A 55,174-nucleotide genomic window follows, 5' to 3' on the forward strand; every position below is an offset into this window, starting at 1 on the left:
CGCGGATTCCCTTCCTGGATCCGGAGGCGCAGCAGGTGGTCCGCCACCACCACGAACGCTGGGACGGACGCGGTTACCCGGATGGTCTGGCCGGTACGCAGACGCCGCTGCTGGCCCGTGTGTTCGCGCTGTGCGACGTGTACGACGCCCTGACCAGCGAGCGGCCCTACAAGCGGGCCATGTCGCACGCCGCCGCCCTGGACGTCCTGCGGGAGGGCCGCGGCACGCAGTTCGATCCGGACCTGCTGGACGTGTTCTGCCGCGTGGTCACGCCCCGCGCGCCGGTGGGGAACTGATCAGGGGCCGCCCAGCGCCTGTTCCAGCGCCCGCCACGGCAGCAGCGCGCACTTGCGCCGCGCGTGCAGGCGACTGACGCCCGCGAGGGCCAGCAGGTCGCCCAGCTCGGGTGTGCCGTCGGCGTCGCCCATGACCATCGCGCGGAACTGCCCGGCCAGCGCGTGGGCCTCCTCCAGCGTCTTTCCGGTCAGGGTGACGGTCATCAGGCTGGCGCTGCTCTGACTGATCGCGCAGCCCTTCCCGCTGAAGTTCAGCTGCGCCACGCGGCCGGCCTGCACGTCCGCCCAGACGGTCACCTGATCCCCGCAGCCCGGGTTGTCCAGCGTGACTCCCGCCACGCCGTTCAGGGGCCCGGTGTGGCGGGGGCGGCGCTGGTGGTCCGCGATGATCTGCCGGGCGACTGCCTCGGGCAGCGCCATGGCGTTACTCCGGCTGGGCGAGACGCAGCGCGGCGGCGCGCAGCATCCGCACCCCGGTGTCCAGGCTGGCCTCGTCGATCGTGAAGCGCGGGTGGTGGTGCGGCCAGCGGCTGTCGGCGTCGTCACTGCCGGACCCGACGTTGAAGTACGCGCCCGGGGCTTTTTCCAGGTAGGCGCTGAAGTCCTCGCCGCCCATGGTGGGTTTGGCGTCGCGGTACCAGCCCTCGCCGACCACGTCCAGCGCGATCTCCCGCAGCTGCGCCGCCACGTGGTCGGTGTTGATGACGGGCCGGTACCCGAACTCGTAGCGCAGGTCGTACGTGGCGCCGTGCGCGTCGCAGATGCCCCGCACGACCCGTTCGATCAGCTGCGGCGCCCGCTCGCGCAGCGCCGGGTCGAACGTGCGGACGGTGCCCATCAGTTCGGCCGTGTCGGGAATGACGTTGTGCGTGGTGCCGCTCGTGAACTTCGTGACGCTGACCACCAGCGCGTCCTGCGCGGCCACCATGCGGCTCACGACATGCTGGAGGTTCGTGACGACCTGCGCCCCCACCGCGATGGGGTCCACGGTCTCCTCGGGGTGAGCGCCGTGCCCGCCCTTCCCGCGGATGGTGAGTTCGATGGTGTCGGGCGCCGCCATGAACGCGCCGGCTTTCACGGCAACCACCCCGGCGGGCAGCTGGCTGTTCAGGTGCAGGCCCGTGACGACGTCCACGCCGTCCATCAGCGGGGTGTTCATGACGAGTTCCTCGGCGCCGCCGGGGCCGATCTCCTCGGCGTGCTGGAAGATCATGCGGATCTCGCCCGGCACGTTCGCCGCTTCCCCCGAGAGCAGCTGCGCCACGCCCAGCAGGATGGCCGTGTGGCCGTCGTGCCCGCAGGCGTGCATCACGCCGGGTTTCAAGGAGGCGAAGTCGAAGGTGTTCTCCTCGTGGATGGGCAGCGCGTCGATGTCCGCGCGCAGCAGCACGGTCCGGCCCGGCTGCCCGCCCCGCAGGACGGCCAGGACGCTGGTGGGGGTAGGGCGCGATACGGTCAGGCCCGGCATCTTCCGCAGTTCGGCCTCGATGTACGCGGCAGTTTCATGCTCGGCGAAACCCACTTCGGGGTTCATGTGCAGGTGCCGTCGCCACGCCACGAGCTGCTCGCGAAGGTCCTCCACCCGGTCCTGAGTTGCGGTCATGCCCCAGCCTAGCGCCTCCGGCACCGGAGGGTCAGTCCCCCGGGCGCCTCATCCCGGTCCGGTGGACGTGCCCGGCCGCTCAACATGGGCCGGAGCCCGCGCGCGGACCCCGACCCTGAAGGAACCTGAGCTGCGCCTCAGCAACTTTCCTGCCCGCTGTGTCGTACTGAGGAGCATGAAGAACCGCACCCGCATGAAGAGCAAGTCCGGCAAGCTGGGCCTCATCCTGGCCGCCGCTCCCGTCGTTCTGGAACTGCTGGTCGCCGCCCGCAACGGCCAGAAGAAGCGCGGCAGGTACACCCGCGCCCGCAAGCGCGACCGCGTGATCGACTCGCTGCTGGGCCACGCGCAGCGGGCTGTCGGGAAGCCCGGCAAGCGCCGCTGGTTCTGATCAGCGGCGGGGTGACCGGTCCAGTGGGCCTCAGCTGATCCGGCAGACCACAGGATGCGAGGAGAGGCCACGGGGCTCTTGAGGGGGGAGGTTGGGTGCAGTCGCCCAGACCTTCCCTCTGTGCTGTTGCGCGTTGGGGAAGACAGTGACCGTGCGCCACCTGCGGGTCGTGTGCTGGGCCGTCCGGGCGATCCCCGAGGTGACTGGTCGGCTGGGTGACCCGCAGGCCACTGGCCGCGGTGGTCTGTGGGGCGCCATCACACGGTGAGCTTCCGAGCATCAGCTTGGTGCCGTGGGGACGGCGTGAACCAGAGCAAAGGAGCCACCGGGAGGATGGGTCAGGCTTCTGGGTTCGTCTGGCGGCACACGATATGTATATACAACCATTTTGTTCCACTGAGTGAAACGACCAGAACTATCCTGTCTGCTCAATGTCATATGCCGCCGCCCGCAGGGCAGGCCGTCCGCTGCCGACCAAACGGCGCCGGACGCTCAGGAGGACTCGCATGAATGCACGTCACGCCGCCGCCATCCTCACCTTGACCGGTCTTCTCGCCTCCTGCGGGCAGCAGACCCAGCCCCAGGCCACCCTGCCCCTGCCCACCACCGACGCCACCACCCGCGCCCGCACCCAGGCGCCCATCCTCGGGCAGAGCAGCCCGGAAGCCATCCCCGGCCAGTACATCGTCGTCATGAAGGCCGGAACGACCGCCACCACCCTGGCCAGCCAGAGCGGCGGCCTCGTGCAGGCCCTCGGGCTCGACCCGCAGGGCGTCAGCATCCTGAGCGTCTACAGCCAGGCGCTCAACGGATTCGCCGTGAAACTGAGCGCGCAGAACCTCACCCGGTTGCAGGCCGATCCCCGCGTCAAGTACATCCAGCAGGACTCCATCAGCCACGCCACCGCCACCCAGTCCGGCGCCACCTGGGGCCTCGACCGGCTCGATCAACGTGACCGGCCCCTCAACGGCTCGTACACGTACGACACCACCGCCAGCGGCGTGAAGGTCTACATCATCGATACGGGCATCCGCACCAGCCACAGCGAATTCGGCGGGCGCGCCACCTGGGGCACCAACACCACCGGCGACGGCAACAACAGCGACTGCCAGGGTCACGGCACGCACGTCGCGGGCACCGTCGGCGGCAGCACCTACGGCGTCGCCAAGGGCGCCAGTCTGATCGCCGTGAAAGTGCTCGACTGCCAGGGGTCAGGCAGCAACTCCGGCGTCATCTCCGGCATCGACTGGGCCGTCAGCAACAAGGGCAGCGCCACCGCCATCGCCAACATGAGCTTGGGCGGCAGCTTCGACCAGTCCATCAACGACGCAGTGACCAATGCCAACAGCAAGGGCCTGTTCATGGCTATCGCCGCAGGCAACGACAACAAGGACGCCTGCAACACCAGCCCCGCCAGCGCCTCTGGCGCATTCACGGTCGGCGCCACGGACAAGAGTGACGTCCGCAGCACCTTCAGCAACTACGGCAGCTGCGTGAAGATCTTCGCCCCCGGCACGGACATCACCAGCGCCTGGAACACGGACAACAGCGCGACCAAGACCATCAGCGGCACCAGCATGGCCACCCCGCATGTCGCCGGGGCTGCCGCACTGGTCCTGGCGCAGAACACGAGCTTCACCACCAGTCAAATCTCCAGCGCGCTGCTGAACGCCGCCTCGGCCGACAAGATCAGCAGCGTCGGCTCCGGCAGCCCCAACAAACTGCTGTTCACCAACCCTGGTGGTGGGAGCACGCCCACCCCAACGCCCACCCCGACGCCGACTCCCACCCCGGCCCCCGGAACGTACACCGGCACCGTCAACGCTGGAACCAGCGCCTACGAACCCAAAAGTGCCGGATCCTTCCAGTACGCGGGCGGCACTCTGAAAGGCGCCCTGACCGGCCCCAGTGGCACCGACTTCGACCTGTACCTGCAGAAATGGAACGGAGCGTACTGGGTCGACGTGGCCGCCGGGGAGAGCAGCACCAGCACCGAGAACGTGAGCTACCGAGCGGGCAGCGGCAAGTACCGCTGGGAAATCTACGCGTACAGCGGCAGCGGCGCGTACACCCTGGTCGAGAACAGGTAACGTCAGCGGAGCGCAGACGCGGCCCAGCCCGCGCCGCGCCCGCACGAGATCCAGCCGGGAGGTAGGGCCAGACTGCGTCAGGTGGTCTGGCCCCCTCCCGTTCCGCCCGGGCGACTCAGCAGCGTGGGGTCACGGTAGCCGGGCGGCGCATCAGCGCGGCAGACGATCCAAGACCTGCAGGAAGAACGCCGCGTCGCCCGCCCAGGGACGCACGTACCCCATCTCCTGCGACACGCGCCGCGCCGCGTCGGAGAGTGCCCTCAGGTCGTCCTCCGCCTCCGTCCACACTGGCCTGCCCGGCCACGAGACGCTCAGGGCCGCGACCAGCGTCCCGCCCGCGCGGAACACCGGGGCGGCCACCTGCGTCACGCCGCCCGGCTCGTCGGACGGCAGCGGCGGGGACAGCCACGCGCGGCGCGTCACCTGATCCAGCAGTTCCAGCGGTCCCCGGTCTCCGGACGCTGCGAACATCGCCTCGCGCAGGGACAGCGTCCCGAACGCCAGCAGCAACCGGCCCGACGCGTCCAGCACCACGCGCCGCCGCTCGCCCACCCCGGCCGGGGTGCCGCCGGGTCCGGCCAGCACCTCCGTGTACAGGGTGTCCTGCGCGTCTAGCACCGCCCACGCCACGCTGAGTCCCGTGCGCTCCCGCAGGTGCTCCAGGTGCGCCAGCGCCACGTTCAGGGGCGGCGCGTGCACCTGAACGTGCGCCTTCATGGCAATGAAGCCGCTGCCCAGCCGGTACCGGTCGCCCTCGCGCTGCAGCAGGTCGTACTTCTCCAGCACGCGCAGCGCCCGCAGGCAGCTGGCTTTCGGCAGGCCACTGGCGCGCGTCAGGTGCGCGAGCGTCCACTGCGGTTCGCGCGGCGTGAAGAACGTCAGCAGGTACAGCGGCCGTTCCAGCGTCGGAATGTCCGGCGCCTCCACCGCCCTGCTGCCCACAGTGTTCACCCCTGCATCGTACTCCACCGCTCCGCGCGCTCGCCCCGGCACCCGGGTGCCCGGCCGATCCAGCCCGGACGCCGCTCTACACTGCGAGGTACCGTCATGAGTCACACGCCCGAACAGCTGGAACGCGATCTGCGCCGCGCCCGGGGCCGCGCGCGGCTGCGGCCCCTGCTGGCCCTCGCCGCTGAACTGTGGGATAAGAACCCGGTCGAGGCCGTCGCGTACGCCCAGCAGGCCGCCCAGCTGGCCCGGCGGGTGCAGGATCCCGCCGCGCTGGCGCGCGCCACGCTGGAACTCGGCCGTGGGCAGCTGCGCCTGGGTCAGTACGCCGCTGCCCGCGCCGCGCTGCACGACGCCGTGACCCTGCACGAACAGCTCGGCGACGACCTGGGGCTCGCCCGCAGCTGGATGGGTCTGGGTACCGTCCGCTCTAACCTGGGCGAACTGCCCCAGGCACTCGAGGCGCACTTCAGTGCCCAGATTCTCTTCGAGCGGCAGGGCAGCGACTGGTACCTCAGCGCCTGCCTGAACAACCTGGGCGTCGCCTACCAGCGGCTGGACGACAACGTCACCGCCATGAACTACGCCCTGAGTGCCCTGCGGCTCGCCACCGGCGCCGGGAACACCGTCGTGCGGATCGCCGCGACGAACAACGTCGGGAACGTCGCCATGGAACTCCACCGCTACGAGGACGCCCTGTCCTACCAGACCGAGGCGCTGCACCTGGCGCGCGTGCACGGCAGCCCGTACAACGAGATCGTCGCCCTGACGAACCTGGGGAACCTGCACGGCCGCATGGAGCAGTTCAGCGCCGCCCTGCCGTACCTGGCGCGCGCCGACGACCTGGCGCGGGCGTACAGCGACCTGGACAACCTGGTGGAGGTGCAGGCCGAACGCGGCAACATCCACCGGCGCTCCGGTGAACTGGCCGACGCCCTGGCCGCGTACGCCCACGCGCTGGAACTGGTGGACCGCATGGGGGACTTCTACCTGGAAGCGCAACTGCAACTCAGGCGCGGCCAGACCCTCCTGGCCCTGCAGGACCACGAGGCGGCGCGCGGCGCCCTGAACCGCGCCCTGACCCTCGCCGCGCGCGTCCAGGCCGACGCGATCAGCAGCGAAACGCACGAGCACCTGACGGCCCTGCACGAGCAGACCGGGGACCTGCGCGGCGCGCTGCACCACCTGCGTGAGCACCTGCGCCTGACCGTCGCCGTGAACCGCGCCGCCGCCGAACGCAGCAGCGCCGTGCGCGTCATCGAGCATGAAACCGAACGCAGCCGGCAGGTGGCGGCCGCGCAGCGGCACCTGATCGAACAACTGCACCAGGCCAGCGCCGCCCTGACCCACCCCCCGGGGTCCGCCGCGGCCCTGCAGGGGCACCTGACGCGGCAGGCGAACCTGGACCCCCTGACCGGACTGGTCAACGACCGCTTCGCGCGTCAGCAGCTGCAGGCGGAATTCGAGCAGGCGCGGGCGCAGCACCACCCGCTCGCGGTGGCCACACTGGATCTCGAAGGGCGCGCGACAGCCGACCGCGCCCCCATGACCCGCGACACCATGGACCGGGCCACGGCCGACCGCGTGCGCCGGGACGTGAGCGCCGCCCTGCGCGCCGCGCTGCGCACCCAGGACGTCCTGGCCAGCCTGGATGACGGGACGTTCGCGCTGCTGCTGCCCCGCACGGACCTGCCGGGCGCGCTGCACCTGTGCCGGCGCCTGCAGCGGACCGTGACCGACACGCGCTGGCCAGACCTGCCCGGGACGCACCTGACGCTCAGCGTGGGCCTGTGCACCGACACCGCCTGCGCGCACCCCGACGACATGCTCGACCGCGCCCAGCACCTGCTGTACGCCGCGAAGGCCGCCGGGAGCGGCCAGGTGTGCACTGATCAGGACCCGCCCGGTCCGGCCCGCTGATCCTGGCAGACCACCGGGGAGGCCCCCTGGCGCCCGCTGCTGGACATAGCGTGCTGGGCAGCGCCAGCGTTCGGGCCGGACGTCCATAAGGGCCCCTCAACCTGCGGCCCACCTGCCGGGCGGAGCGCGCGGCTAGCGTGGGGCGCATGCCCCTGAAACCGGACATCACGCCCCCCGAAGCGCAGGACACGCGGGTGGGGTTCGCCCTGGTCGGCATCGGCAAGCTGACCGCCGAGGAACTCATTCCCGCCGCGCGCACCAGCGAGCACGCGTACGTGGCCGCGCTCGTGAGCGGCGAGGCGGACAAGGCGCAGGGCTTCGCGCGCGCCCTGGGCTTGACCGAGCAGGACGCGTACACCTACGAGCAGTTCGACGAACTGGCGGACCGTGAGGACGTCCAGGCGGTGTACATCGTCACCCCGAACAGCCTGCACCGCGAGTACGCCACCCGCGCCGCCCGCCTGGGCAAACACGTCCTGTGCGAGAAACCGCTGGGCGTGAACGCCGAGGACGCCCAGGCCATCGTGGACGCCTGCCGGGAAGCCGGGGTGCTCCTGATGACCGCGTACCGCTGCCAGTACACCCCGGAACACTGGGCGGCCCGGGACGCCGTGCAGGACGGCATGCTGGGCGACCTGCGGCTGCTGCATTCCATTCACGCGCAGGTCGAGGACGACCCCGACGCGTGGCGCCTGAAACGCGAGCTGGCGGGCGGCGGGCCGCTGCCGGACGTGGGCATCTACAGCCTGAACACCCTGCGTTTTCTGACCGGGCAGGAACCCGAGTGGGTGTTCGCCACGCAGCACCAGCCCGGCGGCGACCCGAGATTCCAGGAGGTCGAGGCCTCCATGAGCGCCCTGCTGGGCTTCCCTGGCGGCGTGAGTGCCACCATCCAGACGAGTTACGCCGCGCACCGCACCGGCACCCTGCGCGTCATGGGCGAGCAGGGGAGCCTGCATATGGACCCCGCCTTCCCGTACGACGGCCTGAAGCTCAGCCTGTCCGACAACGACGGCACCCGCCAGCCCAGCTTCCCGGACTACGACCAGTTCACGCTGGAATTCGACCACTTCGCGCGGTGCATCCGCCGCGGCGACACCCCGTGGACGCCCGGCGAGGAGGGCGTGCAGGACCACGTCATCATGGACGCCCTGTACGAGAGCGCCCGCACCGGGCAGGTCGTGCGCCTGCCCACCCACACGAAACGCGACGCCTTCCGCGGCACGAAACCGGAACTGCCGCAGAAGCAGCAGTAGATCCCCAACGAACCCTGAACATCCCGCGCGGTGAAACCGTAGCCGCGCGCCCACCCGCACCCAGATCCACCCCCCCAGAATCGGGCGTATGGATCTGCGCAGCGGACGAGCGTTCTGGCCCCTCACGAACGGCCTCATGCACACCTACCCGCCCCTGAGCGGCGACGAACGCGCCGACGTGCTCGTCATCGGGGCGGGCATCACCGGCGCTCTGCTCGCCGACCGTCTGAGTGCCGCCGGGCTGGACGTCGTCGTGACCGACCTGCGCGACGCCGCGTTCGGCAGCACCAGCGCCAGCACCGCCCTGCTGCAGTACGAGATCGACACGAACCTCGTGGACCTGATCCCCATGATCGGGCAGGCCGACGCGGAACGCGCCTACCACCTGTGCCGCGACGCCATCGACCTGGTCCGCGACCTGACCGCCGAACTGCCCGACGACTGCGGCTTCCGCGAACGGGGCAGCCTGTACTACGCCAGCACCCGCCGCGACGCCCGCATGCTCGCGCAGGAACACGCCGCCCGCACCCGCGCCGGACTGAACGTCGAACACCTCGACGCCCGCAGCCTCAAGGCTCGTTTCGGGATCACCGCGCCCGCCGCGCTGTTCAGCCCCGACGGCGGCGAGGTCGACCCGTACCGCCTCGCGCAGCACCTCCTGCAACGCGCGCAGTCGCGCGGCGCGCGGGTGTACGACCGCACCGAGGTCACCCGCCTGGACGAGCACCGCACCGAATTCACCGCCCACACCGACCGGCACGCGAAGATCCAGGCCCGCTGGGTCATCGTCGCCACCGGGTACGAGGCCGAGAAATTCCTCGGGAAACGCCTCGCGCAGCTGAAGAACTCCTACGCCCTGGCGACCGAACCCATCGAACAGACGGACGGCGAACTGTGGCCCACCGGCTGCCTCATCTGGGAAACCGCCCGCCCGTACCTGTACGCCCGCACCACCGGGGACGGCCGCGTCGTCATCGGCGGCGAGGACGACAACCACCACAACCCCGTCCGCCGCGAACGCGCCCTGAACGCCAAGCAGAAACGCCTCGAACGCAAACTCGGGAAGCTCCTCCCTCACCTCCACCCCGAAACGGCCTTCGCCTGGGCCGGCACCTTCGGCGAAACCAAGGACGGCCTCGCATACATCGGCCCCCGTGACAAGGGCGACCGCCTACTGTTCGCCCTCGGGTACGGCGGAAACGGCATCACGTACAGCGTGCAGGCCGCCCGCCTCCTCACCGGACTGATCCAGGGAGAGGAGAGTGACGACCTGCGGATCTTCCGGCTGGACCGCTGACGACTATTCCAGCTCCACCTCGGGCAGCGTCAGCGTGCCGCTCAGCGTCACCGACTGCCCGGCGTTCCCGCCCAGCACCACGTTCCGCAGGGTGAGTTTCGCACTGCCGCCCGTCCAGCCGTCCAGCGTGACCGTGCCACTCCGGGCGAACAGCGTGTTCACCTTGACCGGACTCGTGCGGATGTCGGTAAACGTCGCCCCGGTGACCTGCGCGCCGGACGCGCCGCCCAGCGTGAACGTCTGCCCCGCCGCGAGCGACCCGTGCAGCGTCAGGAACAGTGTCCGCTGGTGCCCCGCCACCGGCGCGGAGAGCTTCACGCTCAGGTGCGACCCGTCCGCGCGGCGCGTGGCCCGCGCCCCGGCACCAGGCAGGGGATCCGCTGCCAGCTGATCGGCTGGCGTCACCCCACTCAGGGTCAGGGTGCCGCTCGGGCTCAGGTTCGGGGCCGCGTAGCGGTACACGCGGGTGCCCGCCACGGCGTAGGCGATCCCGCCGCCCGCGGCGACGTACTGGAGTTCGCTCGCCGAGACATCGCGGTCGACCCGCGGAAGCTCGTACTCCTCACCGCCGGGCCGCCGCAGCAGCGTCCGGTTGTTCACGGACACCACGGCGTCTCCGTCGGCGGCGACGTGTTCCAGCACGCCCACGCGGTCGCTGCGCACGCCGCCGTGCCACAGGAAGTACCCGCTGTACACGAGCGCGCCGTTGAGTTCGTTCGCGTACGTGACCACGTAGCCGCCAGGCGTCCAGCGCTCCACGCTGAGTTCGCGCTCCTTGATGGACTTCGTGGGCAGGGTCTCGAAGGAGCCGTCGGCGCGCACCAGCAGGCCCCGCAGCGCCACCGTGTTGCCGTGCGGCATGAATGCGATCTCCTCGCCGCTGCCCGGCTGGCCCGGCACCACGTCCACGTAGGGATGGGAAGCGGAGGTGGACTTGTACTCGAAGGCCCGCACCTGCCGCCGCTCCTGGCCGGGCCGCCACGTCCAGCTGTAGCCCCCCCGGTCTTCGGACGGGGCGTCGTCGTTCAGTTTCCGGTAGCGGTGCGAGCCGTGCACGGTGCCGTCCTCGTCCACGCGGTTCAGGGATGCGCGGTTACTCAGGAAGCCGTTGACGATATCCGGTTCGTACAAGTATGGCGTCAAGAACCGTTCGCCCTGGGCTGTGACATAAGGCACCGGCCCGAAGTCGAGCTGGCTACCCATGAAGTACAGCCCCGCGCCGTTCACGCCGTACCCGGTCATGTCGGCTGGGGCCTCGGCTGCCACCTGCACGCCCGCCGCGTTCAGGCGGTACACCGTCCGCAGGTACTCTTGTCCGTCGGCGGCGCGGCAGCGCAGGCCCAGCAGCGCGCCGCCCCGGCCATCCGGCTGGAAGCCGGCCGGGTGCCAGCTGCTGATCTCCGAGTTCGAGTCGAGGACGCACCCGGCCGGTACGCTCAGCGTGTCCAGTACTGTCCCCGTGTACTGGGGCGTGGCGGGCGCCTGCGGGGTGGGCGTGGGGCCACCTCCACCCCCACCGGTGCAGGCGGTCAGGGCGAGGGTCAGCAGGGCGGCGGCACCGTGTCTTCGCATGCTCACAGCCTACGGACGGGCCGGGACACTTACGGGGACAGTTCCGGACCAAGAGAGGAGGGGCGTTCCGGCCGCGTGACCTGGAACGCCCCCCGGCCCTCTGCGGACCTTACCGCTGGTACGCGACCCGGCCGTCCACGATGGTCAGGACCGGCCAGCCTTTCAGGGTCTCGCCCGCCCAGGGGGTGAATTTCGCCTTGCTTTTGAATTCGGCGGGGTTGACGGGGCGTTCGGTGGTCAGGTCGAGGATGACCAGATCGGCCTTCGCGCCCGCGTCCAGGGTGGGTTCGTCCCAGCCCATGACGCGCGCCGGGGCGGCGGTCATCAGGTCCAGGATGCGGTCCAGGCCCAGCGTGTCCGCGAAGCGGGTGTACATCAGCGGGAACGCCAGTTCGATGTACGCGATGCCGCTGGGGGCGTCCAGCAGGTCGCGTTCCTTCTCCGCGCGGGTGTGCGGCGCGTGATCCGTCGCGATGCAGTCCACGCTGCCGTCCCGCAGGCCCTCCAGCAGGTGGTCGGCGTCCGCCTGCGTGCGCAGGGGCGGCGCGACCTTGTAGATCGCGTCGAAGGAGCGCAGCGCCTCGTCCGTCAGGGTCAGGTGGTGCGGGCAGACCTCGCAGGTCACCGGGAGGCCCTGCGCCTTCGCGGCGCGCACCAGATCCAGCGCGCGCGCCGTGCTCAGGTGCTGGATGTGCAGCCGCGCGGGGACGCCCTGCGCGTGCAGGCCCGCCACGATCTCGATATCCCGCGCCACGCGCGCCGCCTCCGCCGAGGCCGGGTTGCCCGGCAGGCCCAGCGCCTCACTGACCGGCCCCTCGTTCATCACGCCGTCCGCGCGCAGGGTGGCGTCCTCGGCGTGCACGCTGATCACCATCCCCAGGCTCCCGGCGGTCTCCAGACCCAGGCGCAGCGTGCGGGCGTTCTCGTTCGTGCGCCCGTCATCCGTGAACATCGCCGCACCTGCCTCCTTCAGGTAGGTCAGTTCGGCCAGTTCTTCGCCCTTCTGCCCCTTCGTCAGCGCCGCCGCCGGACGCAGGCGCGCGAAGCCCAGCCCCGCCGCCTTCTCAATCAGCGTCCGCACGATCGCCGGATCGTCCACCACGGGGCTCGTGTTCGGCATGCTGACCACCGTGCCGTACCCACCGGCCGCCGCCGCCGCCAGACCACTGCTCAGGTCCTCCTTCTCCGTCTGCCCCGGCTCCCGCAGGTGCGCGTGCAGCTCGATCAGCGCGGGCGCGACCGTGCCGCCCTGCCCGTCGATGACCTGCCCTTCTTCCGGAAGGTTCCAGCCCTTGATCAGGCCGCCCTCGATGGTGACGCTCTCGGTCTTCTCCGACCCGACGCGCTTGATATTCGTAATCGTGATCATGTGTCCTCCAGCGAGCCTCAGGACTCGTCGTACAGATGAATGGATCTGGACTGGGCGTCCCACACGCCGAAGCGACCGGTGGACGCCGAGCCGAGATCGAGGTACACCACGCCCTCGCCGCGCAGGTCCACGACCGGTTCGCGCTGCGGTTTGTGGCCGTGCACCGAGTACGTCAGGGCAGGGTGCAGGTGCGTGGGTAGGGGGTGCAGGCCCATGTCGGGCGTGTCCCACAGGTACCCGGTGTCCAGCAGGTCGTCGGCGTGCGCGCCCAGGCTGGGACGGGCCGCGTGCGCGCACAGCATCGGCCCTTCCACGACGTACGGCCGCGCCAGCGCCCGGAAGCGTTCCAGATCGGTGATGAAGGCGTTCAGGTCATCCCCGGCCGCCTCGTACTGGGCGACGACCTCGGTCTCGTGCTCGCGGAACCACGCGGTGCGGGCTCGGCCCGTCAGGTTCAGGCCCTCGGTGCAGACCCAGTGTTCGTGGTTGCCCCACAGCAGCGTCGCGCGGCCCGACTCGGCCCAGTTCAGGGCGCGCCGCAGGGCCGCGCGTGAATCCGGGCCCCGGTGCAGCAGGTCGCCCAGCAGGATCAGCGAACGGTCCGGGAAGCGCGCCTCCACCCACTCCAGGAAGTGGGAGCAGCCGTGGATGTCCGGCACCACGATGGAGGGCGCGCCCGGCAAGGGTCAGTTCCGTCCGACGAGCAGGTGGTAGAGGACGCTCATGCGGATGGCCTGGCCGTTCTCGACCTGTTTCAGGATGCGGCTCTGGGGGCCGTCGGCGGCGTCGCTGCTGATTTCCAGGTCGCGGTTCATGGGGCCGGGGTGCAGGACGATCGCGCCGCTCTCGGCTTCTTTCAGCAGGGCGTCGTTGACCTGGTAGGTGTCGGCGTATTCCTGGAGGCTGCCGAGGAACCCGCCGCTCATGCGTTCGCGCTGGAGGCGCAGGGCCATGACGGCGTGGGCGCCGCGCACGGCTTCCTTGGGGTCGGTGGTGAGGGTCACGCCGGGCATGCTGGCGAGGCCGGCGGGGAGGAGGGTGGCGGGGCCGCACAGGACGACCTGCGCGCCCAGTTTGGGCAGCAGTTCGGCGTTGCTGCGGGCGACGCGGCTGTGGCGGACGTCGCCGAGGATGGCGACTTTCTTGCCTTCCAGGCTGCCGTATTCCTGGCGGATGGTGTACGCGTCGAGCAGCGCCTGGGTGGGGTGGGCGCGGCGGCCGTCCCCGGCGTTGATGACGGGTTTGCCGCTGTAGCGCGCCACCAGGTGCGCGGCACCGGCGGCGTGGTGGCGGACGATGTACGCGTCGACCTTGTAGGAGGTCAGGACTTCCAGCGTGTCGCGTAAGGATTCGCCCTTGCTGACGCTGCTGGCCCCGGCGGCGAACGTGAGGACGTCGGCGCTCATGCGCCGCGCGGCCAGTTCGAAGCTGGTGCGGGTGCGGGTGCTGTTCTCGAAGAACGCGTTGCAGACCGTCAGGCCCTGCAGGGCCGGGACCTTCTTCACGGGCCGGTCGAGCACCTGGAGCATGGTGTCGGCGTTGTCGAGGATGGCGTTCAGGCGTTCGGGCGTCCATTCCTGGAAGTCCAGGAGGTGGGGGGGGCGGGGGCCCATGCTGGTCGGCGCGTTCATCGCAGCGCCTCCATGTCCCACAGTTCGACGCTGTCCACGCCGTCACTTTCCTGCAGTTTGACCTTGACGACCTCGGTGGCGGCGGTGGGGAGGTTCTTGCCGACGTAGTCCGCGCGGATCGGCAGTTCGCGGTGCCCGCGGTCCACGAGGACGGCCAGCTGGATCCCGGCGGGGCGGCCGAGGTCGATCAGGGCGTCGAGTGCGGCGCGGACGGTGCGGCCGGTGTACAGCACGTCATCCACGAGGATCACGCGGCGGTCGCGCAGGTCGAACGGCACCTGCGTTTCGCGGATGATGGGCTGCTGGGCGACCTCGCTGAGGTCGTCGCGGTACAGGGTGATGTCCAGCATGCCGGTGGGGACGTCCACGCCTTCGAGCGCGCTGAGTTTCTCGGCGAGGCGGCGGGCCAGGGGGATGCCGCGGGTGTGCACGCCGATCAGGGCGAGGTTCTCGGCGCCCTTGTTGCGTTCGATGATCTCGTGCGCGATGCGGGTCAGGGCGCGGCGGACCTCGTCGGCGGTGAGGATCGTGGCTTTAGGCGTCACGGTGTCCTCCGGTGCGGGCCATAAAAAAAAGGCCGTGCAGCGCGGGCTGACGGGTCGGGGTTGGGTGGTTCATGGGGCTCCTTCTCCTGCCTCACGGGGCGGGTGCAGCCTCACGGGACTGCCGGGAAAGGGACGTGGTGTGGAGTTGTGGGTCGCGCCAGGCGGCGGGCCTCGTGGAGTGTACACCGCCGGGCGCCGGGGTGTCATGTCGCCTGTCCGGCCCGGCGGGGGAGGGTGCGGCGCACCAAACTTGACATGATGGCACTCAGGTTTTACTATGACTGCAGTTGAGCGCAAGGCACTCAGATGTCATGCAAGAGTGCGGCGCGCTTCCAGTCTCAGGAGGTACAGTGATGATGCGATTCGATCCCTTCCGTGAAATCGAGGAACTCACCCAGCGCATGGACCGCGCCTTCGGCCAGCCCACCGCGCCCGCCCGCTTCGCCCCGCCCGTCGACGTCCACGAGGACGAGCACGGCCTCGAACTCACCCTCGACCTGCCCGGCGTCAGCCCCGACCAGGTGCAGATCGAAGCGGAAAACCAGACCCTGACCGTCCAGGCCACCCGCACCTACGACCGCCGCGAGGGCCGCACCGCCCACCGCGTCGAACGCGCCCACGGCACCCTCGCCCGCACCTTCAGCGTCCCCGCCAAGTACGACCTGACGAAGGTCGAGGCGGACCTGCAACACGGCACCCTGACCCTCCGTGTGCCCCGCAGCGAGGCCGCGCAGAAACGCACCATCACCGTCCGCACCGGCCACGTCCTCGACACCGACACCGCCAGCGCGTAAGCCCGAACTCAGCAGCAGGGCGAGCCATTTGATCGGCTCGCCCTGCCTGTTCTGTCAGTGGGGAGTAGGAAGTGGGAAGTGGATGGGTCGCCGTTCCACTTCCCACTCACCACTTCCCACTCACTCGCCTTCACGGACGGCTTCCAGCAGCTCCTGCACGATGTTCAGCGCCGCCGGGCCCAGCGGGGAGCGCGTGACGCCCATCAGCGTGCCGAGCTTCTCGCGCCGCGCGGGCGTGAGGTTCAGCCAGTTGTGCAGGTCGGCGCGGTGCGTGCGGGCGGTCTCGTCACGCAGGTAGCGCACCGCGCCGTCGTAGTACCCGGCCTGGAACGCGGACCGCGCGCGGCGTTCCTGTTCGACGAGGCCCAGGCCGCGCGTGGCGAGCAGCACCCGCCGCGCCTCGGGTTCGCCGCCGAACGCGTACAGGCTCTCCAGGTGATTCACGGCCTTCGGGAAGCGCAGGCCCGCCGAGGCGCGCCACGCGTGCGGCAGGCGGATCTCGAACTCCGGCCAGAGGTGCACCCAGGTCAGCAGCGCCGGGTACAGGCGCGTCAGGGCGATGTCGCGGGCGTCCGCGAGGGCCAGCAGCTGCTCCTGCACGCCATGCCCCGCGCCCGTATGCGCGGCCCGCGCGGCGCTCAGGGCGTCCTGCGCGCCCAGCAGCAGCTCCGCGCGGTGCGCCGCCCGCTGCGACGCGCTGAGGTTCCACAGCGTCCGCTGGATGCGCCCGTAATGCCCGGTCGGGTCGTACAGCACGCGGCTGGTCGCCAGCAGCGCCAGCGGCGCCTCCGCGCGGGCCGCGTCCCAGTCCCGCCACGCCTCCAGCTGCTCGAACGGGAAGCGCTCGACGATCACGCCCGCCCGCGCGTCCGAATGGGCACTCAGCAGGCCCCGCTCGAACGTCACGAACGTCGGCACGCTCCCCGCCCACTGGAACTCCGTGCCGAAACTGCCCGCCTGCGCCACGGCGCGCACCTTGCGGTCGGCCACCAGCCGCTCCGCGACCCGTTCCGGCGAGTGCCGCTCCGACCTCTCCCTGCCTGCTTCCGTCATCACGTCACCCCCCTCTTCCCGGTTCCGGCCGGGCCGGGCAGCATACCCCACCCCGCCCTGTACGCTCCGTGACCGCTGCGGCGTTCAGCCCCGCCTGTTCAGTCCTGGCCGTTCAGCTCCGGCGGGCCACGACCGTCTCCGCGCCCGTCACGCGGTCCCCCACGCTCACGGCAGGCGTGAACGCCAGCGGCACGTGCAGCAGCACCAACCCACCCTGCTGCAGGAACGCGGCCTTGTACCCGGCGCGCACCTCGTCCCCCTCCCGCGTGAACGACGTGCCGCTCAGGCCCGCGCGGCCCGCCACCAGCGTCACCGTCACGTCCCCGCCCGGCGTGCCCACCACCGCCGCCTGCCGCTCGTTCTCCAGCGCCCCGCGCGACGACAGGGCGTCCACCGCGCGGCCCGCCAGCACGCCCAGCGTGCCCGCCGTGTTCAGCAGCGGCACGTTCACCCGCGCGCCCACGTGCGTCGCGTACGACACCGCGCCCGACACCGGCTGGAACACGTAGTGCACGTCCAGCGGCCCCACGGGCACCCCGATCAGCCAGCCGTCCGCCGCGCCCGGCGTGCCCAGCAGCGCCGGAACGTCCAGCCCGTCCGCGCGGCCATCCTCCACACGCCGCACGAAGCCCACCACGCCGTCGGCGGCACTCAGGACCTCACCCTCGTTCACCTTCGGGAGGCGCACCGGGTCACGGTAGCGGTACACGCCCCGCAGGTACAGGGCCGCGCCAGCAGCCAACGCAACAGGAATCAGACGGCGAACACGCATGCCCACAGTCTAAAGGGCACGCGCGCCGCGCCGGGGAGAGAGAATCTTGGGGATGAGCAGGCCTTACTGCTCCTGGAGGATCTGCACGCCCAGCAGCGTGTCCGCACCTGTCCCGGCAATCGCGCCACTGCCGGTGTAGTTGCGTTGCAGGCGGTTCAGGACGTCCTGCCCGGCGATGACCTGCCCGAACACCGTGTAGCTGCTGCTGAGGAAGTCGGCGGGCGCGACCGTGATGAAGAACTGGCTGCCCTGCGAGTCGAGGCTCTGCGATCGCGCCATGCCCAGCACGCCCGCCCTGTCGAAGCGCACGCCGTTGACGAGTTCCGCGCTGAACTGGTAACCGGGGCCACCCGTCCCCCAGCGGGCCTGCTGCGCTGGGTCGGCGCTCAGGGGGTCGCCGCCCTGCGCCATGAACCCGTCGATCACGCGGTGGAAGCGCGTGCCGTCGTAGAAGTGGTTCAGCGCGAGGAACACGAAGTTGTTCACGGCGACCGGCGCGACCTTCGGGTACAGGTCCAGGGTCACGTCGCCCTGACTGGTCTTCAGGACCGCGCGGTAGCGCTTGTTCGGGTCGATGATCCGCGCGGGCGCACTGCTGAACGAGCGCACCGGGGCCTGCGTCAGTTCCTTCATGGGCTGGAAGCTCAGCACCGGGGCAGGGGAGACCGGCACGGGCGTGACCGGAGCCGGAGCGGCGGTCACCGGCGGCGTGGTGGCCGGGGCGGTGGTGGCGGCGGGCGCGCAGGCGACCAGCGCGGCACCCAGCAGGACGGAAGTGGCGATCAGGGCACGTCGGGACATGCCCCAGTCTTCCACAGCGTCCATGAGAGGCGCGGCACAGGCGGCCCAACGTCGGTTGGGCTTCACTCCAGCGGGAGGCTGGTCGTGTACTTCTCCTGCTTCACGACGATCGTGCTGGCGGTGTTCCGCACGCCGGGAATGGCGGCCAGGGTGTTCACCAGGAAGTGCTGGTACGCGTCCAGATCCGGCACGGACACTTTCAGCAGGTAGTCGATGTCCCCCAGGCACAGGAAGCATTCGAGCACCTCGGGGCGGTCCTGCATCTTCTTCGCGAACTCCTCGAAGCCCGCCTTGGTCTGCTTGTCCAGCGTGACGCGCACGATGACCATCAGTTCGCGCCCGACGGTCTTCGGGTCGAGCAGCGCCACGTACCGTTGAATGACGCCCTCCTCTTCCAGGCGGCGTACGCGGCGGAGGGTGGGGGCGGGGGTCAGGCCGATCTCGTCCGCGAGTTCCGTGTTCGGAATGCGGGCGTCCCGTTGCAGGATCCCCAGAATCTGCCGGTCGATGGCATCCAGATCACTCTGAGACATGATAAGGCGCATTCTAGCAGATCGGCGCAACCCCGTTGCGGGGTATGGCCCGAAAAGGGCATATGCGGGCAATCCTGATTGCGTCACTAACTGTTAATCTTGCGTTCAACACAGCATCAACCCGCCGGCAGGAGACACCTGCACGGCCCGCGAGGTCACACCATGCACATCGGACTCCCGAAAGAAATCAAGGTCAAGGAAAACCGCGTCGCCCTCACCCCCGGCGGCGTCGCCACCCTCGTCCGCCGCGGCCACACCGTCACCGTCCAGCACGGCGCAGGCCTCGGCAGCGGCATCGCCGACCAGGACTACGTGAGCGCCGGCGCTACCCTCGGCAGCGCCGACGACGCCTGGGCCGCCGAGATGGTCGTGAAGGTCAAGGAACCCATCCAGAGCGAATACCACTACCTCCGCCCCGACCTCCTGCTGTTCACGTACCTGCACCTCGCCGCCGACCGCCCCCTCACCGACGCCCTGCTGCAGAGCGGCACCACCGGCGTCGCCTACGAGACCGTCCAGCTCGACGACGGCAGCCTGCCGCTGCTGACCCCCATGAGCGAGGTCGCAGGCCGCCTCAGCGTCCAGGCCGGCGCGTACCACCTCCAGAAACCCGTCGGCGGACGCGGCGTCCTCCTCGGCGGCGTCCCCGGCGTGCAACCCGGCCACGTCACCATCATCGGCGGCGGGGTGGTGGGCACCAACGCCGCCAAGATGGCCATGGGCCTCGGCGCCAAAGTCACCATCCTCGACGTGAGCCAGCGCCGCCTCGCGTACCTCGACGACGTCTTCTTCGGCAAGATCACCACCATGATGAGCAGCGAAGCCAACATCCGCGACCTGCTCCCCACCACCGACCTCCTCATCGGCGGCGTCCTCATCCCCGGTGCCAAAGCGCCCCACCTCGTCACCCGCGACATGCTGAAACTCATGCCCGAAGGCAGCGTCATCGTCGACGTCGCCGTCGACCAGGGCGGCTGCGTCGAGACCATCCACGCCACCACCCACGACGACCCCACCTACACCGTCGACGGCGTCATCCACTACGGCGTGGCCAACATGCCCGGCGCCGTCCCCCGCACCAGCACCTTCGCGCTGACCAACCAGACCCTCCCGTACGCGCTGCTCCTCGCCGACCACGGCGCCAGCGCCCTGCACCGCAACAAGGCCCTGATGCTCGGCCTGAACACCCACCAGGGCAAACTCACGTACCAGGGCGTCGCCGACGCGTTCGAACTGCCCTACGTGGCGCCCGAAACCGCGCTGGCCTGACCTTCCACACCGACCGGCAGGTCGTCCCGATCAGGGGACGGCCTGCCGGTCCTGCTGCGCGCCCCGGACCCGGTTCGCCTGCAAGTGTCCTCACAAGTGTCCCCGGCCTGCACGCATCATGCGGGCCACCGCCCGGAACGGGCGGACAAAGGAGACCCCTGTGGCACACCCCACCGCGATCCGCCCCCTGACCCGCCTGGCCCTGACCGTCACCCTCGGCCTGAGCGGCATGTCGGGCGCACAGAACGCCCAGCCGCACCCGCAGCCCGGCACCACCTGGACCGCCATCATCGCCGGGCAGGTCATGCAGTACGTCGCGCGGGAAACCGACAAGGATGGCGACTCCGTCGGCACGCTGACCGGCGGCGGGCGCGCCATGACCGCGTTCGTGATTCACTCCGCCGACCGGCTGCGCCTGCTGGGCGTGGACGGCAAGGTCCGCTGGACGTGCGACATTCCCGCCGCGCAGCTCCGCTCCGGCGTGCGGGAACTGACCGGCGAGTCGCTCGTGAACCTCTCCACCCCCAAGGAAACCAACGGCGCGGGACCCTGCCGCCTGTACACCGCCGACGCGCTGCCCGCCACCCGCCCCCTGAACTGGACGGCCGTGCCCTCCACGCTGGAATGGGAACTGGACACGCCCGACGGCCCGCTGGCCGTACGCCTGACCGGCAACGACCAGCCCGGCAGCTGGGGCCGGTCGGGCCTGGCGAACCTGACCACCGCCAACGCAGCCGGCCGGGTCCTGACTGTCCGGGACGACAAGAGCTTCACGCTCGCCCTGCTCGAAGGGAAGACCACGAACGTCTGGCGCTACTGCACGGTCAGCCGCGAGGACCAGACCGGAACCGCCTTCCTCGTCGGCCGCTACATGAACGGCCAGGACACGGCCGTGGAGGGTAGCCTGGGGGAGTGCATCCTGCGCTCCGCCCGCAGCGGCGCCCCGCAGGCCGTGAGCACCGTGCCCCGCTGGCCGCTGCCCCTGAACGTGGGCCAGCTGTGGGAGGTGCAGCTGCCCCAGGGCACCTTCCGGGGCCTGCTGGGCGACACCGCCGGTGAACCCGGCTCGTTCGTGGGCGGCTGGTTCGGCCCGTCGAGCGGCGTCATGAACGTCTGGCGGTCCAAGGCCGGAACGAAGGACGAGCAGGTGTACTTCCTGCTGAAAAACGACGCGGGCGACCTGACGGCCTGCGTGGTCGAGCAGGGCCGGGACATGGGCATCGCGAAACTGGACCAGTTCCAGAGCCCGGGCATCTACCTGACCAACCGCGTGATCGGCAGCGTCATCAGTAGAGCGGCCGGGAAGGACGCCGAGGACGGTGGCGAGTGCTGGGTGCGGCCCCTGACGAGCAGCCTGATCGGTCAGGGCCTGAAGTGACGCGTACCCTGTACGCATGTTCTCCCGCCCCGGTCGTGCCGCCCCACCCCTGACTCCGGACGCGCCGCGCGTGAAACGCGATCCGCGCCAGCTGATGCGCCTGCTGGCGTTCGCGCGGCCGTACCGGTGGGTGTTCGCGCTGGGTGTGGTGGCGACGCTGGTATCGAGTGGGTTGAATCTGGTGTTCCCGGCGTTGTTCGGGCGATTGATCGACGCGTCGTTCCTGAAGGTCGGGTCGACGGACACGTCGCAGCTGGACCGGACGGTGGTGGCGCTGCTGGGCATCTTCGCGCTGTCGGCACTGTTCGGGGCGGCGCAGTCGTTCCTGCTGTCGCGGGTGGGGGCGGGTGTGGTGGCGGACCTGCGCCGGGCGGTGTTCGCGCACCTGCTGACGCTCTCGCCGCGCTTCTTCGGGGAGCACAAGACCGGGGACCTGACCAGCCGCCTCACGTCGGACGTGGGCACGGTGTACACGGTGACGAGCACGGCGCTGGGGCAACTGGCGGCGCAGTCCGTGAGTCTGGTGGGTGCGGTGGTGCTGCTCGTGACGACCAGTCCGCGCCTGAGCCTGCTGACCCTGGCCGTTATCCCGCTGGTGATCGGGACAGCGGTGACGATCGGGCAACGCATCCGCCGCGTGAGCCGCGAGGTGCAGGACGCCGTGGCGGGCGCGAACGCCAGCGCCGAGGAGGCCATCAGCGGCGTGCGCGTCGTGCAGAGCTTCACCGCTGAAGGTCTGGAGGAGGGCCGCTACGGGCAGGGCGTCACGCAGAGCTTCCTCGCCGCGCTGAAACGCGCCCGCTTGCAGGCACTCATGGCGGGCGTGATGAGCTTCCTGACCTTCGGCGCGCTGGCCGTGGTGCTGTGGTACGGGGGGCGGCTGGTCATGGCGGGCAGCCTCACGCCGGGGAACCTCGTGACGTTCCTGTTCTACGCCTTGCAGGTGGGTGGCACGGTCGTCGCGCTGACCGGCGTGTTCAACCAGTTCCAGGAGGCGCTGGGCGCGTCGGGCCGCATCTTCGAACTGCTGGACGAACGCAGCGACCTGCCGCAGCCCGCGCAGCCCGCCCCGCTGGCCCGCGCCGAGGGCCGCGTGTCCTTCGGCGGCGTGTCCTTCACGTACGACGGCGACCCCGACAGTGGCGCCGAGGGGACGCGGGTCGCCGTGCTGCGGGACGTGACGCTGGACGTTCCCGCCGGGCAGGTCGTCGCACTCGTCGGGCCGAGCGGGGCGGGGAAGACCACCCTCGTAAACCTCATCCCGCGCTTCTGGGACGTCACCGGCGGCACCCTGCGCGTCGACGGGCGGGACGTGCGCGACTACGCCCTGACCGACCTGCGCGCCCAGGTGGGCCTCGTGCCGCAGGAGACCCTGCTGTTCAGCGGCAGCATCCGCGAGAACATCCTGTACGGCCGCCCCGACGCGAGACCCGACGAGGTCGAGGCCGCCGCCCGCGCCGCCAACGCCCACGAGTTCATCAGCGCCTTCCCGCACGGGTACGACACGGTCGTGGGGGAACGCGGCGTGAAACTCAGCGGCGGGCAACGCCAGCGGGTCGCCATTGCCCGCGCCATCCTGAAAGACCCCCGCATTCTCATCCTCGACGAGGCCACCAGCGCCCTGGACAACGAATCCGAATCCCTCGTGCAGGCCGCGCTGGAACGCCTCATGCAGGGCCGCACCACCTTCGTCATCGCCCACCGCCTCAGCACCATCCGGAACGCCGACCGCATCCTCGTCATGGACGCCGGACGCGTCACCGAGGACGGCACCCACGCGCAACTCCTCGCCGCCGGGGGCCTGTACCGCGACCTGTACGAACTCCAGTTCCGCGCCGAACAGGACGCCCACGCCGACCTGAACCTCACCACCAGCTGAACCGGGACGCAGACGAAGGCTGACCCGAGCGGGCCGCCCGGTGGCCCCCTCACCCTTCCGTCGCTTTGCGACTCCCTCCCTCTCTGCTGCGCAGCTCTGCGAGCCCCACGAGGGGAGAGGGGAATATGGAAATCGATCAAAGGTCACAGGATTCAAGTTCATCCCTGAGGAAGATGGGCGACGCACAATACCCGTCATGGAACAACGGGACTTCGGCAACACCGGCCTGCGCGTCAGCGTCCTCGGCCTCGGCGCCGGGCAGATCGGCGACGGCACCCTCAGTGAAGACCACGCGGGCACCCTCCTGAACCGCGCCATCGACCGGGGCATCACCCTGGTGGACACCGCGCGCGGCTACGGCCTCAGCGAGGAACGCATCGGACGGCACCTCGCCTACCGCCGCCACGACTTCATCCTCAGCAGCAAAGGCGGGTACAGCGTCGACGGCGCCGAGGACTGGACGCCGCAGGCCATCCGCCTCGGCATCGAACAGGCCCTCACGCGACTACGCTGCGACTGGATCGACATCTTCCACCTGCACTCCTGCCCCGCCGACACCCTGCGCCGCGACGACCTCCTCGGCGCACTCGACGACGCCCGCACCGCCGGACTCATCCGCGTCGCCGCGTACAGCGGCGAGAACGAAGCCCTCGCCTGGGCCATCCAGAGCGGCCGCTTCGGCAGCATCGAAACCAGCGTCAACCTCGCCGACCAGTTCAGCCGCCGCCAACTCCTCCCCGCCGCCACCGAGAGCGGCATGGGCGTCATCGCCAAACGCCCCATCGCTAACGCCGCCTGGCGCTTCCATGAACGCCCAGTCGGCGACTACGCCGAAACGTACTGGGACCGCCTCCGCACCCTGAACATCGACACCATCCGACAGAACGCCGGACTCGACTGGTTCGACCTCGCCCTCCGCTTCACCGCCTACGCCCCCGGCGTCCACAGCGCCATCGTCGGCACCGCCAACATCCAGAACCTCGAACGGAACATCGACCTCGTCCAGCAGGGCCCGCTGCCGCTCGACGTCCTCACACACATCGAAGCCGCGTGGACGCAGCACGGGCTGGAATGGGGCGGGGAAGTGTAAGGGCGACACCCCCTCCCGGCCTCCCCCCTCAAGGGGGAGGAGAAAAGATCAGGCCCCCCTCTGCTCCGCAGCTCTGCAGGTCAAGGGGGAGGAGCAAAGGATGGTGGGCGGGGCGGGTGGTCACACGCCCCCTCACCCGCCCCTGCGGGGCACCCTCTCCCATGAGGGGAGAGGGGCATGGCGCTTAGGCTCTCGCAGCCCCGCGCACGCGTTTTTCGGCTTCGATGGCGCGCTGGAGGTCCTGAATCTGCCGCAGGAGGCCCAGCTGCTCGGTCGGTGCAGCGGAAGGCACCTGTTTTTTCAGGAGGTCCACCTCGGCGCGCAGCGCGTCGATGCTGAGGGTCACCTGGATGTCGTCCACGGCGGCCGCCGCGTACCCGTTCACTTTCTGCTCGTACTGGTGGCTGTTCTCCCGGCCGATCGTGCCGGAGTCGCGGCCCTCGAACATCAGGCGGATCAGCATCTGCTCCTCGGGCTGGCCGCGGAACACGTCCAGAATGTCGTCGGGTGTCTGCGCGCCGCGCGCGGCCAGCATCACCTTGCGCACCGATTCGTTGCGCCACGGCATGCTGCCGTCCAGTTTCGCCAGCAGGGACGGGTCCACGAGCAGCTGCTTCAGGAGGGCCATCTCGCGGTCCTCCTCGCCGCGCGCGGTGGTCATGCCCGCCAGGTGCGTGTCCGTCAGGGTGCGGCGCTTGGCCTTGCTGGCGATCCACTCCATGAGCGCCTCGGGCTTGATGCCCAGCGTCTCGCACGCCGCGCCGCGCACACCCTCGGCGATCTCGTCCAGGGGATCGAGGTTCTGCATGCGCGGCAGCAACTCCATCAGGATGCGGCGTTTGCCCTCGCTGGTGCCCACCCCGTGCCGTTCGATGGCGGCCTGCACGCGGTACCGGACCTCGTCCAGACCGCTGCTCAGCGCGCGTTGCAGCAGCTCGGTATCCCCGGCCAGGAGGGTGTCCGCCGGGTCCTTCCCGCTGGGCACGCTCGTGGCGCGCACGCGGAACTTCGCGCCCAGCACCTGATCCAGCCCCGACAGGGTCGCCTTCAACCCCGCCTCGTCACGGTCGAACAGCAGCACCAGACTCTGCGCGCCCAGCCGCTCCAGCAGCGTCGCGTGCTCCGCCGTCAACGCCGTCCCCAGACTCGCCACCGCCCCCGTGAACCCGTGCTGGTGCATGGTGATCACGTCCATGTACCCTTCCACCACCACCAGTTCCCCGCCGTTCTTCAGGCCCAGCCGCGCCTTGTCCAGCCCGTACAGCAGCTCACCCTTCCTGAACACGTCCGTCTCCGGAGTGTTCAGGTACTTCGGCTTGCTGTCATCCAGCACGCGCCCCCCGAAGCCCACCAGCCGCCCCAGGTGATCACGGATGGGGAACATCACCCGCGCGCGGAAGCGGTCGTACACCCGCCCGGACTCCGGGTTCTCGATCAGGAGCCCCGCCTCCAGCAGCTGCCGTTCCGACACGCCCTTCACCCGCGCGTGCTTCAGCAGCCCATCCCAGCCGTCCGGCGCGAAGCCCACCTCGAACGACTCGATCGTCGCGTCCGTCAGACCACGCCGCCGCAGGTACGCCAACGCCGCCTCACCCGCAGGCCCGTGCAGATGCTCACGGAAGTACGCCAGCGCGAACGCGTTCACATCGAACACGTCCCGGCTCGACCGCTCCCCGTACCGCGCCTCCACCTGAATCCCCGCCCGCTCCGCGAGCTTCCGCATCGCATCCCCGAAACTCAGGTTCTCCGTACGCTGCACGAAACTGAACACGTCCCCGCCCGCCTTACACCCGAAACAATAGAAGTACCCCTGCTCCGTATCCACCTGGAACGACGGCGACTTCTCCTTATGGAACGGGCACAACCCCTTCAGGCGACCGCGCCCGGCAGGGGAGAGCTGCACGTACTCCCCCACCACATCCGCAATGTTCAAGCGTGAACGAACCTCTTCTTTCGTTCCCATGCACCCTCACCCCCTTTCAAGCGGCCACCCCACAGGGCACCCGGAGACGCCCAGTGTACCCCACACCCGCCCAACCCGCCAGAGGGAAAAAATGACCGCCAGGACGGTAAAAAAAACACAGTCACCGGGGCATACGTCCAGCACGGGAACGCCGCACGACCCACCCACGACACCCGGCACAGGCAGGCGCACGACAGGACGCCGACACACGCGGAAGGCATGACGCGAGCACAGGCGCACGCGGGGAAAAAGAGACGGGCGGGGCCCGTGGACACCCCCACCCGGCCTCCCCCCTCAAGGGGGAGGAGTAAAACCGACGCGCCGCCCGGCCTCCCGCCTCGCGGGGGAGAAGTAGAACCACGGGCGGAGCGAACCTCTCGCCTCAAGTTCCGGCCAACTCCGCGTGAACCCACCTTCAGGCGTCCATCACGCCCGCACCCACCCACGCGGCGCACGCTGAACCGCATGAGCCAATACAAGGTCAGCCAGAGCGACACCACCCACGGCAAAGACGGCGAGCACCACCTCATCAAAGGCCAGCAGAGCAGCATGCGCCTGTGGCACCGCGAAGAACCCGCAGGCGCCAAACCTGAGAGCAGCAACCCCTACGAAACCCTCGGGTACGTCACCGAAGGGCAGATGGACCTCACCGTGAACGGCGAAACCATCACCCTGCGCCCCGGCGACTCCTACTGCGTACCCGCCAACGCCCCCCACACGTACCGCATCACCGAGACCCTCACCGCCGTCGAAGTGAACACCCCCGGCACGGACAAGTAAGCACCCCGCACCCTGCGAGTCCCTCTCCCCAGCGGAGGGGGACAACGACTGCCCGCCCCAGGCCTCTGTGCCGGGGCGGGCGCGTTCTTCACTCGATGGTCAGGCGGGGGTCGCCACCACGAACGCCGCACTGTCGTAATACGTCCGGAACGCCCCCACCTTCCCACCCTGCACGTCCAGCAGGCTCACGCCCCGGTACGAGAACTCCCGACCACCTGGCAGGCGACCCGACGCCACCCACTCCAGCACACCCAGACCCCCCACCTCCTGCACACGGGTGAACTCACTGCGCACCACCTCGAAACTCCCCAGGTACGCCTCCCAGAACGCCCGCGCACCCGCAATGCCCTCCCACGTCTGCTGCGTCAGGTTCCGCAACGTCACGTCCCCCGCGTGCAGGGCCAGCAACCCCGACACGTCCCCGGACTCCTCCGCCACCCGCAACTCCCTCGCGAACTCCTCAGTCAATGTCATGCCCCCACACCACCACGCCCACCCACCCCGCAAGGCATGAACCCACACCAACTCAAGCCCCCCTCAACCCCCGCTCAACGCCCCTTCAGACCCCCATCACGCCCCACGCCCACCCACACGGCACGCTGAACGCATGACCGACCAACCCCTCAAAGGCAAAACCATCGCCATCCTCGCCGCCGACGGCGTCGAACAGGTCGAACTCGTGAAACCCCGCGAAGCCCTGGAAGCCGCCGGAGCCACCACGCACCTCATCAGCCTCAAACCCGGGCAGATCCAGAGCATGAAAGGCGACCTCGAACCCCAGGACAAATACGACGTCGACCACACCGTCACGCAAGCCAACCCCAGCGACTACGACGGCCTCCTGCTGCCCGGCGGCACCGTCAACCCCGACAAACTCCGCCTGGACGCGTACGCCATGAAGTTCGTCCGCGCGTTCTACGACCACGGCGCACCCATCGCCGCCATCTGCCACGGCCCCTGGAGCCTCAGCGAAACCGGCATCAGCAAAGGCCTCCGCATGACCAGCTGGCCCAGCCTGAAACACGAACTGTGCCTGACCGGAGCCGACTGGGTCGACGAACAGGTCGTCGTGGACCGGGGCATCGTCACCAGCCGCAACCCGGACGACATCCCCGCCTTCACCGCCAAGATGATCGAAGAATTCCAGGAAGGCGACCACAGCAGCAAGCGCTGAGCAGGACCTAGATGGGGCCGCTCTCCACAAGGGGGCGCGGCCCCCACCCTGTTTGCCCAGCCCTGTCCGTACACTGCACCCCATGACCCGACCCTGGCTCGTCACCGGCCTGACCGGCACCCTCGCCCCGCACGTCGCCCACGCTCTGCAAACGCAGGGGCACACCGTCACCGGCTGGGACCGCCACGCCACCCCCGCCGACGACAGCCCCGCCGCCCACGCCTACCTGAACGCTGTGAACCCGCAGGGCATCCTGCACCTCGCCCTGGGCAGCGAAGCCTGGGCACACGCCCTCGCCACGCACGCCCACACGCACGACCTGCCGTTCGTGTTCACCAGCACCGCCATGGTCTTCGACCACCACCCAGACGGCCCACACCACCCCGGCGACCCCACCACCGCGCAGGACGACTACGGACAGCTGAAAGCCCGCACCGAACAGACCATCCGCACCGCCCACCCCCGCGCCGTCATTGCCCGCATCGGCTGGCAGATCCACCCCACCGCCACCGGCAACAACATGACCCAGCAACTCCAGGCGCAACACGACCAGCACGGCGTTATCCGCGCCAGCCGCCACTGGACCCCCGCCACCTCCTCCATGACCGACACCGCCAACGCCCTCGCAGCCCTCGCGCAGGACGGCACCACCGGCACCGTCCACCTGGACAGCAACGCCCACGACGCCCTGACCTTCCCGGAACTCGTGCGCGGCCTCGCCCGATACCTGAACCGCGACTGGGTGGTCGAGGAGACAGACGACTACACGCACGACCAGCGGCTGATGGACGCCACCACCCGCCTGCCCAGCCTGCGAGAACGCCTCGGGCTGAACTGAACAGGGGAGAGGTCGGGTCAGGAGTGAGTGGTTGCTGGCCCGACTATTCAGAACCTGCCGAAGTCTCTCAGCTTGAAATGCTGTTCCAGACGGCAGAATCGAAATCCAGAGTCGCTCATTGACACCGTCTGCATATCGGGGTATCCTACTTTTAACACCGCCAAAGAAGGCGGAATTTTTTTTGCCTGCCGATTTTGTCTGTCTGGGTGCTGCCCCACCCCCCAGCCCCCTACCCCAGAGGGGCAGGGGGAGCAGTCGCTGCGCTCGGCAAGAGTTTCTACTGCCGCGTCGTCGCTGCAATGGGCGGTGACGTGTCTGGCCTCGACGCCATCCTGCCGACCCCATTGGAAGGCCCGCGCGCTTCGCGCACGACGGCTCGGGGCTGGCATTCCTCCAGTAGTGAGGACGTGACGCAGAACAGCAGAAAGCCTCCCGGACAGGGAGGCTCGCTGATTCACTTACGCTTCGGGCTTACGCCTCGATGTAGTCCTCAACGGGTGGGCAGCTGCACACGAAGTTTCTGTCGCCGTAGACGTTGTCCACGCGGTTGACGCTGGGCCAGTATTTCCACTGCTTCTGCGTGGGGGTGGGGTAGGCGGCGGTTTCGCGGCTGTACGCGCGGTTCCAGTCCATGTCGATCAGGTCGGCCTGGGTGTGGGGCGCGTGCTTCAGCGGGCTGTCGGCGGCGGTGATCAGGTCGTCCTGCACGTCCTGAATCTCGCGGCGAATGCCGAGCATCGCCTGGATGAACCGGTCGAGTTCCGCTTTGGGTTCACTCTCGGTCGGTTCGATCATCAGCGTGCCGGGCACGGGGAAGCTCATGGTGGGCGCGTGGAATCCGTAGTCCATGAGGCGCTTGGCGACGTCCTCCTCACTGATGCCACTGGCAGCCTTGAGGGGGCGCAGGTCGATGATGCACTCGTGCGCGACGCGGTCGTTCCGGCCGGTGTAGAGGACGGGGAACGCGCCTTTGAGGTGGTGGGCGATGTAGTTGGCGTTCAGCAGGGCGACCTGCGTGGCGACTTTCAGGCCGCGTGCGCCGAGCAGGCGGATGTACAGGTAGCTGATGGGGAGGATGCTGGCGCTGCCGTACGGGGCGGCGCTGACGGCTCCCGTGCTGCTGTCGCTGGTGGGGCGCACGGCGTGGTTCGGGAGGAACGGGGCGAGGTGCGCCTTCACGCCGATGGGGCCCATGCCGGGGCCGCCGCCCCCGTGGGGAATGGCGAAGGTCTTGTGCAGGTTCAGGTGAGAAACGTCGCTGCCGATCAGTCCTGGTTTGGTCAGGCCGACCTGGGCGTTCATGTTCGCGCCGTCCAGGTACACCTGCCCGCCGTGCTGGTGGATCAGTTCGCACGCTTCCATGACGCGTTCCTCGTACACGCCGTGCGTGCTGGGGTACGTGATCATCAGCGCGCCCAGGTTCTCGCTGTGCTTCTCCGCCTGGGCTTTCAGGTCGTCCATGTCGATGTTGCCGTCCGCGTCGGTCTTCACGACGACGACCTGCATGCCCATCATGGCCGCACTCGCGGGGTTCGTGCCGTGCGCGCTGGCGGGAATCAGGCAGATGTTGCGGTGCGCCTCGCCGCGACTCTCGTGGTACTTGCGGATGACCAGCAGACCCGCGTACTCACCCTGCGCGCCGCTGTTCGGCTGGAGGCTCACGGCGTCGTACCCGGTGATGTCCGCCAGCCATCCCTCCAGTTCCGCCAGCATCTCGGCGTACCCTTCGGTCTGATCCTTGGGCGCGAAGGGGTGCAGCTGGCCGAACTCGGGCCACGTCACGGGAATCATTTCCGTGGTGGCGTTCAGTTTCATGGTGCAGCTGCCCAGCGGGATCATGCCGTGCGTCAGGCTGTAATCCTTGTTCTCCAGGCTCTTCAGGTACCGCAGCATGCCGTGCTCGCTGTGATGCGTGTTGAACACCGGGTGCGAGAGGTACTCGCTGGTGCGCTTCAGGTGGGCGGGAATGCCATCCACAGCCTGAGCGTCCAGGGCCAGCACGTCGGCGGCGCGGCCCGTGATGACCTCGATGATGTCCGCGAGGTCGGCCACGGTGACCGTCTCGTCCAGGCTGACGCTGACGCGGCCCTCCCCGTAGCGGAGGTTGATGCCTTTCCCTTCGGCGCGGGAGCGGATGGCGGCGCTGTCCCCGTCGAAGGTGACGGTGTCGAAGAAGCTGCTGCTGACGTTCAGGCCCGCGTCACCCATCGCGGCGGCCAGGATGCCGGTCATCCGGTGCGTGCGCTCGGCAATCGTGCGGATGCCTTTGGGGCCGTGGTAGACGGCGTACGCGGCGGCCATGTTCGCCAGGAGGGCCTGCGCGGTGCAGATGTTGCTGGTGGCCTTCTCGCGGCGGATGTGCTGCTCGCGCGTCTGCATCGCCATGCGCAGCGCGGGGCGACCCTTGACGTCCTTGCTGACGCCGATCACGCGGCCGGGCATGCTGCGCTGGAAGTCGCTGCGGCACGCCAGGAACGCCGCGTGCGGCCCGCCGAAGCCCATCGGCACGCCGAAGCGCTGCGCACTGCCGATGACGATGTCCGCGCCCATCTCACCGACGGGTTTCACGAGGGCACTGGCGAGGAGGTCCGTCGCGGCGATCAGCAGCCCGCCGCTGGCGTGCACGCGTTCGGCGATGGGGGAGAGGTCGTGCAGGTCGCCGTACGTGCCGGGCGTCTGCACCAGCGCCGCGAAGGTGCCTTCGGGCAGTTCGGCGTCGGCGGGTCCGGTGACGATGTCGTACCCGAAGTACTCCGCGCGGGTGCGGATCACGTCGATGGTCTGCGGGTGCACGTCCTGCGCCACGTACAGCGTGTTGCCCTTGCTCTTGCCCGCGCGCTTGGCGAGGGTCATGGCCTCGGCGGCGGCGGTCGCCTCGTCCAGCAGGCTGGCGTTGCAGACGGGCATGGCGGTCAGGTCCATGATCGCCTGCTGGAAGTTCAGCAGCATCTCCAGACGACCCTGGCTGATCTCCGCCTGGTACGGCGTGTACGCGGTGTACCAGCCGGGGTTCTCCAGCATGTTCCGCAGGATCACGCCCGGCGTGTGCGTCCCGCTGTACCCCATGCCGATGTAACTGCGGAACACCTTGTTCTTCGCCGCGACCGCCTTCAGGTCGGCCAGCGCCTGCGCTTCCGTGACCGGGCCGCCCACGTTCAGGTCCCCCGTGAAGCGGATGCTTTCGGGCAGCGTCGTGTCACTCAGTTCATCCAGGCTCCCCACGCCCAGCTCCGCCATCATGGCGGCCTGTTCGGCCTCGGTCGGGCCGACGTGACGGTCGAGGAAATCAGCGGTCTGCAGCAGATCAGTCAGGGAACGGGTCATGAAGTACTCCTGGGGGTGGGGCGTCGGGGGGGCATGGCGGCGCTGCGGCTCACCCCTTCCCGACCTCCCCCCGGTCAGGCGGAAGGAGTCAGACGTGTGAGCCTCTGTGGGCTCCCTCCCCGTTCAGGGGGGAGGGCTGGGGAGGGGGTGCTGCGGGAACGCGCGGCCCGCTGGGGGGTCAGTTGTTCGCGGCTTCGTACGCGGCGGCGTCCATCAGGTCGCCCTCGCCGGTCACGTCGAGTTTGAACAGCCAGCCGCCCTCGTAGGGGGCGCTGTTGACGAGTTCGGGCGTGCCGCTCAGGGCGTCGTTCACGGCGGTGATGGTGCCGCTGGCCGGCGCGTAGATGTCAGAGGCGGTCTTGACGCTCTCGACGACGGCGATGGTTTCGCCCGCTTCGACGACGCGGCCCACTTCGGGCAGTTCGACGTACACGACGTCGCCCAGCTGGTCCTGCGCGAAGTCGGTGATGCCGACGGTGCCGTCAGCGGCGAGCCATTCGTGGGAGGCGGCGTACTTCAGTTCGGTGGGGGTGGTAGTCATGGGGTGCTCCTCCGGAGGGTTGATGGTGAATGGGTGATGGGTGATGGATCGGTTCTTTCTACTATCAACGATGGGCCATCACCGTTTGTAAAACGGCAGTTGGACGCGGGTGGCGGGGTGGTCCTTGCCGCGCACCTCGACGTCGAAGATGTCGAGGGTGGCGTGCTCGGCGTTCACGAGGGCCATGGCGATGGGGTGCCCGAAGGTGGGGCTGCTGGTGCCGCTGGTGACGTGCCCGACGACTTCGCCGCCGATCTTGACGGGGTAGCCTTCGCGGACGGGCACGCGGTCCAGCTTCAGGCCGACGAGGGTCTGGGTGGGGGCCGTGCGGATGTGTTCGTGGCCGACGTGGGTTTTGTCCTTCACGACCCAGCTGTACGTGCTGCTCAGCGGGTGGATGGTGTCGCTGAATTCGTGCCCGTAGAGGGGGAAGCCCGCTTCGAGGCGCAGGGTGTCGCGCGCGCCCAGCCCGGCGGGCGTGAAGCCCACGGCCAGGAGTTTGTCCCAGACGGTCTCGGCCTCGCTGGCGTCCGTGAAGACCTCGAAGCCGTCCTCGCCGGTGTACCCGGTGCGGGCCAGCATGACGTCGAAGCCGAACAGTTTGGCGGGGAAGAAGGCGTTCTTCTTCTTGGCGCTCAGGTCGGTGTCGGTGTGGGGTTGCAGCAGGCTCTCGGTCTGGGGTCCCTGCACGGCGAGGAGGCCCCAGCGGTCGCTCTCGTCGGTCAGGGTCACGTCGAAACCCTCGGTGTGCTGCTGGAGGTGCGCCCAGTCCTTGGCGATGTTGCTGGCGTTCACGACCGTCAGGTACTCGTCCGGCGCGACCATGTAGATGTAGATGTCGTCCACCAGTCCGCCTGAGACGCCGGGCAGCCAGTTGTACTGCGCGCGGCCGGGCTTGAGTTTGCTGACGTCGTTGGTGGTGACGTGTTGCAGGAATGCCAGCGCACCCGCACCCTGCACGCGGAATTCGCCCATGTGGGACACGTCGAACACACCGGCGGCGTTGCGGACGGCGTCGTGTTCGGCTTTCACGCCCGCGTACTGCACGGGCATGTCCCACCCGCCGAAGGGCACCATTCGGGCTCCGGCGCGCAGGTGCGCGGCATGCAGGGGCGTCCGCTTCAGCGGCTCGGTGGGGGACTGGTTCACACCTGAAACTGTAGCCGACCCACCCCCAGAGCGTCCGGGCCGTCTGGACGCCCGGGGGGTGTACGCTGGAGCATGGCGACCGGGAAAAAGAGCGTTCCACAGGCTGAAAAACCAGGGTGCTGCGCTGGGATGACCACCCCGTCAGTTTCTTCCCGTCTGCCCGCCCCGTGAGCCCGTCGCACCTGCTGGCGCTGCGGCCCCCACCGGAGATCGAGGCCCGGATCGTGGCGTTCCGGGAAGCCCGCGGCGTGCGCGATGCGGCGGCGGTCCCGCACGTCACCGTGAAGGCCCGCAGTGGCCTGAACGACGACCTGCACTGGCTGGACCTCATCCCGGCAGTGGCGGCGGCGACCCCGCCCGTCCCAGTCGAACTCCTCGCGCCGCGCGTGTTCCCGAACGGCAGCGCCCTGCACCTGCCCGCCCGCAGTTCCGCTGCCGTGCAGTTGCACCTCGCCCTGCTGGACGCCCTGCGCCCCGCGCGCCGCTTCGGGTACGAGGGGCCGCACATGACCCCGCACCTCACGCTGGCCCTCGGGCGGCGGGACGTGAACCTGCACGCCCTGCTGGACGCCGCGCGGCAGGCGTTCCCGCAGCCGCTGACGTTCACCGCCACGGACCTCGTCTGGATGCGCAAGCCCGGACCCGGCGGGGCGTACCAGCCCGTCGAAGGGTGGACGCTGGGCGGTACGGCCGACCCGTAGAGTGGCGGGCATGCCGACCCTCGCGCAGCTCCGGGAACTTCAGGCCATCGCCCAGGAGGGCCTCACGTACTCCCGCGATCCGTTCGACCTGACCCGCTTCGCGCGCCTGCGGGACCTGACCGCCGAACTGCTGGCCGAGCAGACCGGGCAGAGCCCCGCTACCGTCACCGGGCTGCTGCGCGCAGAGGAGGGGTACCTGACGCCAAAGGTGGACGTGCGGGCCGTCGTGCTGAACGCGGCGGGCGAGGTCCTGCTGACCCGTGAACGCAGCGACGGCGCGTGGAGCCTCCCCGGCGGCTGGGCCGACCCCGGCGAGAGCCCCACCCAGATCGCCGTGCGCGAGGTTCACGAGGAGACCGGGCGCACCGTGCGCGCCGCGCGGCTGCTGGCCGTGATGGACAAGGCGCAGCATCCGCACCCGCCGGACCTGTGGGCGGTGTACAAGCTGTTCGTGCAGTGCGACCTGACCGGCGCGGAGGACGCGGCGCACGCGGAGAACCTGGAGACGTTGGACAGCGCCTTCTACCCCGTGGACGCCCTGCCGCCCCTGAGCCTGCCGCGCAACCTGCCGGATCAGGTGCAGCGCGTGGTGGCGCTGGCGCGAGACCCGCACAGCGCCGTGCACTGCGACTGAGGCTGATGCCGGTTCACCTGAGCTGAACAGCGCGGTCCGTCCCGGTTCAGCGGGGTTGTGCCACCCGGTAGACTCGCTCTCATGCCCCGTGTCGCCCGGACCGAGATCACCGTGCAGGCCCCCCTGGAGCGGGTCTTCGACCTGCTGGTCGACTTCAGCGCGTATGGAAGCTGGAATCCGTTCGTGGTGGAGGTCACGGGGGCTGAACGTGCGGCTGAGGGGGTGCGGATGCGATTCAAACTGCCCTGGCGCGAGGGTCGGTTCATGCACTCCGATGAGCAGGTCACGCGCGTGCAGCCTCCGGCGGGCGGCGCGGCGCTGGTCGCGTGGCGGTACGACAGTCCGCTGGCCCGCTGGGGCCTGCTGCGGTCGGAGCGGGTGCAGACGCTGCGGCAACTGCCGAATGGCGACACGGCCTACGCCACCGAGGAGGTCTTTCACGGCCCGGCGGCGTCGCTGGTGCCCGTGCGCTGGGTGCAGGTGGGGTTCGAGGCGCAGGCGCGGGCCATGCGGGATCACCTGTCGCCTGCCTGAGGGACGGTTGCCGGGCGGGTTCGGTGTTCCTGGCGACGGTCCCGGCGCGCGGGGGGGTGCTTACTACCGGCATGAATACCCTGATTCTGGGCGCGACGGGCGGGATCGGCGCGGCGACGGCGCGGGCTTTCGCGGCGGCTGGGCACACGCTGACCCTCTCCGGGCGGGACGAGACGCGACTGGCGGCGCTGGCTTCAGAACTGGGCGCGACGGGCCGCGCGGCGGACGTGGGGTTCGAGAGTCACGTCCGCACGCTGCTGGAGGGCGCGCCGGAGCTGGACACGCTGGTGTACGCGGCGGGCGCGGCGCACCCCGAGCCGCTGCGGGACGCGGACCCCACGCACGTCCGGGGCGTGTGGAACGCGAACTACTTCGGGGCGCTGTGGACGCTGAAGCACGGGCTGGGGCGGCTCGCGCCGGGCGGGCGGGTGTACCTGCTGGGCGCCCGGCCGGAACTGGTGACCGCGCGGGGCTTCAGTCAGTACGCGGCGAGCAAGGCGGCGCTGGCCCGCGCGGCGGAGGTCGCGCGGCTGGAGCACCGGGGCGTCGGGATCACGCTGGTGTTGCCGCCCGCCGTGGAGACGGGCCTGTGGGCGCAGGTGGGCCGCGTGCCGCGCGGCGCGCTCGGGCCGGATGCGGTGGCGCGCGCGATCGTCGCGGACCGTGCGGGCGAGGCGCAGGCGGAACTCAGGATCGACGGGTAAGCAGCATCAGGCCCCGTGTGAGGTTCCGTTGCGCCCCGGCGTACAGCGCGAGCATGACGCCCTCGGTCAGGGCGCGGCTCAGCCGGTCCCGCAGCAGGTAGCGGCGGACGAGGATCAGCAGGTCCGACGCGACGAACATCCACCCGCCCCGCCGCAGCAGGCGCGCCGCGTCGGGGTGCGCGCGGGCCAGTCGGGGGTCGGCGGCCAGCAGCGCCATGAGGTTCAGCAGCGCCCCGTACCCGCTCAGGACCGGCAGGCTTTCGGGGTCGTGCCGGATCAGCAGGCCCGCGCCGAGCAGCAGCCCGGCCCCGCGTGCGGGCCAGTGTCCGGTGTGGGGCCGCGCGCCGCGCCGCCACAGCAGCGTGACGGTCAGGAGTTGCGCCAGCGCGTACCACGCCGCGCCGCCCCGGAACGCGCCGGGGTTCCCGCGCGGGTCCGGCTGGTGCGTGGAGCGGGCGATGGTCACGCCGCCCAGCCCGGCGGCCCCCAGCGACAGCAGCAGGGTGAGGGTGTCCCGCGCGTCCCGCCCCGGCGCCTCTCGGGCGACCTCGGCGGCCAGCGTGGCGACCATGGCTGCCTCCGCGATCTGGTGGGGGCGCGGCCGGTCGAGCATCCCGGCCAGGACGGTCGCGGTGGCCGCCGCCCGGAACGCCTTCACCGGACCTCCGTCGCGCCGCGTTCGGTGACGAGCCACCGCGCGGGGCCGTCGTGCGGGTCGCGCGGCAGTTCCGGCACGAGCAGTGCGTGCTGGATCACGCCGACCGTCACGCCCCGGAACGCGGGCAGCAGGCGGTCGTAGAACCCGCCGCCGTAGCCCAGGCGCACGCCCGCATGGTCGAAGGCCAGCCCCGGCAGCAGGATCGCGTCCACCGTCTCCAGCGGAACCTGCGGCGCGTCGGCTGGGGGTTGCAGCGCCCCGAAGCGACTGACCTCCGTCGCGGTGTGCCAGGGGTGCAGCGTCAACCTCGGCTCGGGCCGGAAGCGGGCGCGGGGGGCCAGCAGCTCGAAATCAACGCTCAGGCCGCTCACGTCCGGCTCGCCGCTCAGCGCGCGGTACGCCAGCACCCGCCGCGCCCCCAGTCCCGTCAGGAGGTCGCGCAGGGTCGCCGTGACCGGCGCGGAGACGTCGGGCAGCCCGGCGCGCACCGCACGCGCCCAGGCACGCCACTCGGACTTGGAGGCATCGGGGGAGAGGACGGCAGCCACGCCCGACACTATGCCAGCCGGACGCGGGAGCGACCGTCAGTGGGGGTGGTGCGCGCCGTTGGGCCGCTCGAAGTCATGCCACGCCTGCCCGTCGAACAGCGTGTGCCACGGGGCGGGTTCGATCACCTGCGTGAAGGTGTTCAGGCCCGTCTCGGGCGTCCAGTGGTGCAGCAGGCACATGGGCGGCTGGCGCTGCACGACCAGCTGCGCGGCGCGGTTCAGGTCCGGGTTCAGCGTGGCGTCCGTGCCGGGGCAGGTCATGACCGTCGTGTGCGCGAAGCGCGCCGTGAGGTTCATGTGCAGGTGCCCGGCGGCGACGCGCAGCACCTGCGGGTGCTCCAGCAGCAGGTCGCACAGCGCCTCACGCCCCCGCAGGTCCATGCCGTCCATGACGTCCAGCCCGGTCCGCACCGGGGGGTGGTGCATGAACAGCAGCGTGGGCCGCTCGGGCGCCTCGCGCAGCCGCGCCTCCAGCCAGTCCAGCCGCTCCCGGTCCAGCTGCCCGCCCCCGTGACCGGGGCGCTGGGTGTCCAGCCCGATCAGGCGCAGCGGGAAGTCCTCCACGGCGTACTGCATGAAGTCCGGCAGCCGCGTGGGCGGCGGTGGGAACAGCTCCAGCAGCGCGGCGCGGTCGTCGTGATTGCCGGGCACCAGGAAAACCGGTACACGGAGGGCGCCCAGCAGATCGCGGAACAGCGCGTACTCGTCGGCACGGGCGTGCTCGGTGCAGTCCCCCGTGAGAATCACGGCGTCCGGGAGCACGGGCATGGTATTCACGTGCGCGACCGCCCGCGCGAACGCCGCCGCCTTCTGGGGAAAGCGGTGGTCGATGTGCGGATCGCTGAGCTGAATCACCTGCATGCCCCTGACCTCCCGTGACGAGTCCTCACCAGTGTGCACCTCCTGAGCCCAGCAGAGGTGCAGAGTTGAGCGCAAGGCCGTGCGTCATCCTTCATGAGGAAGGGGCTGGGGGGGTGGGGCCTGGACGCAGCAGGCGGGAGCGGACCAGGGGGTCACCCCGGCCAGCCCCTGCGCTGAATCGGCTGTGCTGCAACACTCTCATCGTCAGGACACGGGTGTCCCGTCGGCCCCTGCCGCTGAGATCAGGGCGTGGCGAGTTTCAGGGCGACGCTGCTCAGCACGGTGTTCACGGTGCCCTTCTGCGTGACTTTGCCGGTGCTCAGGTCCACGGTGTACAGCGTGGTGGTCGTGGCGCCCCCGCTGCTGAGGACCGCCGTGCCCGCTCCGGCCACATCGAAGCCGGTCTTGCCGGCCATGACGTCCACGCCCAGCGCGCCGACGGTGGTCAGCGCATTGAACTGGGGCGACACCGTGTTCAGAACCAGGGTGTTCAGGTCGGCGTCCACCGTGTACAGCGCGGTGGGCTGCCCGGAGTTGGCCTTGCCCGTGTCATTGAATGAATTGGTGTAGGCCGCAGCGACCAGGTTCGGGTTCGCGGCCACGTTCACGTCAGTCGGGGCGTACGCGAAGGTGCCGTCGGCGGTCGTGCCGGTCGTGGCGGGGACGGGAGCGGCCGTCACGGTGTGGCGGTAGTTCATGTCCATGGAGCCCAGGACCCGCAGGCGATTCGCGGCGGGGTTGAAGTCGGCGGCCATGACGGTGGCGCCCGCCAGGGTGATCGTGCTGTCCAGCGTGGCGGCGCCCGTGGATGGGTTGATCATGTACACCCGGCCGCTGGTGCTCACGCCGTACAGGCCGCCGTCGGTGTTGCGGACGTCCAGGTCCACCAGGGCGTCTCCGGCGGTCAGGCCCGTGATGGCCATGCCGCGCAGACTGGCCTGGGGGTTGTCCAGGCCGAAGGTGTACAGCATGCCGCTGCCCAGGCCGTACGTGACCTGTCCCTGCGGGTCGGCGGGCGGGCGGGTCATGTTGCAGGAGGCGAGGGTCAGGGCGGACAGGGCCAGCAGGGCAACGTGTTTCATGGGGGACCTCCGGAGGAACAGGGGCGGCAGATGGGCTCGACACCCAGACGATCTGGACCCAGACGATCTGGACCCAGACGATCTGGGCTTGTACTCAGTGGTATGCGACGGCCGCCTCTGCGGATCACATCGGGCATTCACGTTTTCTTCATGGCCGGGTGGGCCTGGGTGAGCGGTCCGCTGGGCGGGTGGCGTCTCATACGAAGTCTGTCTGGTTCACTAGCAACCTGGAATTTCACCGGGTGGCCAACTCCACGCCCGGCCCCCGCTCTTCTCCCACTCGCATCCGCCTGTATTGAACGGGTTCAGCAAACCATTCAGGGAGGAGTCCGCATCAGAGGCGCTATGCTGCGCCGCGCCCACCGCGCACCCGACCATGCTGATCGAGTCCCTGACCCACCCTGCCCCCGAAGCCCTGCTGGCGTTCCTGCGCGCCCACCTGCACGCCCGCGTGACCCTTCACCTGGCCGGTGAGGTCGAGGTGCTGTACGCCGGGCGGGCGACCAGCATGGCCGAGGCCGGTGACCGTCTGCTGCTCGTCAAACCCGACGGGTCGTTGCAGGTCCACGGGCCGCGCGGCGTGAAGCCCGTGAACTGGCAGCCGCGCACCGATCACCTCTCCGCGGACCTGGAGGACGGATGCGTGGTCCTGCACGCCGAGCGCCGCAGTCCCGCCGAGGTCGTGCGGGTGCGGGTGATCGGCTGCGCGCAGGTCACGGCGCTGAACCTCGCCGACGAGGCCCTGTTCCTCCTGCAGGGCAGCGAGGCGCAGATGCAGCAGGCCCTCGCCCGCGCGCCGCACCTGATCGAGGACGGCCTGACGGTCCTGGACCGCGAATTGCTCGTCGGGGTGGGCGGCATTGACCTGTACGCCCGCGACAGCCAGGGCCGCTTCGTGGTCGTGGAACTCAAGCGCGGCAAGGCCGGGCACGACGCCGTGCACCAGCTGGGCCGTTACGTGGATGCGGTGCGCACTCAGGTGACGGGACCGGTGCGTGGCATCCTCGCCGCGCCGGACATCACCGTCCCCGCCCTGAAAGTCGCGCAGGGCACCGGACTGGAATACGTGAAGGTCGACGCGCTTCCCCAGGTGCAGGAGGAAGCGCGCCAGCCGATGCTGTTCTGAGGATGGTTGTGGGACGTGGGTTGTGGGCTGTGGGAAAAGCTCAACCCCACAACCGACAACCCACACCCGTCATCCCACCTCTTTGGGTCCCTTGAGTCCGGTGCGCCCCTCGCGTTCCTGGAGGACGGCGGCGACGTCGGCGGGACTGACGCCGACCTCGGCCATGGCGAACAGGGTGTGGAAGAGCAGGTCGGCGACCTCGGTGGCGAGTTCGGCGCGGTCGGCGTTCTTCGCGGCCAGCAGGACCTCGCCGCTTTCCTCGCTGATCTTCTTCAGGACGCGGTCCAGGCCCCCGGCGTGCAGGCGGGCCACGTAGCTGTTCTCGGGCAGGGTCGCGAGGCGTTCGGTGATGGTGGCGTACACGCGGTCCAGCGTGCCGTCCAGTCCGGCCTGGGGGGCGTCGGTGGTCAGGAGGGGCTGGTGGTAACAGGAGTACGCGCCGGTGTGGCAGGCGGGGCCGGTCTGCACCACGCGGTACAGCAGGCTGTCGCCGTCGCAGTCGGCCTGCACGTCCACGACCTGCTGGGTGTGGCCGCTGGTGGCGCCCTTGACCCACTGCTCGGCGCGGGAGCGGGACCAGTAGGTGGCCTCGCGGGTGTCCAGGGTGCGGGCGACGGCGGCGCGGTCGGCCCAGGCCTGCATCAGGACGGCGCCGCTGCGGGCGTCCTGCGTGACGACCGGGATCAGGCCGGTCTGGGCGTCGAATTTCAGGGAGTCCAGGGAAAGAGGAGTGGCGGAAGTCATGTCAGGCCCCTCCGGAGGCCAGGGTGGAGGTGTCGGGGGTCGCGGTCAGCGGGGCAGGGTGTCGTGCCAGTCGGGCCGCACGGGCAGCCCCTCGGCTTTCAGGTACGCCTTGACCTGCGGGACGGTCAGTTCACCGAAGTGGAAGACGCTGGCGGCCAGCGCGGCGTCGGCATTGCCGCCCAGGTCGCCGCTTAGAAGGACGTCCCGGAAGTCCTCCAGCTTTCCGGCGCCGCCGGACGCGATGACGGGCAGGTCCACGGCGCGCGCCACGGCGCGGGTGGCGTCCAGCGCGAAGCCGCCTTTGGTGCCGTCGGCGTCCATGACGTTCAGGCAGATCTCGCCCGCGCCGAGCGCCTGACCGCGGGTGGCCCACTCGATCAGGTCCAGGCCCGTGTCCACGCGGCCGCCCGCGCGGAACACGTTCCAGCCGCCGCCTTCGCGGCGTTTGGCGTCGATGCTGAGCATTACGCACTGCGCGCCGTAGTGGTCGCTGGCCTCGCGGATCAGTTCGGGGCGGCTCAGGGCGCCGCTGTTGACGCTGATCTTGTCCGCGCCGGCCAGCAGCAGCTGCCGGAAGTCGGTCAGGGCGTTCACGCCGCCGCCGATGGTGAGGGGCATCATGACCTGCTCGGCGACCCGGGCGGCGACGTCCAGCATCAGGCTGCGGCCCTCGTGGGTGGCGGTGATGTCGTAGAAGACCAGTTCGTCGGCCTGCTGGGCCTCGTAGGCCTGCGCGAGGACCAGGGGGTCCCCGGCGTCGCGGTGGTTCTCGAAGAACCGGACGTTTTTCACCACCCGGCCGTTCTGGACGTCCAGGCAGGGAATGATGCGCTTGGTCAACATGGCGCGCAGTCTACGCGCTGCCGTGTGGGCGCGTCCGGAACCTGCCCAGCGTGGGGGGCGCCTCTGAGCCCTTCACGGTCCTGTCGCCTCCACCCGGCGCGGCGTGAAGGGCGCGGGACGGCCACAGCACCTCACGTTAAATCAGGTTTAGGCGAGGCTCATCATCTTTGGTACACTACGGGTCATTGCCGGGGCGGTCCGCCCCACCTCTGCCCGCCAGACGACCTCACCCCACCGGGAGGCCACGTGAACGACCGCAGGATCCTGATCGTCGACGACAACCCCAATGATGTGGAACTCGCCCTGACCGCACTGGACGACGTCTCTGCCGGGGACGCCGAAGTCAGCGTCGCCAGCAGCGGCACCGAAGCCCTGCACCTGCTGCGCGCCGCCCGTGACCAGGGCCAGCTGCCGGACCTGATCCTGCTGGACCTGAAGATGCCCCAGATGGACGGTCTGGCCGTTCTGGACGCCATCCGTGCCGAGACTGGCCTGGAGGGCATCCCGGTCGTGATGCTCACCACCAGCGGCGAAAGCCGCGACATCCGCGAATCGTACGCTCACGGCGCCAGCGCCTACGTGGTCAAACCGCTGGACTTCACGCAGTTCCGCGAGGCGCTGCGCACCATCCAGGCCTTCTGGACCGCCCTGAACCGCCCGCCCCGCACCAACTGAAGGTTGCGCCAAGAAGCCCCGCCGCACCGGACGCTACCCTGGCAGGCATGCGCGTGTACATCGGCTGCGGCGGCTACAGCAACGACGACTGGGCCGCCCCCGGCCTCCTCTACGACGGCGTCCGCAAGGACGATTACCTGGCCACCTACGCCCGGCACTTCGACGCGGCCGAACTGAATTCCTCGTTCTACGCCATCCCGGGCATCAAGGCCTTCGGCGGCATGGTGCGCCGCAGCGCCGGTCAGGTCCGGTTCACCGTGAAACTCCACCGGGTGTTCACCCACGACCGCGCGCCCACCGACGCGGACTTCGACCGCATGCTCCAGAGCCCCGAACCCCTGCGCGAGGCCGGTGTGCTCGGCCCGTATCTGGCGCAGTTCCCGTATTCGTTCCACCGCACGCCCGCCAACCGCCGCTACCTGCAGATGCTCACCGAACGCTTCGCCGGGCACGAACTGGCCGTCGAGATGCGGCACGAGGGCTGGGACCTGCCCGACGTCCGCCAGGGTATGGCCGAGCGGGGCGTGATCTGGGTCAGCCCGGACTACCCCCCGGCCGGAGGCCTGCCGGAACCGCAGCTACACGTCACGGCGGACGTCGGGTACCTGCGGCTGCACGGCCGCAACGCCGCGAACTGGTGGGACGGACAGAGTGCCGCCGAACGTCACGACTACCGCTATACGCGCGCCGAGATGGACGAGTGGGCGCAGAAGATCGCCCTGGTCACGGACGACCTGAGTGAACTGTACGTATTCTTCGAGAACACCACCCAGGGGCACGCGCTGAAGAACATCCCCATGCTGCGCGACGCCCTGAACGCCCACGGCGTGCCGGTGGAGGCCCCCGACCCGCTGGACTTCCCGGACGACGGCCGCCTGCTGTGACCCGCCCTACCGTGCGGCCAGTTCCGTCAGTGCAGCCTGAACGCCCCGGCGCGTGGCGGCCAGCGCCTCGGGCAGGCGCCACGCCTGGCGGTCCCTCGGACCGACCGGATTGCTGATTCCGCGGATTTCCAGGACCGGCACGCCGGCCAGCAGCGCCGCGTGCGCGATGCCGGCTCCCTCCATGCCCTCGCACAGGGCGCCGGGATAGCGGGTGGCAAGGGCCTGTGCCTGGGTCTCGCTGCCCGTCACGCCACACAGCGTCAGGGCCGGGCCCAGCCGGGCCCCCGCGCGGGTCGCCACCTGCGCGGCCCGGTCCCAGGCGGGAAAGACGGCGTCCTGAGGCCTGTCGGGCCGGACCGACAGGCCCAGTAAGGTCAGCGGCAGGAAGGTCGCTCCGTCCCAGGCGCCCAGGTCCGCCTGCACCACCACGCTGGATACCGCCAGGTCCCCGGGTTGTAGTCCGCTGCCGGGGTAGGCGCCGCCGATCCCGGCGCTGATCACCAGGTCGGCCGGGGCACTTGCCAGGGCGCGCTGGGTGGCCAGCGCCCCGGCGACCGGGCCCACGCCGCTCACCACGATGCGGGCCGGAAGGTCGGTCAGGTGCTCGGCCTCGGCCGGCGTGGCGACGACGATCAGGGGTGAAGCAGTCATGCCCTCAGGCTAGGGCACGGGAGGTCACTCGTCGCAGCCCAGGGCGCGCAGGAGGTCCAGTTCAGAGATCGGCCGGCGTGGCGCGGCCGGGGGGGCGACGAGGCGGGGACGGCCAAACAGTCGGCGAAGCAGTGCGGTCATGACTGAACCTCCAGAGGTGATGATCAGCTGATCATACATTAAGAATTCTTCATCTGTCGGAACTGGATCACAGTGTGAACGCCCACTGGGCCGCGCCCGGGCTCCTCTGGGACTCACCCTCCGGATGGCAAGCTGACTGAGGGCTGAACCACCATTAACGTTGCTGGTGGGCCCACTCACGGCGCGTCATCTGCCCCGCCTTAGGCTCATCAGCGGAGGTACCACATGAACAAACTTCTTCTGATCCCGGCCGCGATGCTCCTGAGCACCGCCGCCGCTGCCCCGAAAATCAGCGCCCAGAGCATCATCGTCAACCCCACGCAGCCCGACCTGAGCGTCAGCGTGCGCGTCGACAAGGACACCAGCGGCAACCAGAACCCCGCGTACCGCGTGAGCGACAAGATCAGCATCAGCACCACCGTCAACCGTGACGCGTACGTGTACCTGTTCAACGTCAACCCCGACGGCAGCGTCGATCAGATCCTGCCCAACCGCCTGAGCGACAGCAACCTCGTCAAGGCCAACACCACCAAGGTGTTCCCCGCCCCCGACGACAAGTTCAACTTCACGGTTGCCGGCCCCATCGGCCAGAACAAGGTCCTGGCCCTGGCCAGCCTGACCCCGCTGAACCTCGACCAGATCAGCTCCTTCAAGACGGCGCAGGATCAGTTCGCCACCGTCAGCGCCAAGAACCAGGCGGGCCTCGCCCAGGCGCTGAGCATTGTCGTGAACCCCCTGCCCCAGAACAGCTGGGTCAGCGACACCGCCTTCTACACCGTGGCCGGCCGCACGCCCATCAGCACCGGCAGCCTGTTCGTCGGCACCAACGTCAACAACGCGACCGTCATCCTGAACGGCCAGCGTCTGGGCGGAGCGAACGTCACCTACAGCAACCTGAAGGCCGGCAGCTACCCCATCCGCGTGCAGGCCCCCGGCTACCGTGACTTCACCACCACCGTCGCCATCAAGGGCGGCAGCACCACCAACGTGAACGTCGAGTTCGCGCAGGCCGTGGCCCCCGCCCCCGTGCGCTCCGACTTCACCGTCGCGATCCGCAGCACCGTCAGTGGCGCCCGCGTGTTCGTGGATGGCCAGGAAGCCGGCACCATCCGCAACGGCGGCCTGGAACTGGAAGTCAGCGGCGGCAACCACGAGATCGTGATGATCGCCCCCGGCTACCGCACCTTCGTGAGCAACTACAACATCACGAAGAACGGCCAGATCACCATCACCCCCACCCGCTGAGCCCCACCCCGGTTGCTCCCCCCACTCACCACGGGTGGGGGTTTGTCATGCCGGGCCGTCGCGCAGCAGGTCGTGCAGCACCCGCGCCGTCATCCCCCAGATGTCGTGCCCCTGCCAGGGATACCGGTACAGCGGCACCCGCGTGCCGTCCGGCAGGGTGCGGGTCTCCCGGGTCACGGGCGTGGCGCGCAACTCCGACAGGGTCGGCAGCAGCAGCTGCGCCACCTCGCCCGACAGGGTCAGGGCAGGCTGCGCGGGCAGGCGGGCCAGCACCGGCGTCACGTGAAACCCGATCGGCGTGAACACGTCGTCCAGCTCGCCCAGCACCGTCACCTGAGCGGGGTCCAGCCCCACCTCCTCGAACGCCTCGCGCAGCGCCGCCTGCACCGGATCCTCGCCGGGTTCCAGGCTGCCACCCGGAAAGCTGATCTGCCCCTTGTGGGTGGGCAGGTCCGCTGAGCGCACCGTGAGCAGTACCCGGGCGTCCACCTCGCGTGTCAGGCCCACCAGGACCGCTGCGCGCCGGTACTCCGGCAGGTGCAGCGCGCGGCGCTCCCGTTCGCCCAGCCAGGCCGCCCACGGGTCAGCGGTCACCGCGTCCAGTGGGTCCGTCATGACGGCAGACCCGCGTCGTCCGGCAGGCCCCGCAGGGTGGTCAGCGTCCGCTCGCGCAACGCCAGTTCTGGCTCCACGCCCGCCGCCCGCGCCCACACCACGGCAGCTGCGAGCACGGCCGCCACCCCGTCCGCTGAATCCGCCGCTCCCTGCACGGCTGCCAGAAGAGCCGTGCGGGCCGAGTCCGGCGCGGCCTTGTCGTGCCCCGCCAGCTTCTGCGTTCTCGCCTCGCGGGCCAGGGCGCCCAGACCGGCCGGGACGCGCTCCTCGGGGCGCCGCACTCGCCCGCCCCGCTCGGCCGCCTTGATCGCCTGCCAGGTGGTCACGACCTCTTCACTGCCGCTCACGCTCGCCCCCGCGAACACATGCGGGTGGCGGCGCACGAGTTTCTCCACGATGGCGCGCTCGACATCCAAGTACGCGAAGGTCCCCTCCTCCTCGGCGATCACGCTGTGAAAGGCCACCTGCAGCAGCACGTCCCCCAGCTCGTCCGCCAGTTCGGTGCGGTCCGCGCTGCTCACGGCGTCGGCGGCCTCCGCCGCTTCCTCCAGCAGGTAGGGACGCAGGGACTCGTGCGTCTGCTCGCGGTCCCAGGGGCAGCCGTCCGGGGCGCGCAGGCGCCGCATGATCGAGAGGAGGTCCTGCATACCACCACTCTAGAGCGCGCGTGAGCGGCAGGGCCACGCGGGCCCCGGCAGGCCCTCACGCGCGCTTCACGCCCCGTCAGGAAAGGTGTGATGCACTGACCCTCATGAACCGCACCCTGACCCGCGCCGCCCAGCTGACCCTGCTGACGGCACCGCTGCTGACCCTGGGCGCCGCGTCTGCCCAGGCGCCCAGCGCCCAGCAGCTCGCGACCGCCACCTACGTGATTCTCGACCCCGTCATCGAGGGCAACCAGAACCTCGTGAACGCCGAGCAGCGCCAGAGCATCCTGGCCGCCATGCGGCGCGACAGCGGCGGCGCCCTGAAACGCCGCTACCCGCAGGCGACGATTGCCGCGGCGCCCAGCGCGACCGCCATCCAGGTGCGCCCGGTGTTCATCGCGCCCAATGCGCTGGTCCCGTGGAACAAACTGGGCGCCCGCCTGGAACTCCAGACGCCACAGGGCCAGAAGCTGACCGTCAGCGACACCTTCGGCATCAGCGTGCTGCTGCGCTACCGCGCGGAATTCGTGAACTACATGTACGACCAGCTCGCCACGCGCCTGCCCCGCTGAACCCGTGACCCCGCCGCCCCGCCACCAGCGTGCGGGGCGGCTTCACACTGCTTTGCTTTTCACACTGCGCCCCGGCGGGCGCGTGTTAGGGTGCCGCCCATGACACAGACCCCCCAGAAGAGCGCCTTCATCACCGGAGCCAGCAAGGGCATCGGGCACGCCGTCGCGCAGGCCCTGATCGCCGACGGGTACGCCGTGACCATCACCAGCCGCCACGCCGACGAGATCGCGCAGGTTGCCGCCGAACTGGGCGCCGGGACGCGCGGCGCCGCCTGCGACGTCCGCGATCCGCAGGCCGTGCAGGCCGCTGTGGACGCCCACGTCGCGGCCTTCGGCGGCCTGGACGTCCTGTTCGTGAACGCGGGCGTCGGACACTTCGGGAACGTCGCGGACCTGAGCATCGAGCAGTGGCAGGCCATGATCGACACGAACCTCAGCGGCGCGTTCTACACCGTCAAAGCCGCCATTCCCGCCCTGACGGAACGCGGCGGGTACATCTTCACGCTGTCCAGCCTCGCCGGGAAGAACCCCCTGCCGGGCGGCGGCGCGTACAACGCCAGCAAGTTCGGCCTGAACGGCCTCAGCGAGGTCCTGAACCTCGACCTGCGCGACCGGGGCATCAAGGTCACGCAGATCATGCCCGGCAGCGTCGCCACCTACTTCGGCGGGCACACGCCCGACGCCGAGAAGGACGCCTGGAAGATCCAGCCCGAGGACCTCGCGCAGCTCACCGTGGACCTCCTGCACATGCCCGAGCGCACCCTGCCCAGCCGCGTGGAAGTCCGCCCCAGCCGCCCGCCGAAGAAGTAAATGGGTGATGGTCGATGGTTGATGGAGGGGGCCAGCGTCCCGTCCATCAACCATCACCCTTCGATCATCAACTGCACCATCAACGCCTTTTCCGCGTGCTGCTAGAATGCGCGGGTGTACACGAACCGCCGCGCTCATTACGAGTACGAACTGCTGGAGCGCTTCGAGGCGGGGATCAGCCTGACCGGCAGTGAAGTCAAGAGCATCCGCGCGGGCGGCGTGGACTTCCGCGACGCCTTCGCCCGCTTGCAGGGCGGCAACATCAACCTGGAAGGCCTGTACATCCCGACCTACAAGGAAGCGACGTACAACAACCACGAGCCCCGCCGCACCCGCCGTCTGCTGCTGCACCGCGAGGAGATCGGCAAGGTGAGGCGCGGCCTGGAGCAGAAGGGCCTGACCCTGGTGCCCACCCGCCTGTACCAGAAGGGGAAGTTCTTCAAGGTGGAAGTGGCGCTGGCGCGCGGCAAGAAACTGCACGACAAGCGCCGCGCCGAGGCCGAGAAGACCGTGCGCCGGGAGCTGCGCGAACTGTGAGGTGGCGAGCACCCGCCGGGCGCCGCACCGCCCTGGCCGCCGCGGCCGGCAGCCTCCTGCTGATCGGACTGGCCAGCGCCCAGATCGCCTTTTCCCGCCTGAACCTCGCCGGGCGCGAGGTGCAGAGCATTCAGCTGTACGGCGCCGAGTACGCCAGTGAAAGCAACCTGAGCAGCCTGCTCAGCATCAGCGAGGACAGCGGCGTGATCCGCGTGACCGGGCTGGGGCACATCCTGCTGCTGCCCCTCGACGAGGACCAGCAGCGGGCCACCACCTCATTCAACACCGTGCAGCTCGACACGCGCCGCGTGCAGGGCCGCACCGCCACCCGCGTGAACGGCAACCTGTACCTGCCGCTCGACACGCTCGCCAGCGGGCTGGGCGCCCAGTACGAGCAGGGGAAATTCACGCTGGCCGCGCCGAAGCTGGTCAGCGTCAGCAGCCGCGCCGGGCGTGACACCGACCGCGTCGTGCTGGACCTCAGCCGCGACGTGCAGGTCACGGACGAGCAGCGCGGCGACCGCGTGATCCTCACCCTGAAAGGCCTCCAGGGCGACGCGCGGCGCTACACCACCCGCGGCGCGTTCGTGCCCAGCGCCGAGGTGGCGCGCAGCGGCGCGGACCTGACCGTCACGCTGCCCCTCCCGGCCAGCAGCGGCTACCGCGTGTTCAAGGTCGTGCGGGGCAGCGGCATCCGGATCGTCGTGGACGCCGGACCCGGCGTGCCCAGCAGCGCGCCGGAACTCCTGGCGCGCATCAACGCCCCGCTGATCATCCTAGATCCCGCCGTGGTGCCGGGCGTGAGCAGCGACGTGACCCTGGAAGTCGCCCGGCAGGCCGCGCAGCTGCTGACCGAGAAGGGCTGGCAGGTCCGCGTGACGCGCAGCAGCGGCGCCAACCTCAACCGCGAGGAGGTCCTGACCCTGGCCCGCCAGAGCGACGTGTACCTCGCGCTGGACCTGGGCCGCCTGCCCGGCGCGAAACGCAGCGGCGTGACCGTGTACGAGCAGACCGGCCGCGCCAGCAGTCAGCTGATCAACAGCCTGCGCGGCGGCAGCAGCGCCCCCTACAGCGCCCTGATCGTGGCCGGGGCCGGCAGCACCCGCCGCCTGGGCGAACTGCTGCGCGGGGAACTCAAGGGCGGCGGCGTGACCGCCGGACAGCAGACCATCAGCCGGGTGCAGAGCCTCGGCGAGGCCCCGCAGGCCGCGCTGCTGCTGGAACTCGGCTGGGCGAACAACGCGCAGGACCTCGCCACGCTCAGCAGCGCCGCGCGGCAGAAGATCCTCTCGGTCGCGGTGGCCCGCTCGGTCGCCACGTACCTGACCGCCCGCGCGAACAACAACGCGAACGTCAGCGTGCCGGGAGTGACCCCGTGAGCGTGCCCCGCAAGCTGTTCTCCCCCTTCAACGTGGTGGCCGCCGCGCTGCTCGCCGCGTCCGTCCTGGCCCTGCAGGCCGTGCAGCGCACGCCCCCCACCCCCGAGCCGCCCAGGCTGGACCTGACCGAACGGCAGACCCTGAAGGTCAAGGTGTACTTCACGGACCCGCAGGTGCAGACCCTGAAAGCCGAGACCCGCACCGTGCAGGTCAGCCGCACCAACACCCGCTCGGTCGCGCAGGCCGCCGTGGACGTCTGGGCGCGCGGCCCGTACGACAAGAGCTTCCTGGGGGTCGTGCCGACCGGCACGCCCGCCCCGAAGGTGTACCTGCGCGGGCAGCACTACTACGTGGACCTGCCCGACGCGTACACCAAACTGCGCTACGGCGCCAGCGGCGAACGCATGCTGCTGTGCACCCTGACCCGCACCCTGATCGAACAGAAAGGCCAGGACGTGACGTTCCTGGTGGGCGGGCAGAACGTCGAGGCGCTGGGCCGCATGGACCTCACGCAGCCGTTCGTGGCGGGGGACTGCGCCGACCAGTAAGGCCCCCCTATGCTTCAGAGTGTCACCCTGCAGGGCTTCAAGAGTTTCGCCGACCGCACCCGCCTGGAGTTCGGACCGGGCGTCAGCGCCGTCATCGGCCCGAACGGCAGCGGCAAGAGCAACGTCGTGGAGGCCATCCGCTGGGCCACCCACCAGGCCCGCGCGCGGGACCTGCGCGCCGGGCGCGGCACCGAACTGATCTTCCACGGCAGCGGCGGCAAGGCCCCGCTGGGGCTCGCGGAGGTGCAGCTGGAACTCGTGACGCCCACCGGGGACCGCGTGAACCTCGCGCGGCGCGTGTACCGCGACGGGACCGGCGAGCAGGACCTGAACGGACGCGGCGTGCGCGTGCGGGACGTGCAGGGCGCGCTGCGCGGCACCGGCCTGGGCCCTGGCGGGCTGGCCGTGATCGGGCAGGGCGAGGTGAGCGGCGTCGTGCAGGCCGAGGGGAAGACCCTGCTGGGCTACGTGCAGGAGGCCGCCGGGCTGTCCCGCGCCGTCACCGCCCGCCAGGAGACCGAGGCGCGCCTGCGCGAGGCGGACACGCACCTGGACTCGCTGCGGCTGGTGCTGAACGAACGCGAGGCCGCCCTGGAACGCCTGGCGCGCGCGGCTCAGGACGCCCGCACGCACCGTGACCTGAGCGGCCGGGTGCTGACGCTGGAGGACGCCCTGCGCCGCGACCGGCAGCTGACCCTGGCCCGCGAGGTCTTCGCCGCCCGCAGCGAGGCCAGTGAACTGGAGGCCCGCAGCGCCGCCCTGGCCGCCGAGGTGCAGGCCGCCGCGACCGCCGTGGACGCCGCAAGGGACGCCGCGCAGGAAGCCCGCGCCCGCCGCGACGCGTACGCCGGGGCGCTCGACACGCTGCGCGCCGCCCGTGATGCCGCCGCGCAGGCCGAACGCTACCGCGCCCATCTGGACGCCGAACGACGGACCCTGACCGCCGAGCTGGACGCGCTGCCCCGCACGCCCCCTGAGCAGCCGGCCCCGGACCTGACTGCGCTGGACGCCGCGCTGACCCAGGCCCGCGCGCAGGCGGACGCCGCCGAACGCCGCGCCCGCAGCCTGGACGCCGACCTGACCCGCGCCCGCGCCCTGGCCGCCCGCGCCGCCGAGGCCGCCGCCCGCCACGACGCCAGCCGCGAGACGATCCGCGCCGAGTTCGAACGCGCCCAGGGCAACCTGACGCAGGCCTGCGAAGCGCTGGACGCCGCGCAGGACCGCCTGACGCACGCCCGCGCCGCCCGTGAGGCCGCCGAGCGCGCCTACCTGGGCGTCCGCGACGACCGCGAGGCCGCCACGCAGCACGAACGGCACCTGCGCGGCGAACTGGCCCGCGTGAACGCCAGCGTCGCCCCGCTGCGGCGCGAACGCGACCGGCTGGAACAGACCCTGAACTCCTACGCCCGCTACGGCGAAGGCGCCCGCAACGCCCTGCGCCTCGACCACCCCGGCATCGTCGGTTCGGTCGCGGACCTGCTGACCGTCCCCGCCGAATACGAGGTCGCGCTGGGCGCCGCGCTGGGCCGCCGACTGGAACAGGTCGTCGTGAACCGCGCGGACGACGCCCGCGAGATCATCGACGAACTGAAGCGTGTGGGCGGGCGCGCCACGTTCCTGCCGCTGGACCTCATCCGCGCCCGGCCCCGCCGCGACGGCGTGCTGCTGCGCGAGGACGGCGTGATCGGCAACCTCGCCGACCTGTGCCCCAGCGACCCGCCCCTGGTCGCCGAGAGCATCCTGGCCGACACCCTGGTCGTCCGCGACCTGCGCGCCGCGAACCGCATCGCCCGCGCGCACGCCAGCCGACCCCGCCTCGTCACGCTGGACGGCGAACTCGTCGAACCGGGCGGCGCGATCACCGGGGGCCGCGCCCGCGACACCGGCAGCGGCGTCCTCGGCGACCAGCGCCGCTTCCAGGAACTCGACGCGGAACTCGAGGACGCCGACCGTCAGAGCACCCGCCTGACGGCTGAACTGAAGAAGGTCGAGGCCACCCTGGCTGGCAGCGCCGAACGGCACGACACGCTTCTCGCCGCCCGCGAACGCGCCGCGCAGGAGGAGGCGGGCGCAGAGCGCCGCGTGACCGAACTGGGCGCGCAGACCCGCAGCCTCCAGGCGAACCACGACCGCCTCGCGGCCCGCCTGGGACCCGACGAGACGGAACCCGAACCCCTGGCCCCCGGCGAGACCCTGCCGGACGTGGACGCCCTGACCGCCAGCCTCCACGCCGCCCGCAGCGATGCCGAGACGCACCGCGCGCAGGAACGCCACGCCGCCGAAGGACTGGCCCTGGCGCAGCAGGCGGACGCCGCGTGGCGCGCCTACCGTACCGGCCGCGCCCGCGCCGGGGATCTGCGCGCCCGCTTGGACACCAACGCCACCTCCCTGACCGCCCAGGACGCCGCGCTGGACGCCGCCCGCGCCGAGGTGAGTCGCCGCGAGGCCGCGCTGGGCACCCTCGACGAGAACGAGTACGCCCGTGCCGAATACGCCCGCGAGAAGGCCAGTCAGGACTACGCGAACCTCATCGGCACGCAGAACAAGGCCCGCGCCCGCCTGGACGACCTGCGCCTCCTGATCGCCCGGCGCGAGGGCAGCCTCGAACCCATCCCCGACGGCTGCCTCCCGCCCGGCGCGCCCCGCGAGTGGACGGCCGAACTGACCCGCACCCGCGCCGCGCTGGACGCCCTGGGGCCCGTCAACGCCCGCGCCGAGGCCGACCACGCCGCCGAGACCGAACTGCTGGAGGCCCAGCGGGCCGAACTGCACGACGCGGACGCCGCCGCGCAGGAACTCCGCGCCCACCTGCAGGAACTCCAGACGGCCGAGGAACACGCCACCCGCGCCGCCTTTGACCGCGTGAACACCGCCTTCCGCGAATACAGCACCGAACTCCTCGGCGGGCAGGGCGACCTGGAACCCGAAACAGACGACGCGGGCATCCTGCGCGGCCTGCGCCTCGCCGTGCAACCCCGCGGGAAACGCACCCGCTCCATGACCCTCCTGTCCGCCGGGGAACGCACCATGGCCGGCCTGGGCTTCCTGTTCGCCCTGAACCACGCAGGCGGAGAAGGCAGCGCCGGGGGCCTCCCCCTGGCCGTCCTGGACGAGGTGGACGCCCCGCTGGACGAGGCGAACATCCGCCGCTTCACCGCCTTCCTGAAGCGCTTCAGCGAACGCGGCGCGCAGTTCCTGCTCGTCACGCACCAGAAAGCCACCATGGAAGTCGCGCACGCCCTGTGGGGCGTCACCACCGACCAGACCGGCGCCAGCCGCGTCCTCAGCATCCGACAGCACGACGACACCCGCGCTGGTTAGGTCAGATCGGCTGGAGTCGCGTCCCCTTCGCGCGTAGAGTCCACGCATGACCACGCAGACGCGCGCCGCCCAACTCGGCCAGATGCTCCTGTTCGGCCTGGGCGCCGGGCTGGGCACGGGCGCGCTGTGCGTCCTGATCGGCGCGCTGCTGGCGGGCGGCCTGACCCGCGCGGGCGCCGCCACCGCCCTGGGCTGGGGCGGCCTGATCCTGACGTTCCTGGCCGGGGCGATCATCTCCTCGCAGAACGGCCAGTCGCAGAGCGAGAGCAACATGCGCGCCCGGACTGCCCTGGGCGCAGATCCTCACCGCCCTGATCGGCGCCGGGGTGCTGTTCCTCGGGCAGTTCGCGTTGATCCGCTGATTGGCCGACGGCGCCCCCGGCGGTCTGCGCCATTCGTGGGATGGTCCGCCGGGGTCTGCGCGTGGCATGCTGGGGTATGGACATCACGCTGACCAA

At 70.3% G+C, this 55,174-nt stretch carries 56 protein-coding genes (2 of these 56 only partly in view); 30 read left to right on the plus strand and 26 right to left on the minus strand.

What is annotated here, in order from left to right; all coding sequences use genetic code 11:
• Positions 1–296, plus strand: the final stretch of a protein-coding gene (locus IEY69_RS07260; protein ID WP_189072488.1) for an HD domain-containing phosphohydrolase. 2,386 nt of this gene lie to the left of the window's left edge; only the last 296 of its 2,682 coding nucleotides appear in the window; its start codon lies beyond the left edge, outside the window; its stop codon occupies positions 294–296.
• Here the strand turns inward: IEY69_RS07260 and sufU are convergent, their stop codons facing one another.
• Together sufU and IEY69_RS07270 are read right to left on the minus strand one after the other, a co-directional pair.
• Complete coding sequence (gene sufU / locus IEY69_RS07265; protein ID WP_189072489.1) at positions 297–716, minus strand: Fe-S cluster assembly sulfur transfer protein SufU; 420 nt, start codon at positions 714–716, stop codon at positions 297–299. It lies immediately after the preceding gene.
• A 4-nt stretch (positions 717–720) separates the two neighbouring features.
• On the minus strand, positions 721–1,899 hold the full coding sequence (locus IEY69_RS07270; protein WP_189072490.1) for an amidohydrolase: 1,179 nt from the start codon (positions 1,897–1,899) through the stop codon (positions 721–723).
• A gap of 175 nt (positions 1,900–2,074) precedes the next feature.
• On the opposite strand from IEY69_RS07270, the gene IEY69_RS07275 reads away from it, so the two are divergent.
• Positions 2,075–2,290, plus strand: coding sequence for a hypothetical protein (locus IEY69_RS07275; protein ID WP_229783728.1), 216 nt, complete (start codon positions 2,075–2,077; stop codon positions 2,288–2,290).
• 506 nt (positions 2,291–2,796) lie between these two features.
• The gene (locus IEY69_RS07280) at positions 2,797–4,380 is read left to right on the plus strand and encodes a S8 family peptidase (protein ID WP_189072491.1); all 1,584 of its coding nucleotides are present in this window, start codon (positions 2,797–2,799) and stop codon (positions 4,378–4,380) included.
• Positions 4,381–4,530: 150 nt separating this feature from the next.
• Here IEY69_RS07280 and IEY69_RS07285 read toward each other — a convergent pair whose 3' ends face one another.
• Positions 4,531–5,331: an IclR family transcriptional regulator gene (locus IEY69_RS07285; protein ID WP_189072492.1), complete on the minus strand. Its 801-nt coding sequence runs from the start codon at positions 5,329–5,331 to the stop codon at positions 4,531–4,533.
• Between the two features lie 96 nt (positions 5,332–5,427).
• On the opposite strand from IEY69_RS07285, the gene IEY69_RS07290 reads away from it, so the two are divergent.
• The 3 genes from IEY69_RS07290 to IEY69_RS07300 all read left to right on the plus strand — a co-directional run bounded on the left by IEY69_RS07290 (position 5,428) and on the right by IEY69_RS07300 (position 9,801).
• Complete coding sequence (locus IEY69_RS07290; protein WP_189072493.1) at positions 5,428–7,248, plus strand: tetratricopeptide repeat-containing diguanylate cyclase; 1,821 nt, start codon at positions 5,428–5,430, stop codon at positions 7,246–7,248.
• Positions 7,249–7,394: 146 nt separating this feature from the next.
• Positions 7,395–8,504 (plus strand): Gfo/Idh/MocA family protein, encoded by a 1,110-nt coding sequence (locus IEY69_RS07295; RefSeq protein ID WP_189072494.1) that lies wholly within the window; start codon positions 7,395–7,397, stop codon positions 8,502–8,504.
• Positions 8,505–8,592: 88 nt separating this feature from the next.
• Positions 8,593–9,801 carry an NAD(P)/FAD-dependent oxidoreductase gene (locus IEY69_RS07300; protein WP_189072495.1) on the plus strand — a complete coding sequence of 403 codons (1,209 nt, stop codon included), beginning with the start codon at positions 8,593–8,595 and terminating at the stop codon, positions 9,799–9,801.
• Positions 9,802–9,804: 3 nt separating this feature from the next.
• On the opposite strand, the gene IEY69_RS07305 is transcribed toward IEY69_RS07300, so the two are convergent.
• The 5 genes from IEY69_RS07305 to pyrR form a co-directional block, all read right to left on the minus strand.
• The gene (locus tag IEY69_RS07305; protein ID WP_189072496.1) at positions 9,805–11,373 is read right to left on the minus strand and encodes a hypothetical protein; all 1,569 of its coding nucleotides are present in this window, start codon (positions 11,371–11,373) and stop codon (positions 9,805–9,807) included.
• A gap of 109 nt (positions 11,374–11,482) precedes the next feature.
• Positions 11,483–12,742 (minus strand): dihydroorotase, encoded by a 1,260-nt coding sequence (locus IEY69_RS07310; RefSeq protein ID WP_189072497.1) that lies wholly within the window; start codon positions 12,740–12,742, stop codon positions 11,483–11,485.
• Between the two features lie 17 nt (positions 12,743–12,759).
• Entirely contained in the window at positions 12,760–13,425 is a 666-nt protein-coding gene (locus tag IEY69_RS07315) for a metallophosphoesterase (protein ID WP_189072498.1), read from the minus strand.
• A 3-nt stretch (positions 13,426–13,428) separates the two neighbouring features.
• Complete coding sequence (locus IEY69_RS07320) at positions 13,429–14,373, minus strand: aspartate carbamoyltransferase catalytic subunit (RefSeq protein ID WP_189072499.1); 945 nt, start codon at positions 14,371–14,373, stop codon at positions 13,429–13,431.
• Complete coding sequence (gene pyrR / locus IEY69_RS07325; RefSeq protein WP_189072500.1) at positions 14,370–14,918, minus strand: bifunctional pyr operon transcriptional regulator/uracil phosphoribosyltransferase PyrR; 549 nt, start codon at positions 14,916–14,918, stop codon at positions 14,370–14,372. Before pyrR ends, IEY69_RS07320 begins: the two co-directional genes overlap by 4 nt.
• 353 nt (positions 14,919–15,271) lie before the next feature.
• On the opposite strand from pyrR, the gene IEY69_RS07330 reads away from it, so the two are divergent.
• Positions 15,272–15,712: an Hsp20/alpha crystallin family protein gene (locus IEY69_RS07330; RefSeq protein WP_189072501.1), complete on the plus strand. Its 441-nt coding sequence runs from the start codon at positions 15,272–15,274 to the stop codon at positions 15,710–15,712.
• Between the two features lie 120 nt (positions 15,713–15,832).
• On the opposite strand, the gene IEY69_RS07335 is transcribed toward IEY69_RS07330, so the two are convergent.
• From IEY69_RS07335 to IEY69_RS07350, 4 genes are all read right to left on the minus strand, one after another.
• On the minus strand, positions 15,833–16,765 hold the full coding sequence (locus IEY69_RS07335; protein ID WP_189072502.1) for a hypothetical protein: 933 nt from the start codon (positions 16,763–16,765) through the stop codon (positions 15,833–15,835).
• 112 nt (positions 16,766–16,877) lie between these two features.
• Positions 16,878–17,537 carry a phosphatidylserine decarboxylase gene (locus IEY69_RS07340; RefSeq protein WP_189072503.1) on the minus strand — a complete coding sequence of 220 codons (660 nt, stop codon included), beginning with the start codon at positions 17,535–17,537 and terminating at the stop codon, positions 16,878–16,880.
• A gap of 63 nt (positions 17,538–17,600) precedes the next feature.
• Complete coding sequence (locus IEY69_RS07345; RefSeq protein ID WP_229783729.1) at positions 17,601–18,338, minus strand: peptidylprolyl isomerase; 738 nt, start codon at positions 18,336–18,338, stop codon at positions 17,601–17,603.
• Between the two features lie 62 nt (positions 18,339–18,400).
• Entirely contained in the window at positions 18,401–18,871 is a 471-nt protein-coding gene (locus tag IEY69_RS07350) for an Lrp/AsnC family transcriptional regulator (protein WP_110831178.1), read from the minus strand.
• Positions 18,872–19,033: 162 nt separating this feature from the next.
• On the opposite strand from IEY69_RS07350, the gene ald reads away from it, so the two are divergent.
• The 4 genes from ald (at position 19,034) to IEY69_RS07370 (ending at position 24,487) form a co-directional block, all read left to right on the plus strand.
• Positions 19,034–20,140, plus strand: coding sequence for an alanine dehydrogenase (gene ald, locus IEY69_RS07355; protein ID WP_189072504.1), 1,107 nt, complete (start codon positions 19,034–19,036; stop codon positions 20,138–20,140).
• Between the two features lie 160 nt (positions 20,141–20,300).
• On the plus strand, positions 20,301–21,518 hold the full coding sequence (locus IEY69_RS07360) for a hypothetical protein (protein ID WP_189072505.1): 1,218 nt from the start codon (positions 20,301–20,303) through the stop codon (positions 21,516–21,518).
• Positions 21,519–21,534: 16 nt separating this feature from the next.
• Complete coding sequence (locus IEY69_RS07365; RefSeq protein ID WP_373291006.1) at positions 21,535–23,397, plus strand: ABC transporter ATP-binding protein; 1,863 nt, start codon at positions 21,535–21,537, stop codon at positions 23,395–23,397.
• 196 nt (positions 23,398–23,593) lie between these two features.
• A complete protein-coding gene (locus IEY69_RS07370; protein WP_189072506.1) occupies positions 23,594–24,487 on the plus strand; it encodes an aldo/keto reductase in 894 nt (297 codons plus the stop codon).
• A 184-nt stretch (positions 24,488–24,671) separates the two neighbouring features.
• On the opposite strand, the gene dnaG is transcribed toward IEY69_RS07370, so the two are convergent.
• A complete protein-coding gene (gene dnaG, locus IEY69_RS07375; RefSeq protein WP_189072507.1) occupies positions 24,672–26,450 on the minus strand; it encodes a DNA primase in 1,779 nt (592 codons plus the stop codon).
• 465 nt (positions 26,451–26,915) lie between these two features.
• Here dnaG and IEY69_RS07380 point away from each other — a divergent pair, with 465 nt between their 5' ends.
• Complete coding sequence (locus IEY69_RS07380; RefSeq protein ID WP_189072508.1) at positions 26,916–27,230, plus strand: cupin domain-containing protein; 315 nt, start codon at positions 26,916–26,918, stop codon at positions 27,228–27,230.
• A 99-nt stretch (positions 27,231–27,329) separates the two neighbouring features.
• On the opposite strand, the gene IEY69_RS07385 is transcribed toward IEY69_RS07380, so the two are convergent.
• Positions 27,330–27,704 (minus strand): nuclear transport factor 2 family protein, encoded by a 375-nt coding sequence (locus IEY69_RS07385; RefSeq protein ID WP_189072509.1) that lies wholly within the window; start codon positions 27,702–27,704, stop codon positions 27,330–27,332.
• Positions 27,705–27,837: 133 nt separating this feature from the next.
• On the opposite strand from IEY69_RS07385, the gene IEY69_RS07390 reads away from it, so the two are divergent.
• A complete protein-coding gene (locus IEY69_RS07390) occupies positions 27,838–28,404 on the plus strand; it encodes a type 1 glutamine amidotransferase domain-containing protein (RefSeq protein WP_189072510.1) in 567 nt (188 codons plus the stop codon).
• An 82-nt stretch (positions 28,405–28,486) separates the two neighbouring features.
• Positions 28,487–29,242, plus strand: a complete 756-nt coding sequence (locus tag IEY69_RS07395; RefSeq protein WP_189072511.1) for a sugar nucleotide-binding protein — start codon at positions 28,487–28,489, stop codon at positions 29,240–29,242.
• 471 nt (positions 29,243–29,713) lie between these two features.
• On the opposite strand, the gene gcvP is transcribed toward IEY69_RS07395, so the two are convergent.
• The 3 genes from gcvP to gcvT form a co-directional block, all read right to left on the minus strand.
• Complete coding sequence (gene gcvP / locus IEY69_RS07400; protein WP_189072512.1) at positions 29,714–32,566, minus strand: aminomethyl-transferring glycine dehydrogenase; 2,853 nt, start codon at positions 32,564–32,566, stop codon at positions 29,714–29,716.
• A gap of 178 nt (positions 32,567–32,744) precedes the next feature.
• Positions 32,745–33,107 carry a glycine cleavage system protein GcvH gene (gene gcvH, locus IEY69_RS07405; protein ID WP_119674173.1) on the minus strand — a complete coding sequence of 121 codons (363 nt, stop codon included), beginning with the start codon at positions 33,105–33,107 and terminating at the stop codon, positions 32,745–32,747.
• Positions 33,108–33,185: 78 nt separating this feature from the next.
• Positions 33,186–34,256 carry a glycine cleavage system aminomethyltransferase GcvT gene (gcvT, locus tag IEY69_RS07410; RefSeq protein ID WP_189072513.1) on the minus strand — a complete coding sequence of 357 codons (1,071 nt, stop codon included), beginning with the start codon at positions 34,254–34,256 and terminating at the stop codon, positions 33,186–33,188.
• A gap of 116 nt (positions 34,257–34,372) precedes the next feature.
• Between gcvT and IEY69_RS07415 the strand changes: the two genes are divergently transcribed.
• From IEY69_RS07415 to IEY69_RS07430, 4 genes are all read left to right on the plus strand, one after another.
• Complete coding sequence (locus IEY69_RS07415) at positions 34,373–34,957, plus strand: 2'-5' RNA ligase family protein (protein WP_229783730.1); 585 nt, start codon at positions 34,373–34,375, stop codon at positions 34,955–34,957.
• A 10-nt stretch (positions 34,958–34,967) separates the two neighbouring features.
• On the plus strand, positions 34,968–35,591 hold the full coding sequence (locus IEY69_RS07420) for an NUDIX hydrolase (RefSeq protein WP_189072514.1): 624 nt from the start codon (positions 34,968–34,970) through the stop codon (positions 35,589–35,591).
• A gap of 81 nt (positions 35,592–35,672) precedes the next feature.
• Entirely contained in the window at positions 35,673–36,125 is a 453-nt protein-coding gene (locus IEY69_RS07425; RefSeq protein WP_189072515.1) for an SRPBCC domain-containing protein, read from the plus strand.
• Between the two features lie 71 nt (positions 36,126–36,196).
• Positions 36,197–36,829 carry an SDR family NAD(P)-dependent oxidoreductase gene (locus IEY69_RS07430; RefSeq protein ID WP_189072516.1) on the plus strand — a complete coding sequence of 211 codons (633 nt, stop codon included), beginning with the start codon at positions 36,197–36,199 and terminating at the stop codon, positions 36,827–36,829.
• On the opposite strand, the gene IEY69_RS07435 is transcribed toward IEY69_RS07430, so the two are convergent.
• The 4 genes from IEY69_RS07435 to IEY69_RS07450 all read right to left on the minus strand — a co-directional run bounded on the left by IEY69_RS07435 (position 36,813) and on the right by IEY69_RS07450 (position 39,978).
• Entirely contained in the window at positions 36,813–37,487 is a 675-nt protein-coding gene (locus IEY69_RS07435; RefSeq protein WP_189072517.1) for a lysoplasmalogenase family protein, read from the minus strand. The two genes, IEY69_RS07430 and IEY69_RS07435, sit on opposite strands and share 17 nt — an antisense overlap.
• Positions 37,484–38,035 (minus strand): 5-formyltetrahydrofolate cyclo-ligase, encoded by a 552-nt coding sequence (locus tag IEY69_RS07440; RefSeq protein ID WP_189072518.1) that lies wholly within the window; start codon positions 38,033–38,035, stop codon positions 37,484–37,486. The genes IEY69_RS07435 and IEY69_RS07440 overlap by 4 nt, the downstream gene beginning before the upstream one ends.
• A 36-nt stretch (positions 38,036–38,071) precedes the next feature.
• Positions 38,072–38,896, minus strand: coding sequence for a phosphodiesterase (locus IEY69_RS07445; protein WP_189072519.1), 825 nt, complete (start codon positions 38,894–38,896; stop codon positions 38,072–38,074).
• 242 nt (positions 38,897–39,138) lie between these two features.
• The gene (locus IEY69_RS07450) at positions 39,139–39,978 is read right to left on the minus strand and encodes a DUF4394 domain-containing protein (protein ID WP_189072520.1); all 840 of its coding nucleotides are present in this window, start codon (positions 39,976–39,978) and stop codon (positions 39,139–39,141) included.
• Positions 39,979–40,354: 376 nt separating this feature from the next.
• Between IEY69_RS07450 and nucS the strand changes: the two genes are divergently transcribed.
• Complete coding sequence (gene nucS, locus IEY69_RS07455) at positions 40,355–41,104, plus strand: endonuclease NucS (protein WP_189072521.1); 750 nt, start codon at positions 40,355–40,357, stop codon at positions 41,102–41,104.
• A 69-nt stretch (positions 41,105–41,173) separates the two neighbouring features.
• On the opposite strand, the gene hisIE is transcribed toward nucS, so the two are convergent.
• The gene (hisIE, locus tag IEY69_RS07460) at positions 41,174–41,848 is read right to left on the minus strand and encodes a bifunctional phosphoribosyl-AMP cyclohydrolase/phosphoribosyl-ATP diphosphatase HisIE (RefSeq protein ID WP_189072522.1); all 675 of its coding nucleotides are present in this window, start codon (positions 41,846–41,848) and stop codon (positions 41,174–41,176) included.
• A gap of 45 nt (positions 41,849–41,893) precedes the next feature.
• On the minus strand, positions 41,894–42,691 hold the full coding sequence (gene hisF, locus IEY69_RS07465; protein ID WP_189072523.1) for an imidazole glycerol phosphate synthase subunit HisF: 798 nt from the start codon (positions 42,689–42,691) through the stop codon (positions 41,894–41,896).
• Between the two features lie 246 nt (positions 42,692–42,937).
• On the opposite strand from hisF, the gene IEY69_RS07470 reads away from it, so the two are divergent.
• Positions 42,938–43,366, plus strand: a complete 429-nt coding sequence (locus IEY69_RS07470) for a response regulator (protein WP_189072524.1) — start codon at positions 42,938–42,940, stop codon at positions 43,364–43,366.
• Between the two features lie 47 nt (positions 43,367–43,413).
• On the plus strand, positions 43,414–44,250 hold the full coding sequence (locus IEY69_RS07475) for a DUF72 domain-containing protein (protein ID WP_189072525.1): 837 nt from the start codon (positions 43,414–43,416) through the stop codon (positions 44,248–44,250).
• A 6-nt stretch (positions 44,251–44,256) separates the two neighbouring features.
• Here IEY69_RS07475 and mqnB read toward each other — a convergent pair whose 3' ends face one another.
• Positions 44,257–44,901, minus strand: coding sequence for a futalosine hydrolase (gene mqnB / locus IEY69_RS07480; RefSeq protein WP_189072526.1), 645 nt, complete (start codon positions 44,899–44,901; stop codon positions 44,257–44,259).
• 366 nt (positions 44,902–45,267) lie between these two features.
• On the opposite strand from mqnB, the gene IEY69_RS07485 reads away from it, so the two are divergent.
• A complete protein-coding gene (locus tag IEY69_RS07485; RefSeq protein ID WP_189072527.1) occupies positions 45,268–46,287 on the plus strand; it encodes a DUF4384 domain-containing protein in 1,020 nt (339 codons plus the stop codon).
• Between the two features lie 45 nt (positions 46,288–46,332).
• Here the strand turns inward: IEY69_RS07485 and IEY69_RS07490 are convergent, their stop codons facing one another.
• Both IEY69_RS07490 and IEY69_RS07495 read right to left on the minus strand, forming a co-directional pair.
• Positions 46,333–46,902 (minus strand): NUDIX hydrolase, encoded by a 570-nt coding sequence (locus IEY69_RS07490; protein ID WP_189072528.1) that lies wholly within the window; start codon positions 46,900–46,902, stop codon positions 46,333–46,335.
• The gene (locus IEY69_RS07495) at positions 46,899–47,549 is read right to left on the minus strand and encodes a MazG family protein (RefSeq protein WP_189072529.1); all 651 of its coding nucleotides are present in this window, start codon (positions 47,547–47,549) and stop codon (positions 46,899–46,901) included. The genes IEY69_RS07490 and IEY69_RS07495 overlap by 4 nt, the downstream gene beginning before the upstream one ends.
• Before the next feature lie 104 nt (positions 47,550–47,653).
• On the opposite strand from IEY69_RS07495, the gene IEY69_RS07500 reads away from it, so the two are divergent.
• From IEY69_RS07500 to IEY69_RS07535, 8 genes are all read left to right on the plus strand, one after another.
• Positions 47,654–48,121: a hypothetical protein gene (locus IEY69_RS07500; protein ID WP_189072530.1), complete on the plus strand. Its 468-nt coding sequence runs from the start codon at positions 47,654–47,656 to the stop codon at positions 48,119–48,121.
• A gap of 99 nt (positions 48,122–48,220) precedes the next feature.
• Complete coding sequence (locus IEY69_RS07505) at positions 48,221–48,931, plus strand: SDR family oxidoreductase (protein ID WP_189072531.1); 711 nt, start codon at positions 48,221–48,223, stop codon at positions 48,929–48,931.
• Positions 48,932–49,045: 114 nt separating this feature from the next.
• Entirely contained in the window at positions 49,046–49,468 is a 423-nt protein-coding gene (gene smpB, locus IEY69_RS07510) for an SsrA-binding protein SmpB (RefSeq protein ID WP_189072532.1), read from the plus strand.
• Positions 49,465–50,847: an N-acetylmuramoyl-L-alanine amidase gene (locus tag IEY69_RS07515; protein WP_229783732.1), complete on the plus strand. Its 1,383-nt coding sequence runs from the start codon at positions 49,465–49,467 to the stop codon at positions 50,845–50,847. The genes smpB and IEY69_RS07515 overlap by 4 nt, the downstream gene beginning before the upstream one ends.
• The gene (locus IEY69_RS07520; protein ID WP_189072533.1) at positions 50,844–51,395 is read left to right on the plus strand and encodes a GerMN domain-containing protein; all 552 of its coding nucleotides are present in this window, start codon (positions 50,844–50,846) and stop codon (positions 51,393–51,395) included. Before IEY69_RS07515 ends, IEY69_RS07520 begins: the two co-directional genes overlap by 4 nt.
• A gap of 9 nt (positions 51,396–51,404) precedes the next feature.
• A complete protein-coding gene (locus tag IEY69_RS07525; protein WP_189072534.1) occupies positions 51,405–54,716 on the plus strand; it encodes an SMC hinge domain-related protein in 3,312 nt (1,103 codons plus the stop codon).
• A gap of 46 nt (positions 54,717–54,762) precedes the next feature.
• Positions 54,763–55,170, plus strand: coding sequence for a hypothetical protein (locus IEY69_RS07530; RefSeq protein WP_189072535.1), 408 nt, complete (start codon positions 54,763–54,765; stop codon positions 55,168–55,170).
• A protein-coding gene (locus tag IEY69_RS07535; RefSeq protein ID WP_189072536.1) for a hypothetical protein crosses the window boundary here: on the plus strand, positions 55,155–55,174 show its 5' end (the start). The gene runs 373 nt beyond the window's last position; 20 of the gene's 393 nt are visible here — the first part of the coding sequence; the start codon lies at positions 55,155–55,157; its stop codon lies beyond the right edge, outside the window. The genes IEY69_RS07530 and IEY69_RS07535 overlap by 16 nt, the downstream gene beginning before the upstream one ends.

The sequence above is a fragment of the Deinococcus sedimenti genome (genome assembly GCF_014648135.1).
In the GTDB taxonomy this organism is placed as follows: Bacteria; Deinococcota; Deinococci; order Deinococcales; family Deinococcaceae; genus Deinococcus; species Deinococcus sedimenti.

Excerpts from the sequence above, each read along its gene's own strand:
- ald (WP_189072504.1), top strand. The coding sequence starts at position 19,034 with ATGCACATCGGACTCCCGAAAGAAATCAAGGTCAAGGAAAACCGCGTC.
- IEY69_RS07280 (WP_189072491.1), top strand. The coding sequence starts at position 2,797 with ATGAATGCACGTCACGCCGCCGCCATCCTCACCTTGACCGGTCTTCTC.
- IEY69_RS07425 (WP_189072515.1), top strand. The coding sequence starts at position 35,673 with ATGCCCCGTGTCGCCCGGACCGAGATCACCGTGCAGGCCCCCCTGGAG.
- IEY69_RS07445 (WP_189072519.1), bottom strand. The coding sequence starts at position 38,896 with ATGCAGGTGATTCAGCTCAGCGATCCGCACATCGACCACCGCTTTCCC.
- IEY69_RS07365 (WP_373291006.1), top strand. The coding sequence starts at position 21,535 with ATGTTCTCCCGCCCCGGTCGTGCCGCCCCACCCCTGACTCCGGACGCG.
- IEY69_RS07270 (WP_189072490.1), bottom strand. The coding sequence starts at position 1,899 with ATGACCGCAACTCAGGACCGGGTGGAGGACCTTCGCGAGCAGCTCGTG.
- mqnB (WP_189072526.1), bottom strand. The coding sequence starts at position 44,901 with ATGACTGCTTCACCCCTGATCGTCGTCGCCACGCCGGCCGAGGCCGAG.
- IEY69_RS07310 (WP_189072497.1), bottom strand. The coding sequence starts at position 12,742 with ATGATCACGATTACGAATATCAAGCGCGTCGGGTCGGAGAAGACCGAG.
- IEY69_RS07390 (WP_189072510.1), top strand. The coding sequence starts at position 27,838 with ATGACCGACCAACCCCTCAAAGGCAAAACCATCGCCATCCTCGCCGCC.
- IEY69_RS07345 (WP_229783729.1), bottom strand. The coding sequence starts at position 18,338 with ATGTCCCGACGTGCCCTGATCGCCACTTCCGTCCTGCTGGGTGCCGCG.
- dnaG (WP_189072507.1), bottom strand. The coding sequence starts at position 26,450 with ATGGGAACGAAAGAAGAGGTTCGTTCACGCTTGAACATTGCGGATGTG.
- IEY69_RS07340 (WP_189072503.1), bottom strand. The coding sequence starts at position 17,537 with ATGCGTGTTCGCCGTCTGATTCCTGTTGCGTTGGCTGCTGGCGCGGCC.
- IEY69_RS07485 (WP_189072527.1), top strand. The coding sequence starts at position 45,268 with ATGAACAAACTTCTTCTGATCCCGGCCGCGATGCTCCTGAGCACCGCC.
- gcvH (WP_119674173.1), bottom strand. The coding sequence starts at position 33,107 with ATGACTACCACCCCCACCGAACTGAAGTACGCCGCCTCCCACGAATGG.
- IEY69_RS07385 (WP_189072509.1), bottom strand. The coding sequence starts at position 27,704 with ATGACATTGACTGAGGAGTTCGCGAGGGAGTTGCGGGTGGCGGAGGAG.
- IEY69_RS07525 (WP_189072534.1), top strand. The coding sequence starts at position 51,405 with ATGCTTCAGAGTGTCACCCTGCAGGGCTTCAAGAGTTTCGCCGACCGC.
- IEY69_RS07330 (WP_189072501.1), top strand. The coding sequence starts at position 15,272 with ATGATGCGATTCGATCCCTTCCGTGAAATCGAGGAACTCACCCAGCGC.
- IEY69_RS07295 (WP_189072494.1), top strand. The coding sequence starts at position 7,395 with ATGCCCCTGAAACCGGACATCACGCCCCCCGAAGCGCAGGACACGCGG.
- IEY69_RS07490 (WP_189072528.1), bottom strand. The coding sequence starts at position 46,902 with ATGACGGACCCACTGGACGCGGTGACCGCTGACCCGTGGGCGGCCTGG.
- IEY69_RS07320 (WP_189072499.1), bottom strand. The coding sequence starts at position 14,373 with ATGAACGCGCCGACCAGCATGGGCCCCCGCCCCCCCCACCTCCTGGAC.
- IEY69_RS07500 (WP_189072530.1), top strand. The coding sequence starts at position 47,654 with ATGAACCGCACCCTGACCCGCGCCGCCCAGCTGACCCTGCTGACGGCA.
- IEY69_RS07395 (WP_189072511.1), top strand. The coding sequence starts at position 28,487 with ATGACCCGACCCTGGCTCGTCACCGGCCTGACCGGCACCCTCGCCCCG.
- IEY69_RS07495 (WP_189072529.1), bottom strand. The coding sequence starts at position 47,549 with ATGCAGGACCTCCTCTCGATCATGCGGCGCCTGCGCGCCCCGGACGGC.
- IEY69_RS07335 (WP_189072502.1), bottom strand. The coding sequence starts at position 16,765 with ATGACGGAAGCAGGCAGGGAGAGGTCGGAGCGGCACTCGCCGGAACGG.
- hisF (WP_189072523.1), bottom strand. The coding sequence starts at position 42,691 with ATGTTGACCAAGCGCATCATTCCCTGCCTGGACGTCCAGAACGGCCGG.
- IEY69_RS07420 (WP_189072514.1), top strand. The coding sequence starts at position 34,968 with ATGCCGACCCTCGCGCAGCTCCGGGAACTTCAGGCCATCGCCCAGGAG.
- hisIE (WP_189072522.1), bottom strand. The coding sequence starts at position 41,848 with ATGACTTCCGCCACTCCTCTTTCCCTGGACTCCCTGAAATTCGACGCC.
- IEY69_RS07300 (WP_189072495.1), top strand. The coding sequence starts at position 8,593 with ATGGATCTGCGCAGCGGACGAGCGTTCTGGCCCCTCACGAACGGCCTC.
- gcvP (WP_189072512.1), bottom strand. The coding sequence starts at position 32,566 with ATGACCCGTTCCCTGACTGATCTGCTGCAGACCGCTGATTTCCTCGAC.
- IEY69_RS07275 (WP_229783728.1), top strand. The coding sequence starts at position 2,075 with ATGAAGAACCGCACCCGCATGAAGAGCAAGTCCGGCAAGCTGGGCCTC.
- IEY69_RS07290 (WP_189072493.1), top strand. The coding sequence starts at position 5,428 with ATGAGTCACACGCCCGAACAGCTGGAACGCGATCTGCGCCGCGCCCGG.
- IEY69_RS07505 (WP_189072531.1), top strand. The coding sequence starts at position 48,221 with ATGACACAGACCCCCCAGAAGAGCGCCTTCATCACCGGAGCCAGCAAG.
- IEY69_RS07305 (WP_189072496.1), bottom strand. The coding sequence starts at position 11,373 with ATGCGAAGACACGGTGCCGCCGCCCTGCTGACCCTCGCCCTGACCGCC.
- sufU (WP_189072489.1), bottom strand. The coding sequence starts at position 716 with ATGGCGCTGCCCGAGGCAGTCGCCCGGCAGATCATCGCGGACCACCAG.
- IEY69_RS07380 (WP_189072508.1), top strand. The coding sequence starts at position 26,916 with ATGAGCCAATACAAGGTCAGCCAGAGCGACACCACCCACGGCAAAGAC.
- IEY69_RS07530 (WP_189072535.1), top strand. The coding sequence starts at position 54,763 with ATGACCACGCAGACGCGCGCCGCCCAACTCGGCCAGATGCTCCTGTTC.
- IEY69_RS07370 (WP_189072506.1), top strand. The coding sequence starts at position 23,594 with ATGGAACAACGGGACTTCGGCAACACCGGCCTGCGCGTCAGCGTCCTC.
- IEY69_RS07475 (WP_189072525.1), top strand. The coding sequence starts at position 43,414 with ATGCGCGTGTACATCGGCTGCGGCGGCTACAGCAACGACGACTGGGCC.
- IEY69_RS07430 (WP_189072516.1), top strand. The coding sequence starts at position 36,197 with ATGAATACCCTGATTCTGGGCGCGACGGGCGGGATCGGCGCGGCGACG.
- IEY69_RS07350 (WP_110831178.1), bottom strand. The coding sequence starts at position 18,871 with ATGTCTCAGAGTGATCTGGATGCCATCGACCGGCAGATTCTGGGGATC.
- nucS (WP_189072521.1), top strand. The coding sequence starts at position 40,355 with ATGCTGATCGAGTCCCTGACCCACCCTGCCCCCGAAGCCCTGCTGGCG.
- IEY69_RS07450 (WP_189072520.1), bottom strand. The coding sequence starts at position 39,978 with ATGAAACACGTTGCCCTGCTGGCCCTGTCCGCCCTGACCCTCGCCTCC.